This window comes from Georgenia sp. M64 (assembly GCF_038049925.1).
Taxonomy (GTDB): domain Bacteria; phylum Actinomycetota; class Actinomycetes; order Actinomycetales; family Actinomycetaceae; genus Georgenia.
In genome coordinates, this window is record NZ_CP145809.1 from 56,310 (window position 1) to 113,581 (window position 57,272).

Sequence of the window (57,272 nt, forward strand, 5' to 3'; positions counted from 1 at the left end):
ACCTTCGACAAGTCGTATCTTCCCAGCTCAGAGGGGCATTCTCGCGTTCCCGCGCCTACCCGCAACAGTCAGCCCATCGGTGGATCGAGGCTCAGCGCGCACCCACAGACGTCGGCTCACGCCATGGACCGACCGGGTCTTGACGCACCTCGCTGCCGGAGCGCGGCAGTGCCCGGGCGGCCCGCCGGGCGCCGTCGCATCCGTCCGGCTCTACCCCGGCACGCGGCAGCGCCAGGCCCCCGGGACCACGCGCCACGTGCGCGAGGTGTGCGGCCCGGTCACCTCGCCGTCGGCGTTCGTACGGAAGGCGTCCTCCGGCCCCACCGCCTCGACCCGCACCTCGGTGCCCCGTGCCAGGACGACGTCCTCACGGCCGAGGTGCTCCCCGTGGCGCAGGTCGCGGGCGTAGCCGGCCCGTGCCAGCGGGCCCGTGGCGGTGGCGACGACGACGTCGGCGAGCCCGTCGTCGGGCTCGGCGTCGGGGGCCACCTCGGTGCCCCCGCCGATGGAGGACCCGAGCCCGACGGTGACCATGAGCACGTCGCCCTCGTGCAGGACCGTGCCGTCCACGGTGATCCGCAGGCGCCATCCGGTGACGCCGGTGCCGGCGCGCAGGGCGCCGAGGGGGTAGGCGGCCGGCCCGAGAACCTTCTTGAGCCCCTCGGCCTTGGCGGCCGCCTCGGCGCCGACGCCGGCGTGCACGGCGTTGACGACCACCGCACCGTCGTCGTCGACGAGGAGGTCCAAGGACCGCGTCCGGCCGGTGAGGGCCACCCGTGCGGCCGCCTCTGCGTCAAGCGGGAGGCCGAGCCCCCGGGCGAGGTCGTTGCCGGTGCCGAGCGGCACGACGGCGAACGGTCCGACGTCCGCGGTCGTCCCCAGCCGGGCGAGGGTGTCCAGGCAGGCGTGGATCGAACCGTCGCCGCCCATGATGACCACGTCGCGGCCCTCGGCGCCGGCGAGGGCTCGGCGCAGCTCCGCGGGGTCGTCGGGGGTGACGACCTCGACCTCCCCGCCCTCGCGCAGGACCGCGAGGGCGGCGGTCACCGCCTCGTCGTCGGCGGAGCCGGCGGCGGCGTTGGCCAGGACCAGACGTGGGTGCGGCATGGGGTGAACGGTAGACGCCGGCCCTCAGCCCCGCAGGGCCGCGACGACCGGTCCGAGCGCCCGCGCGTCGGTCTGGATGACGAGCGTCGTGACGACCGAGCGCTCCCAGGCACCGAGCTGCTCCCGCAGCTGGGCGGGGCTGCCCGCGAGGGCGACGTCGAGCACGAGCTCGGTGGGCACCGCTGCCGCGGCACCGGCCCGGTCGCCCGCGGCCCAGCGCCGGCTCACCTCTGCGCACGCGGCCTCGTGCCCCAGCCGCTCGAGGGCGGCGCGGTGGAAGTTCGCGGTCGAGGAGCCCATCCCGCCGATGTACAGCGCGAACATCGGGCGCAGCGTGTCCGCGGCCGCCTCGACGTCGCTCCCCAGCGCCACCGGCGCACCCGCGCAGACCTCGAACGCCGCCGGCGGCGCGAGGTCGGCGGAGCGACGCTCGAACCCCTCCGCGAGGAGCGCCGCGGCCGCGTCGGAGGTGCGCGGCGAGAAGAAGGTGGGCAACCAGCCGTCCGCGATCTCCGCCGCCAGCGCGGTGTTGCGCGGCCCCTGGGCGGCGAGGTGGACCGGCAGGTCGGGGCGCAGCGGGTGCACGGTGGGGCGCAGCGCCTTGCCCTGGCCGCCGGGGTAGGGCAGCCGGTAGTGGCGGCCGTCGAGGTGGACGGGCGCGTCCCGGCGCAGCACCTGCCGGACGACGTCGACGTACTCCCGCGTGCGCTCGAGCGGACGCGGGTAGGGCTGGCCGTACCAGCCCTCGACCACCTGCGGGCCGGAGGCGCCCAGCCCGAGGACGAACCGCCCGCCCGAGAGGTGGTCGAGGGTGAGGGCCGCCATCGCCGTCGCCGTGGGTGTGCGCGCCGCCATCTGCGCCACAGCGGTGCCCAGACGGACGCGCCGGGTGCTCGCCCCCCACCAGGCGAGGGGGGTGAGCGCGTCGGAGCCGTACGCCTCCGCCGTCCAGACCGAGTCGAGCCCGAGCTCGTCGGCGAGGCGGACCGCCTCGGCGGCGCCGGGCGGGGGACCGGCGGACCAGTACCCCACGGAGTAGCCCAGCCTCAGGGGTGCGGCGCCGTCGTCCATGACCGTGATCATGCCGCACGGCGGCGACCGGGTGAGGATGGGGGAGGACGGCGCCTCCGACGACGGCGCGACGGTGCCGGTGACGGCGGAGCTGGAGGTCACGGATGGGTGCGCACTGGCGCTTCCGGGGGCACATCGCCGGGCTCGGCACGGCCGAGGGCACCCGCCTGGTCGTGGGCCACTGGCCGACCTCGCCGTTCGGTCCGTTCTCCGACGTCATGGTCGAGCGGCCGGACGGGCTGCGCATCCTCCTCGCCCCGGACCAGCGGGTCACGGACTTCGTCGCGGCCACCTACCGGTTCGACGAGGTCCGCCTCGTGCCGGTGCGGGTGCGCCGCTCCGCCGCCGGCTGGCGGGTCGAGGCCGGGCCGCTCGAGCTGGAGATCGGGTCGGGACCGCGTGCGCCGCTGGGCCGCCTCCTGCGCATGGTCCCCGGGCCCGTCGCGGAGTCGCTGACGTGGGCCCGGCTCGTCGCTCCGGTGGCGGCGCTGGTCCTGCCCGGGGTCCGGACCACGGGCTCGGCGGGCGGCGGCCGGGTCGAGTGGTACGGCGCCCGCGACGTGCACCGGATCACCGGCGCCCGGGCGCGCTGGGACGGCCGCGACCTCGGCGGCCTGCGCCCGGTCGAGCCGCCCACGCGCTTCGGGTTCTCCTCCACCCCGGCCACGCCGTCCGTGGTCACGGTGACGACGACGGTGCAGCTGCCTCCGGCCAGTGCCGGACCTCGCGCACGGGCCCCGCACCGGTCGGCGCGGCCAGCGCGGCCGCGTAGCCCGGCAGCGGCGGGGGCAGATCCCGGACGATGAGGTGCGGTCGGTCCCGCGCGTCCGCCCCGCCGGCTGCTTTCACCATCGCCTCGCGTCGTACCCACTCCAGGGCGTCCCCGGGCACGTCCGTCACGCGCTGCACGTCCACGCCGACCGGCCCCGGCCGGCTCAGGGCGACCATCACGACGACGCCCGAGTGGGAGACCGACACGTGCGGTGGGGTTCCGCCCGCGGCGACCACTCGCGGCGGGCCGTGCGGGCCGCCGCACTCGGGGCAGGTCCGGTCGACGACGAGGTCGCCGGGGGGCACCCCGACGTGGGCCGCGACCGCCACGCGCAGGAGCGCGGCGCCGAGCATGGAGCGGCCGCGGTCCGCCGCGCGGTCGAGGGACTCCACGCGTGCGCGCTCGGTCTCGTCGAGGATCTCCAGCAGGCCGCGGTCCGCCGCGACCAGCGTCGACCACCACACCTCGACGGACATCGGGATCAATTACCTCTCATCGACGTTTCGTAATTGGGTGAGGGTACCCTTACCCTTGCTGGCCGTGACCACTCTGGCTGCACCGGCGGGCGTCCCTCCCGTGATCCGCTCCCGACCTCTCGCGCGCCGCTCACCGCTGCCGTGGCCGCTTGACGACGACGCCGCCCGGCGTCCGGCCCTGCTGACACCCGGGGGGGAGGTGCTCACCCACGGTGCGCTCCGCGACCGTGTCGAGCAGCTCGTCGGTGTGCTCCCGGACGTCGCCGAGGGGCGCCGGCTGGTGCACCTGCCGATGAGCACCGACGTCGGGGCCGTGACGGCGTACCTGGCCACGCTGGAGGCGGGCCATGTGGCGCTGGTCACCTCCGACGACGCCCGGGCCGCCACCATCGTCGGGCGCTACCGGCCGGACGTGTCCTGGACCGGTGAGGCCGGCCGGCCCTTCGCGGTGGCGTCGTCCGCCCCGCTGCACCTGCTCCACCCGGACCTGGCGTTGCTCCTCAGCACCTCGGCAGCACCGGCTCACCCAAGCTGGTGCGGCTCTCCCACGAGAACGTGCTCTCCAACGCCGCCGCCATTGCCGAGGCGCTGCGCATCTCGGCGGAGGACCGGGCCCTCAGCAGCCTGCCGCTGCACTACACCTTCGGCCTGTCGGTCCTGCACTCCCACCTCACGGCGGGTGGGTCCGTCGTGCTGCACGACGCCTCGGTGCTCGACGAGAGCCTGTGGGACGTGCTGGACGGGCTGCACGTCACGACGCTGGCGGTGGTGCCGCACATGGTCGAGCTCGCGGAGTCGACCGGCGCTCTCGCACGACCGCACCCCTCCCTGCGTCTCCTCGCGCAGGCCGGCGGCCCGATGTCGCCCGAGAGGGTGCTCCGCACGGCCGCGCTCGGCCGGGCCGGCGGGTGGGACCTCGCCGTCATGTACGGGCAGACCGAGGCCACCGCCCGGATCTGCGTGCTCGACCCGGCGCACGTCACCGACTGCCCCGACGCCGTGGGCGCACCGGTCGCGGGCACGTCCGTGAGCATCGACGCCTCGGTCCCCGAGGCCGCCGACGGCACCGGCGAGGTGGTGGTCCGCGGCCCCGGCGTCATGATGGGCTACGCCGAGCATCCGGACGACCTCGCGCTCGGCGTCATGATCTCGGAGCTGCGCACCGGTGACCTGGGCAGGTTCGGCCCGGACGGACTGCTCCGGCTGGCCGGCCGCCGCTCCGGGTTCGTCAAGGTCATGGGCCTCCGGGTCGACGTCGCGGCGGTGGAGCGCCGCCTGGACGCGGCCGGCCTCACGGCGTGCGTCGGCGCGGACGGGACGGGTCTGACCGTGGCGGTCGAGCCGGAGACCGCCCACCCCGCCGCACGGACCAACGACCGGGCACGTCGGGTCGCCGCGGACGCCGCGGGCGTGGGCGTCGCCGCGGTGGCCGTCACCGTGGCCCCGTTGCCCCGCCTGGGCAACGCGAAGGTGGACCGTCGGGCGTGCGTCGCCCTCGTCCGGGTCTCCGCCGAGCCGGCCCGCGTCGCCGGGACGGCGCACGACGGGGACGATGACGCGGCCGGTGACGCGAGCGGCACCGCGGCCGCCGACCTGGCGGCCGCCGTCGGGCAGGTGCTCGGTGTGGACAGCGTCGACCTGAGCAGGACGTTCGTCCAGCACGGTGGCGACTCGCTCAGCCACGTCCAGGCCTCGGTCGTGCTCGAGAACCTCGTCGGCCCGCTGCCCAGCGGCTGGCACCACCGCCCGCTGCGCGAGCTCCTCGACGACGTGCCGGCGGCCACGCCGCGCGATGCGGGTGCCGGCCGGGAAGCTCGCCGCCGGCGCACGGTGGAGACGTCGGTGCTGCTCCGCGCCGTCGCCGTCGTGATCATCTGCGGGTCCCACGCCGACCTCTTCCGGGTGCTGGGCGGCGCGCACACCCTCCTCGCGGTGGCGGGGTTCAACGCGGCCCGGTTCGGGCTCTCGGTGACGACGGCGGGGGGACGTTGGCGCAGCACCGCACGGATGGTCGTCGGCCTGGCCGTGCCGACGGCAGCGGTGGCAGCCGTCGGCATGATCACCGAGGAGCGGTACGGGTGGGCGAACCTGGTGCTCCTGAACTGGGTCCTCGGCGACGTCGCGTACGGGTTCCGCAACGAGCTGTGGTTCGTCGACGCGCTGGTCGCGGCGCTGGTGACCTTCACGGCCCTGCTCACTGTGCCCTCCCTCGCCCGCGCCTGGCACCGGGACCCCTGGCGGCTCGCGACGGCCGTGGCGGTCGTGGCGCTCGTGCCGCGCTTCGTCGTCCTGCACCTGGGTGAGGGGGTGCTGCGCGGGATCATGCCCACCACGTTCTGGCTCTTCGCGGTGGGCGCCTCGGTGGCGCTCGCGGACACCCGACGACGCCGCCTGGCGGCCCTGGGCGTCGCGGTGGTCGGTGGGGCGTCCTTCTTCCCTGACGACCCGGTCCGCAACGCCACCGTCGTCGCGGGGATCGTCGCCCTGGCCCTGGTGCCCCGGGTGCCCGTCCCAGCCGGCGCCGTGCGGGTGGTGGCCCTCCTCGCGTCGGCGTCCCTGTACATCTACCTCGTGCAGTTCCAGATCCTCGACGTGGTGCGCGACCCCCTCGCCGGGACGGTGGTGTCGATCGCGGCGGGTTGCCTGCTGTGGCGGCTGGCGGACCGCCCGGTGCGGCACCTGCAGGATCTCGTGCCCGTGCCCGTGCCCGTGCCCGTTCTCCCGTCGGACGACGGGGCCCGGTGTGCGGTCGGCGCCGAGCGGCGCGACCTCAGCCGATCTCGCTGAGGACCTCCGCGGCGATGAGGTCGAGGTGCTCGAGGTCGGTCATGTCCAGGCACTGCAGGTACAGCCGGGAGACCCCCAGCTCGGCCATCTCCGCGATGCCCTCGAGCACCTCGTCCGGGGTGCCCGCCAGGCCGTGCTCGCGCAGCTCGGCCGGCTCGCGTCCGATGGCGTCGGCCCGGCGGGTGACCTCGGCCTCGTCGGCGCCCACGCACGCGACGAACGCGGCCGAGTAGACGAGCTCGCCGGGGTCGCGGCCGGCCTCCTCGCACGCGGCCCGCACCCGGGCGATCTGGTGACGCATCTCGGACTTCTCGGGGAAGGACTGGTTGTACTCGGCGCCGAACCGGGCCGCCAGGCGCGGGGTCCGGCGGGGCCCGCCACCGCCGATGATGATCGGCAGCGGGTCCTGCACCGGCTTGGGCAGCGCGGGAGAGTGCTCGAGGCGGTAGTTCTCACCGGTGAAGTCGAAGGTCTCGCCGACCGGCGTGCCCCACAGGCCCGTGACGATCTCGAGCTGCTCCTCGAGCATGCCGAACCGCCTGGCCGGGAAGGGCACCCCGTAGGCCCGGTGCTCCTGCTCGAACCACCCCGTGCCCAGGCCGAGCTCGACGCGACCGCCGGACATCGCGTCCACCTGAGCCACCTGCACGGCCAGCAGACCCGGGTGGCGGAAGGTGGCGGATGAGACGAGGGTGCCGAGCCGGATGGTCGAGGTCTCCCGCGCCAGGCCTGCGAGAGTCACCCAGGAGTCCGTGGGACCGGGCAGCGGGTTCCCGTCACCCATGCGCAGGAAGTGGTCGGAGCGGAAGAACGCGTCGAAGCCCAGGGCCTCGGCGCGTCGGGCCATCGCGAGCTGGTCGTCGTAGGAGGCGCCCTGCTGGGGCTCGGTGAAGATCCTCAGGTCCATGCACCCACCCTGCCAGAGCCGGCCGACGACCGGCCCGCGGGCGGGCACGAGTGCGCGGCCGGCTGCTCCGGGGATCCACGCGCTCGTGCGGCACGTGCGCGCGGGTGTGCCGGTCCCGTGCCACGCCTACCCTTGGACCACATGACCGTCGACGTCGCGCGCCTCCGCCTGGCCGCACAACGCCTCGTCGGCCCGCGCGAACCGACCGCCGCCGCCGTGGTCCGGTGGATGACCGCGATGCAGGCGCAGGACTACCCAGGCGCCCTGGCGTCGGTGATGCTGCGTACGGAGCGCGCCGGCGCCCCCGACGGCGGCGGCGCCCCCCATCGCGGCCCGGACGACGGCGATGCCACCGACCACCGCGGCGTCCGCGCCGCCCTGGACACCGGCGCCGTGGTGCGCTCCTGGCCGATGCGCGGCACCCTCCACCTGGTGCCCGCCGAGGACCTGGGCTGGATGCTCGCGCTGACGAGCGAGCGGCTCCTCACCGGCGCCGCCCGCCGTCGCGAGCAGCTCGGCATCGACGAGGCGATGCTCGGGCGCGCGACGACCCTCGCCGTCGAGGCCCTCAACGGCGGCCGCTCGATCCGTCGCGCCGAGCTCATGGCGCTGTGGGAGCGCGCCGGCCTGCTCGGCGTCCCGCAGTGCGGTTACCACCTGCTGTGGCACCTCTCCCAGCGCGGCGTGACGTGCTTCGGCCCCACGGACGGCGCCGAGCAGCGGATCGTCCTGCTCGACGAGTGGGTGCCCGCGCCGCACCGGCCCGGCCGTGAGGAGGCGCTGGGGGAGTGGGTGCGGCGCTACTTCCTCAGCCACGGGCCCGCCACTGTGGCCGACTTCCGGTCCTGGACCAAGCTCACCGCCGCGGACACCCGCACCGGCCTCGCCCTCGCCCGGGACCGGCTCGAGGCGGTCGACGTCGGCGGCGTCGAGCACCTCATGGACCCGGCCACGCCCCAGCGCCTGGCGGACGCGCGGGCCGAGGCCGGCGGTGTCCTCCTCCTGCCCGGCTTCGACGAGCTCATCCTCGGCTACGCCGACCGGACCGCGACCCTCGACCCCGCCCACGCCGAACGGGTGGTCCCCGGCGGCAACGGGATGTTCCGGCCGACGGTCCTCGCGCGCGGCCGGGTCGTGGGCACCTGGCGGCGGGTCGGCAGGGGGCGACGCATCGAGGCCGAGCCGTTCACCGACCTCCCGGCAACCGTCCGGCGGGGGATCGAGCGCCGCGCGGCCGAGTACCCGGCGGTGGCATGACCTCGAACCGACCCACCCGGCGAGCCGTCCTCTCGGGAGGCCTCCTCGCCGCGCTCGCAGCCTGCGCCGGACCGGAGACGGCCCGGCAGGTCGGCGCGCCCGCTCTCCGGCCGACCGAGGCTCCCACGGTCTCCCTACCGGCACCCACGCCGACCCCGGCAGCGCCGCCGCGGCCCCAGCTGGAGGTGATGGCCGGCCAGATGCTCATGCTCGGCTTCCCCGGCGCCGTCCTCACCCCGGACAACCCGGTGCTCGCCGAGCTCACCGAGCGCCACCTCGGCTCGGTCGTCCTCTTCTCCGCCGGTGGCGCGTCGAACGTGGCCTCGCCCGAGCAGGTGGCCGCGCTGACGGCGTCGCTCCAGGAGGCGGCGGCGTCCCCGCTGCTCGTCGCCGTCGACCAGGAGGGCGGCCGGGTGGCTCGCCTCGGTCCGACGCGGGGCTTCCCGCCGACGTTGTCGGCGCGCGACCTCGGGCGCGGGGACCCCGCCGCCACCCGCGCGGCGTCGGCCGAGATGGCCCGCACGCTCGCCGCGGCGGGCGTCACCCTCAACCTCGCGCCGGTCGTCGACGTCGACACCTACCCGGCCAACCCGGTGATCGGCTCCCTGGGGCGCAGCTTCTCGGCCGACCCCGCGGCGGTGGCCGCGCACGCCGCCGCGTTCGTCCAGGGCCACCACGACGTCGGCGTCCTCACCACGCTCAAGCACTTCCCCGGTCACGGGAGCTCGCGGGGGGACACCCACGCCGGGCTCGTCGACGTCACCGCCACCTGGGACGCGGTCGAGCTCGAGCCCTACCGCGTGCTCGTCGACGCCGGTCTCGCCGACGCGGTCATGGTCGCCCACGTCGTCAACACCGCCGTGGACCCGCGGTACCCGGCGTCGCTGTCCGCGGCGACCATCAACGGGCTGCTGCGCGGTGAGCTGGGGTACCGGGGCGTCGTCATCAGCGACGACCTGCTCATGGGGGCCGTCGCCCGGGAGTGGGGGTTCGAGGAGGCGGTGCGCCGCGCGGTGCTCGCCGGAACCGACATCGTCCTGCTCGCCTCGGTCACGCACGGGGCCCGGGCCCACGCGGCCATCCTGGCGATGGTCGAGGCCGGGGAGGTCAGCGAGGCGCGTATCGCGGCGTCCTACCAGCGGGTGCAGGCGCTCAAGGCCCGCTCGCTCGCCGCCGCCTGAGCGCGGCTGGGCCGGCCGCCTGGGCGTGGACGAGCCCCGCCGCCTGAGCGCGGGCGTGGAAGAGCCCGCGGGTCCGGCCGTTCGGCCGGTGCCGTGTAGGACGAGCTCACGGCCCCGCGGGCTCCGGTGACCACCTGGTTCTCGCCGCCGCCGTGGCGGGAGGACCGGCAGGTCCGTCCGCTGACGGCTAGCGGGTGGCCACCTCACGCGTCCTGCAGGAATTCACCTCTGGACCACCTCCTCTCTCGTGTGCGCACCACGGTAAGCACCTCACCCGGGCGCTGTCACCCCCTTTTCGGGACGCAACGCTCCACTGGCACGATGGTGTGGTGAGCACCCCAGACCCGTACCGCGTCCTCGTCGTCTGCACCGGCAACATCTGCCGCTCGCCCATGGGCGAGGTGGTGCTGCGCGAGCGGCTGCGCGAGGCCGGGCTCGACGACGCCGTCGAGGTCGCCTCGGGCGGGGTCAGCGACGAGGAGCGCGGCAACCCCATCGACCCGCGCGCGCACTCGGTCCTCGTCGAGCGCGGGTACGACCCCCACGTGCACAGCGCCCACCGGGTCGAGGAGGAGGAGCTGGCCGCCTACGACCTCGTCCTCGCCATGACCACCGAGCACGCCCGCGTGCTGCGCCGACGGGCGCGCGGCCTCGACCGCGCCGCGGAGATTCGCCTCTGGCGCGAGTTCGACGCCACCGCGCCGCGGCTGGCCGACGGCGCCGCCGAGCACCACCTGGACGTGCCCGACCCCTGGTACGGCGGCCGGGAAGGCTTCTACGACACTCTCGAGGTCGTCGAGCGCGGGGCCGAGAGCGTGCTGGCGCTCGTCCGCGAGCGGCTGGGAGTCAGTCCGCAGCCGTGACCGGTGGCTGCGCCGACCACGGGAACGTGATCCACAGGTCGGTGCGGCGCCAGACGTAGTCCGGCTCGATGACCGAGCGGGGCTTGGCGTAGACGACGGCCGAGCGCGCGTCGACCGCGACCGTCTCCCCGGTGGTGACCGCACCGTCGCCGTCGACGTCGGCCGGCAGGCCCCGGGTGCGGATGAGGTCCATGACGAGCGCGAGCGTGCGGCCGGAGTCCGCGACGTCGTCGACGACGAGCACGCGCTTGCCCGGCAGCTCCGAGGTGTCCATGAGCGGGGGCAGCACGACCGGCTCGGGCAGGGTCTCGGCGACGCCGGTGTAGAACTCGACGTTGAGCGTGCCCATCGCCTTCGTCCCCAGCGCGTACGCGACCGCCCCGGCGGGCACGAGCCCGCCCCGGGCGACGGCGATGACGAGGTCGGGCATCCACCCCGAGCGGACCACCTCGCGCGCGAGGTCCCGTGCGGCCTCCCCGAACTGGGCCCAGCCGAGGACCTCGCGCTCCTGCTCCTCAGCGGTGGTGGCGCCGTCGTCGAAGGCCCGTGTCGTCTCGCTCATCCGCCCAGCCTACGGCCGTGCGGACCGGGACCTCCGCGACGGTGGCGGGGACCGTGCTCGGCGCGCGTCGACCTGCTCAGCGGCGCATCGAGACGTGCACGTGGTCGAAGTGGCCGCCGACGGCGTCGGTCGGGTCGTACACGCCCCCGCCGTCGTAGGGGGCCCAGCCCAGGTGCGGGCGCGACTCCACCCAGATCCGGCCCTGCCAGATCACGTACCGCACCTGCAGGGCGTCGGCGTGCCGGCGCAGCCACTCCGCGGTGGCCCAGCCCTCGGCGAGGTCGGTGCCCGCGGCGAACTCCCCGGCCGGGCCGGGGAAGAAGTCGCACGCCCGCCCGGCCGGGTGGTCGCTGCCCGGGTTCCAGGCGTGCTCGCTCCAGCACGTCGCCGGCTGCGCGCCGAACGCGGCGGTGACCTGCTCGAGCATCCACGACGTCGGCGCGGTCAGGCACCCGCCGGTGCCGGTGGGGTCCGCGGCCGTGCAGCCGCCCTTCTCGCCGGTGAAGGGCGCGGGCGCCCCGGGGAGGGGGGTGCTCACGGGCGCGGCGGGACCGCCGACGAGCCGGTCCGCCGGTCGGGCGTCCCAGGCCGCGAGGCCGGCCAGGGCGAGGGCGGCCAGCGCCACCGCGCGCAGCACCCGTGCTCGGCGACGCACCCTCCGGCTGCGCGCGGTCGGGCGGCGCGCCGTCGGCGGGCGTGCAGTCCCGCTCCGCGCGGTCGGCCGCTGCGAGGCTCCTCCTGAGGCAGACGGCCTCACCCCGCGCCCGCTGACCGCACCGCCTCCCATGGCACCAGTGCAGCACGTCCGCAGCCGGACGGCCGGGTCCGTGCGTCGGACGCCCGCCACCAGATGGTGGATTCGGAGGGCGGGGCACCCGGACCCGGCCTAGCATCCGATCATGGAGCCAGTGCCGTCCTCCGCCCGCCGTTACGTCCTGAACCGCCTCGCCGAGGGCCTCGTGACGCGGGCCCGGGACGTGAGGTGCCTGCGGGTGGGGATCGACGGCCCCGACGCCGCGGGCAAGACCACCTTCGCGCGCCAGCTCGACGACATCCTCACCCCGATGCTCCACGACGGCGCCGAGGTCCGCCGGTTCAGCACCGACGAGTTCATGGTCCCCATCCAGGTCCGGCGCACCCCCGCGGCGGCGGACCCCGCCTGGCTCTACGCGCACGCCTACGAGCTCGACCGGATCCGCGACACCGCGCTCGGCGCGGACCACGACCCGCCGGGCACGATCGTCCTCGTCGACGGCATGTCCCTGCAGCGCCCCGAGCTCGCCGACCTCTGGGACGTGACGATCTACCTCTCGGTCACCGAGGACGTGGCCATGGGGCGGGTCCGCGTGCGGGACCGCCACATCTACAACGAGGACCAGCTCGGCGCCCTCGAGCACCGGTACCGCGAGCGGTACTTCCCTGCCCTGCGCCTGTACGTCGAGCGGGACGACCCCGTGACCAGGGCCGACGTCCTCATCGACATGCACGACGTCGACAAGCCGGTCGTCGTGCGCTGGGACGGCTTCTGACCGTCCCGGGCCCGCACCGGCGGTCCGGCGGGCGTTGGGGACAAAGTCCCAGAATCCGGACTCGGACGAGCCTAGGCTCGGTCTGTGATCACCATCGCAGCCCCACGGGAACCATCTCCCGAGACCCGGGTGGCCCTGGTGCCGGACATCGTCTCGGCACTGGTGCGCGCCGGCCACCGCGTCCTCGTCGAGTCCGGCGCAGGTGCCGCCTCGACCCACCCGGACGAGGCCTACACGGCCGCCGGCGCCGAGGTCGTCCCGGCGATCGACCTCGCCGCCGTCGACGTCCTCGCCCACGTCACGCCGCTGCCCGCCACGGCCCTCACCCGGCTCCGGCCCGGGGCGGTGACCCTGGGCCTGGAGTCGCCGCTCGACGACGACGAGCGCCTCGCCGCGGCGAACGCGAACCGGCTCACCGTGCTGGCCTTCGAGCGGCTCCCCCGGACCTCCCGGGCCCAGTCCATGGACGTCCTGTCCTCCCAGGCCCTCGCGGCGGGGTACCGGTGCGTCCTCGAGGCCGCCATCCGCCTCCCGCGGTTCTTCCCGCTCGCCATGACCGCGGCGGGCACGGTCCCGCCGGCGAAGGTGGTCGTCCTGGGCATCGGCGTCGCGGGCCTCCAGGCCATCGCCACCGCCAAGCGCCTGGGCGCGAAGGTCGCCGCCAACGACATCCGGCCCGACTCCGCCGAGGAGGCCCGCTCGGTGGGCGCGACGTTCATCGACGTCGGGCTCGACGCCGCCGAGGGCACCGGCACCGGCGGGTACGCCCGCGCGCTGGGCTCCTCCGCCGCCGAGCGTCAGCAGGCCGCGCTCGCCCCGCACATCGCCGACGCGGACGTCCTCATCACCACCGCGGCCGTCCCCGGCCGCCGCGCCCCCCTGCTCGTGACCGGTCCGATGGTGGCCGCGATGCGGCCCGGCTCGGTCGTCGTCGACCTCGCCGCCTCCACGGGCGGCAACGTCGAGGGCTCGCGCCCGGGTGAGGACGTGCGCGTCCCGAGCTCGCGCGGTGGCGGCGAGGTGACGGTCGTCGGCCTCGCCTCGGCGCCGTCCGACCTGCCCGCGGACGCCTCACGCCTGTACGCCAAGAACGTCGCGAACGTCCTGGCCCTGCTCGTCGCGGACGGCGAGCTCGTCGTCCCGCTCGACGACGACATCGTCGCCGGTCTCGCCCTCACCCATGACGGCGTGACACGTGACCGTGACGGCGCACCGGTGGCGCCGCCCGCCGACGCCGTGCCGGTCACGCCCGAGACCGACCTGACCACCGGGCCCGGCCCGGACGTTGCCACCCCGCCGGGCGCGGACCTGACCTCACCGGTCTCGCCCGACACCGCCGGTGAGGACCGCACCACGAGCTACGCGGGAGGCCGGCGATGAGCGGCATCACGATCCTGACCCTCTTCGTCCTGGCGGCGTTCGTCGGCGTCGAGGTGGTCTCGAAGGTCTCCTCGACCCTGCACACCCCGCTGATGTCGGGCGCGAACGCCATCCACGGCATCATCCTCGTCGGCGCGATCGCCGTGACCGCCCACGCGACCGAGCCCTGGCTCATCGTGCTCGGGTCCCTCGCGACCCTCCTCGCGACCGTCAACCTCGTCGGCGGGTTCGTCGTCACCGACCGGATGCTCGAGATGTTCTCCGGCCGGCCCAAGCAGCCCCAGCGTGAGTCCGAGATGGCCGGTGACCCCCGATGAACCTCCTCCCCGCCGCCGTGGCCGAGGTCATCTACCTCGCCGCCGCCGTCTGCTTCATCCTCGCCCTCAAGGGCCTGTCGTCCCCGCGCGGCGCCCGACGCGGCAACCTCCTCGGCGCACTGGGCGCGGCGATCGCCGTCGTCACGGTGCTGCTCTCCACCGACTTCCACGGCGCCAACCTCGCCTTCGTCCTCGGCTCGGTCGGCATCGGCTCGGCCGTCGCCGTGCCCGCCGCGCGACGGGTCAAGATGACCGAGATGCCGCAGCTCGTCGCCATCTTCAACGGTGTGGGCGGCGGCGCCGCCGCCGTCGTCGGCGTCATCGAGCTGGCCGAGTGGATGGGGACCGAGTCCGGCGCCGTCGCGACGACGGCGACCGCGTTCGCGATCCTCGTCGGCTCGACCTCGCTCCTCGGCTCGATCCTCACCTACTTCAAGCTGCAGGGGACCATCACCTCGCGGCCGATCGTCGTCCCCGGCGCCGCACCCCTCATGGTCGCGGCCCTGGTCGCCGGCGTCGGCGTTGGGGTCGCGGTGGCCGTCACCGGCAACGTGTGGCTCGGCGTCGTCCTCATGGTCGTCGGCCTGGCCTTCGGCGCACTGCTGGTCCTGCCGGTCGGCGGGGCCGACGTGCCGATCGTCATCTCCCTGCTCAACGCCTTCACCGGCCTGACGGTGGCGGCGTCCGGGTGGGCGATGTCCAACACCCTGCTGCTGGTGGCCGGCACCCTCGTCGGCGCGTCCGGCTCGATCCTCACCATCGCCATGGCGACGGCGATGGGCCGCTCCGTGACGGGCATCCTCTTCGGGGCGCTCAAGGGCGGCTCCACGGCCGGGTCCACGCAGACCTCGGACCGCCCGGTCCGCCGGGCGCAGGCCGAGGACGTCGCGATCACCCTCGCCTACGCCAACAAGGTCGTCGTCGTCCCCGGCTACGGTCTCGCCGTGGCGCAGGCGCAGCACGTCGTCGCCGAGCTCGTCACGGCGCTGCGGACCCGCGGCGTGGACGCCGTCTACGGCATCCACCCGGTGGCCGGGCGGATGCCCGGGCACATGAACGTCCTCCTCGCCGAGGCCAACGTGCCCTACGAGCTCCTCGTCGAGGCCGACGACATCAACGCCGCGATGCCCTCGACCGACGTCGTCGTCGTCGTGGGGGCGAACGACGTGGTCAACCCCGCGGCCCGGACCGACCCCGGCGCACCGATCTACGGCATGCCGATCATCAACGCCGACCAGGCCGGCCAGACGATCTTCCTCAAGCGCTCCATGCGGCCCGGGTTCGCGGGCATCGAGAACGAGCTCCTCTTCTCGGAGAAGACCCAGGTCCTCTTCGGTGACGCCAAGGAGTCCCTCACCAACGTGGTGGGTGCGCTGAAAGAGGTCTAGGTCGCGGCCCGGCCGGCCGCGACATGCAGCGATCTCGGCCGCGACACGCCGCGATGGAGCCCTGGTGGATCAGGGCTCCATCGCCGTGTTGGCGGCGTCCTGCGCCCGGACGAGGGCCGCCGGCACGGGCGCGAGGCCGACGTACATCTCGCCGAGGATCGGCGTGAGGGCCGCCAAGCCGGCCCGGACCCGGGGGCCGGACGGTGCGGGCACGGCGGCGTCGACCTCGAAGAACGGTCGCACGTCGACCCCCTGGTCGGACCAGTGCTCGACGAACGCGTCCGTCGCGCCCACCGCGGCGGGCGGGGCGACGCCCTGCCCGGCGAGCGCGGCCTGGCCGTCGGCCGAGCCGAGCCACCGTAGCACCGCGACGGCGGCGCCCTCGTCCTCCGTCGCGGCGTTGCCGACGGCGGCGACGCCGTCGACGACCGCGACCCGCCCCTCGGGACCGGCGATCAGCGGGGCGAGCGCCCACGGTCCGCGCGCCGACTCGGCGACGGCCCGCAGGTCCGTGGCACCGGACTGGAGGAGCGCGAGACGCCCGGCGGTGAACAGGTCCACCGCGGAGGGGCCGCCGGCGACGACGGGCGGTGCGGTCCGGTGACGGGTGACCATGTCGACGAGGTAGCCGAAGGTCTGCTCACCGCGCTCCGTGGCGAAGGCGAACTCCCCCTCGGCCATGAGGGCGGCGTCGTTCTGGGCGAGGAAGGAGCCGGCGACCGCGAGGAGGTCACCCTGCGCGTCGAAGCCGTACGTGGCCGGGGCGGCTGGGTTGAAGCCGTCCTCGTCCGCGCGGCGCCCCGAGGAGTCGGTCGTCAGGGCCCGGGCGGCGTCGAGCAGGGTGTCGTCCGCGGCAGCCGGGTCGGCGTCGTCGGTCTGGTCCTCGGGGGTCACGTCCTCGCCGGGCGCGTCGCCGCCCTCGGCGGCCGCGTCGCCGCCGGCCGTATCCCCGTCGGCGTCGTCGGCGGCGTCGTCCCCGTCGTCGCCGCTCTCGCTCGCCCCCGTCGTGGTGCCGTCAGGGGACCAGGCGAGCTCCTCGACGTCGACCCCGGCCGACTCCACCATCTCCACGTCGTGGTACAGCGCGACGGGGTCCCACAGCTGCGGCACCCCCCACACCGTGCCGTCCCGGCTGAAGAGGTCGGTGACGGCGCCCACCCACTCGTCGTGCTCGTCGCCCAGGGCGGCGCCGACGTCGACGAGGGCCCCCTCCTCGGCGTAGCGCGCGTAGCCGGCGCCGTCGGCCCAGAAGAGGTCGGCCATCTCCCCGGCCGCGAGGTCGCTCTCCACCCGGTCCCAGTACTCCGCACGCGGCACGACCTCGACCTCGACGCGGATGTCGGGCTGCTCGGTCATGAACGCGTCGAAGGACTCCGCGTAGGCCCGGGCGGCGGCCGCGTCCCACACGCGCAGCGTGACGCTCGACGAGCCGTCGTCGGTCGGGGCGGCCAGCCCGGCGTCGCCCGCCTCCGTGGTGCACGCGGCGAGGGCGAGCGCGCTCCCCGCGACCGCCGCGGCCGTGCCACGGGGGCGACGGGGGGATCTCATCGGGGCCACTCCTGGTACGGGCTCGGCGCTCCCGGGTCGGTGCCGGGATCGGGGCGCCTCCGGCAGGTTATCGTCCGGTCCGCGCTCCGTCATGCAAACGTCAAGCACCGGAATCGTTTTGTGACCTGCGGAGCGGTGGCACAGTAGGCGCACACGACGACGAGGTGGCAGGCAATGACGCTCACGCTGGACCCCACCGCCCTGGCGGGCCTGTCGGCCGCCGGCGGCCCGGACCACGTCTCCACCGCGCTGGTGGACCGGGTACGCCTCGCGCACGACGCGTCGCACTACCTCCTCACGCCGAAGGCCGTCGTCACCGCGACGTCGCCCGAGCAGGTCGCGGCCGTCATGGCCGCCGCCACCCGTGCGGGCACGCCGCTGACGTTCCGCGCCGGGGGGACCTCCCTGTCGGGGCAGGCCTCGAGCGACTCGGTCCTCGTCGACGTCAGGCGTCACCAGGCGCGGGTGGAGGTCCTCGACGACGGCGCCCGGGTGCGCTGCCAGCCCGGCGCGGTCCTGCGCCGGGTCAACGCCGCCCTCGCCCCGCACGGCCGCCGCCTCGGCCCCGACCCCGCGAGCGAGATCGCGTGCACCCTCGGCGGCATCGTCTCGAACAACTCCTCGGGCATGACCTCGGGCACGACGATGACGGCGTACCGCACCCTGGAGTCGATGGTCCTCGTCCTGCCCGGCGGCACGGTCGTGGACACCGGCCGGCCCGACGCCGACGAGCGCCTGCGCGTTCTGGAGCCGGACCTGTACGCCGGGCTGGCCCGGCTGCGCGACCGTCTGCGCGGCGACGCCGGGCTCCGGGCGAAGATCGAGCACCAGTTCTCGATGAAGAACACGATGGGCTACGCCCTCAACGCCTTCCTCGACCACGACGGCCCGGCCGACATCCTCGCCCACCTCGTCGTCGGGGCGGAGGGCACCCTCGCCTACATCGCCGAGGTCACCCTGCGCACCGTGCCCGCCCAGCCGCACGCCGCGACCGCGCTGTGCGTCTTCGAGACCATCGACGCGGCCACCGACGCGATCATCCCGCTCACCGCGGCCGGCGCGGACGCCGTCGAGCTCCTCGACGCGTCGTCGCTGCGCGTCTCCCAGCGCGACCCCAAGGCACCCGAGGTCATGCGCGCGCTCGCGGTGCGTGACCACACCGCCCTGCTCGTGGAGGTCCAGGACCCCACGGCCGAGGGCCTGGCGTCCCTGACCGCCGGACTCCGCCCGGTCATCGGGGGGCTGGCGCTGAGCGCCCCGGCCGAGCTCACCACCGACCCGGTCGCCCGCGGCCGGATGTGGGTGACCCGCAAGGTCCTCTACGCCGCCGTCGCCGGTGCCCGGCCGCAGGGCACCACGGCGCTGCTCGAGGACATCGTCGTCCCGCCGCCGGCGCTGCCCGCGACCGTCCGGGACCTCGGGGTCCTCCTCGCGCGGTACGGCTACGACGACGCGGTCATCTTCGGCCACGCCAAGGACGCGAACCTGCACTTCCAGATCAACCCGCACCTCGACGTGACCGCCGAGCTCGACGCCTACGCTGCGTTCACCGAGGACCTCGTCGACCTCATCCTCGGTGCGGACGGCTCGCTCAAGGCCGAGCACGGCACGGGCCGGATCATGGCGCCGTACGTGCGCCGGCAGTTCGGCGACGAGCTGTACGAGGTCATGCGCGAGGTCAAGGCCCTGTGCGACCCGGCCGGGATCCTCAACCCCGGTGTGGTCCTGGACGACGACCCCGAGGCGCACCTGAAGAACCTCAAGCTCTTCCCGGCGGCCCACCCCGAGCTCGACCGGTGCGTCGAGTGCGGCTACTGCGAGCCGGTGTGCCCCTCGCGGAACACCACGACGACGCCGCGCCAGCGCATCGTCCTCCTGCGCGAGATGGCGGTCTCGACGCCGGAGCGGCGGGCCGAGCTCGAGGACGAGTACACCTACCAGGCCGTGCACACCTGCGCCGCGGACTCGCTGTGCGTGACGGCGTGCCCGGTGGGCATCGACACCGGGAAGGTCATGAAGTCCTTCCGCGCGGCGTCACGGCCGCTGCCGGTCCGGACGGCGGGCGCGCTCGCGGCCGGGGCGTGGGGCCCGGCAACCACGGCCATCCGTGGCGCGCTGCGGGTCGCCGGTGCGGTGCCGACCCCGGTCCTGCGGGGCCTGACCGCGGGGGTGCGGGCGGTGGCGGGGGAGACCCTGCGCGACTGGATCCCCCAGGTCGGCGACGACCTGCCCGGCCCGGGCGGCTCACGGCGGGCGCTGGCCGCCGCGTCCCCCGCGGTCGTGGCCGGACCTGGCCGAGGAGCCGGAACCGGCCGAGGAGCTGGAGCCGGCCGTGGAACCCGGCCGGGGCCGGGCGCCGGTGCGGACGCCGGGGCGGACGGCCCCATGGCGGCGGACGTCGTGTTCTTCCCGGCGTGCATCGGCTCGATCTTCGCCGCCGAGGGCGGTGGGGACGGCGCCGGGGCGGCGTTCCTGCGCCTGTGCGAGCGGGCAGGGCTGCGCGTCGCGGTGCCCGAGGGGATCGACTCCCTGTGCTGCGGCACCGTGTGGGAGTCCAAGGGCCTGACCGACGGCGCCGCCGACATGGCCGCCCGCGTCGCGGCCTCGGTGTGGCGGCTGACGCGGGGCGGTCGGGTGCCGCTGGTGTCGGACGCCTCGAGCTGCAGCCACGGCCTGGCCGGCATCGGCAAGCACCTCACCGGGACCGCCGCCGAGAGGTGGGGCCGGGTGCGCACGGTCGACGCCGTGACGTTCACCCGCGAGGAGGTCCTGCCCCGCCTGGACGTCGAGCCGTCCCGGCGGGTGCCCACCCTCGCGCTGCACCCGACGTGCTCGCTCGTCCACCTCGGTGCGGTGGAGGACCTCACCGAGGTCGCCCGCGCGGCCGCGGCCGACGTGACCGTCCCCGTCGCGTGGGGGTGCTGCGGCACCGCGGGCGACCGCGGCATGCTCCACCCCGAGCTCACCGCCGGCGCGACCGAGGCCCAGGCGGCAGAGATCGCCACGCTCGAGCGCGACCAGGGCCCGTTCGCGGCCTACGCCTCGTGCAACCGCACCTGCGAGATGGGCATGACCGCCGCCACCGGCCGTCCGTACCGCCACGTCCTCGAGGTGCTTGAGGAGGTCACGCGGTAGCACCGCGTCACCGACGAGGAGGCACGCGCCACCGACGTGATGCCACGCGCCATCGACGTGACGACTCTCGCGTCACGTGTGGACCCCGGAGCTCACCCGGGCGGGCGGACCGGCTCGACGTACTCGAACGGCACCGTGAGAACGCCGCGCCCGGCCCGCACGTGGTACCTCGTCCGCGCGCTCTTGACCACCGAGCCCTCGACACCGTGGTACCGGCCCGGCGCCGTCAGCCGGACCGTCCAGCCCGGGCCCAGGCCGCCGCTCGCGGCACGCACCGCGAGGCGCATCTCGGGGGTCAGGGGCGGGTCCGCGATCTCGGGCGGCGGCTCCTCCAGCCGCCAGCGCCGCCCGTCGTCGTCAAGGACCCAGTCCTCGCCGTCGGCCTCGAGCTGGTCGTGCACCCACCAGGGCTCGCCCGGCCGGCGACTCGTCCCGGTGCCGCCGCGTCCGGCGAGCGCGTCGGCGTAGAGCTCGGCCGCCCGTCGCCGCCGGCTCCCGGCCAGCGCGTTGAGCAGCTCGCGCTCGTACCGCTGGCCCATCGGCACCTGCCGGCCGTGGAAGGTCCACCGGAGCAGGAGGTCGGGGTTGAACGACGGGTCGCAGCGCGCGCAGCTCGAGGGGCGGGCAGGGCGGCGGTGCCGGTCGAAGGCGTGGCCGCGCGGGCACACCCCCCGCCACGGCGCCGGCGCGCGCGGGGCCTCCGCGTCGACGAGGCGGGAGCCGGAGCAGTCGATGGCCAGCGCCTTCGCCCGCCAGACGGCGTCGTGGCCGTGCTTGGGCCCGACCAGCGCGTGGGCGATCTCGTGCAGGACCGTGTCCCGGACCTGCTCGACGTCGTAGAGCGACATGAGGTGCCGCGAGACCGAGATCGTCCGACGGTCGAAGCGGCACACCCCCGCGCGCCGCTTCGCGCCGTCGAGGGTGAAGGCCCACGATGTCAGGCCGTGCCGGTCCAGGAGCTCCCGCCCGAGCGCCACCACCTCCCGCAGGTCCATCGCCGCTCCCTCCCTCGTGCCCGCTGAGAGGAGGTTACGGGGCGCTACCGACACCGGTGTCGAGCCTGGGGGCGGGGCGCGGGCACGAGTGGCTGTGGACGGGTGGCCATGTGGGCAGTCCCACGCCGCGCCCCGGAAGGAGCGACCAGCCCTGGGCGTTGTCCCAATATGACCGCCACCGCCACCGCGCCCGCCCGGACCGCCGAGCAGCGTCGTGGGCAGCCTCGCGTCGAGGCGCCGCAGGACGGAGCTCGTCAGGACGGGGCTCGTCAGGACGGAGCGCGTCAGGACGGCCGGCGCCGGGCGGACGTCGTCGTCGTGGGGGCCGGACAGGCCGGGCTCTCGGCCGCCTACCACCTGCGCCGTCTCGGGCTCGTCCCGGCCGGTCCCGCGGTCGGCCCCGCGCAGGGGTCGCCCACCGACGGCGCGGGCACCTACGTCGTCCTCGACGCCGAGGCCGGCCCCGGCGGGGCGTGGCGCCACCGGTGGCGGTCCCTGCGGATGGCCACGGTCAACGGCATCCACGACCTGCCCGGAGCGCCCCAGCCGGTTGTCGATCCCGCCGAGCCGTCCGCCGAGGCACTGCCGCGCTACTTCGCCGACTACGAGAGCTCCTTCGACCTGCCCGTCCTGCGGCCGGTGTCCGTACGGACGGTCCGCCGCGCCGACGCCGACCCCGGCGGTGACCTCCTCCTCGACACCGACGCCGGGACCTGGGCCGCCGGCGCCGTCGTCAATGCCACGGGCACGTGGACCCGGCCCTTCTGGCCCCGCTACCCCGGCCAGGAGAGCTTCGCCGGACGTCAGCTCCACGTGGCCGACTACGTCTCGGCCGAGGAGCTCGCCGGGAAGCACGTCGCCGTCGTGGGTGGCGGGATCTCCGCCGTCCAGCTCCTCGAGGAGATCTCCCGGGTGACCACCACGTCGTGGTTCACCCGGCGCGAGCCCGTCTGGCGTGACGAGGACTTCGACGCCGACGCGGGCCGCCGCGCCGTCGCCCTCGTCGAGGAGCGCGTACGGCAGGGCCTGCCGCCGGCGAGCGTCGTCTCCGTGACCGGGCTCATCTGGCGCCCCGAGCTCCGTGCCGCAGCAGCCCGCGGCGTCCTGGACCGCCGGCCGATGTTCACCCGCATCGAGCCCCGTGGCGTCCGGGCGGCGGACGGGACGTTCCAGCCCGCGGACGTCATCGTGTGGGCCACGGGCTTCCGTGCAGCGCTCGACCACCTCGCGCCGCTCGGCCTGTGCTCGCCCGGGGGCGGGATCGTCATGGCCGGCACCCAGGTCGCGGGCGAGCCTCGCGTCCATCTCGTCGGCTACGGGCCGTCGTCGTCCACCGTCGGTGCGAACCGCGCCGGCCGCGACGCCGCACGGGCTCTCGTCGGACGTCTGGCCGGGCAGCGCCCCGCGGTGGTGGGAGGCTGAGCCCCATGGTCGACGTCCTCGCCGCCTCACCCCTGCTGACGATGATGGTGGTCGTGGCGGCGGGCACGCTCATCGGCACGATCCCGTTCGGCCCGTTGCGCTTCGGACCCGCCGGCGCCCTCTTCGTCGGGCTGGCCGCCGGGGCCCTGGACCCCCGGCTGGGCGAGGGGCTCGGTCTCCTGCAGACGCTCGGCCTGGCGCTGTTCGTCTACACCGTCGGACTCGGCGCCGGCTCCGGGTTCTTCCGCGACCTGCGCCGCCAGCTCCCGCTGCTGGGCGGCGCCGTCGGCGTCCTCGCGCTCGTCGCGGTCGCCGCGATCGTCCTGGGCACCGCGCTGGGGCTCACGCCCGGGCTGCGGTCGGGGGCATTCACCGGCGCCCTGACCTCGACCCCGGCCCTCGCGGCCGCGACGGAGCTCGCCGGGTCGGAGGAGCCCGCGGTCGGCTACGCCCTGGCCTACCCCGTCGGTGTCGTCGTCACCATCCTCGCGGTCGGGGCCGTCCTGTCCCGCTCGTGGCCGGCGCGGCGCGACCAGGGCTCGGTCGCCGGCGTGGGCCTGGTGGACATCTCCGTCGAGGTGCTCCACCCCGCACGGATCGCGGACCTGCCCGAGGTCGCGGAGGAGCGCGTGCGGCTGTCCTACCTCCAGCGAGCGGGCCGCACCCGCGTCATCGACCCCGACGAGGAGCTCCTGGCAGGGGACCGGGTGGTCATGGTCGGGCCCGCGGAGGCGGTGGCCGCGGCGCGCGAGCGCCTGGGGCGCCGGGTCAGCGAGCACCTCGCGCACGACCGCAGCACGGTCGACTACCGCCGGTTCATCGTCTCCCGGCCGGCGCTCGCCGGCCGCACGGTCGCCGACCTGGACGTCCCCGGACGCTTCGACGGCGTCGTCACCCGGGTGCGGCGCGGCGACCTCGACCTCCTCGCCTCGGACGACTTCGTCCTCGAGCTCGGCGACAAGGTCCGCGTCATCGTCCCGCGCGGGCGCATGGACGAGGTGCGCGAGCTCTTCGGCGACTCCGAGCGCCGGGTCAGCGAGATCGACGCGCTCTCCCTGGGGATCGGCCTCGCCGCCGGTCTCGCCCTCGGCCTGCTCACCCTGCCCCTGCCCGGTGGGGCGAGCTTCGCCCTCGGCTCGGCCGCGGGCCCCCTCGTCGTCGGGATGGTCCTCGGCCGCCTCGAGCGCACCGGGCCGCTCGTGTGGGGCCTGCCGATGGCCGCGAACCTCACCATCCGCCAGCTCGGGCTGCTGCTGTTCCTCGGTGCGACGGGCCTCGCGTCCGGTCAGGCGTTCGCGTCGGCAGCGTTCACCGGCGACGGCCTGCGCGTGGTCGTCCTCGCGCTGGCCCTCAGCCTCCTCACGGCGGCGCTGTTCGCCGTCCTCGCCCGCACCGCGGGGGTGAGCACCGCCCGAGCGGCCGGCGCGCTCGCCGGGCTCGTGGGCCAGCCGGCGATCCTCGCCTACGCCAACGGGCGTGTCACCGACGAGCGGGTCGAGGCCGGGTACGCCGCCCTCTTCGCCGTCGGGATCATCGTCAAGATCCTCCTCGTGCAGGTCATCGGGAGCTGAGCGTTCCCCGCCCTACGGCGACCGTAGGGCGCCCCCGGGGTGATCGCCGGATACCGGGGCGGCGGCGGGCTTCCTAGGCTCGGGTCGGGAGAGTCCGGGCATTCGGCACATCCCGGCCGTGCCGGGACGACACACCGATGAGGTCATCCAGTCGTGCACGCTCGCCCCCGCGGGGCGACAGCGAGGCCGAGCCAGTCATGCGCCTCCGGGTCGACACCGGCCCGTCGAGTGCGAACCCCTGCCACCGCACACGAAAGGACTTCCCATGCGCCGCCTCCTCGCCACCCTCCTGACCGCACTTCTCGCCACCTTCCTCTTCGTCCCGCAGGCCTTCGCCGGCAGCCCGCACTTCGTGGGCGCCATCGACGTCGACCGCGCCGGCGACACGCTGACCGTCTCGGGCAAGATCGCCGGGCTCGGCAACGAGGACCAGGTGGACGTCCAGGTCACCGCCGACGCCAGCTGCGTCAACCCCGGCGGCAACAAGCCCAGCGCCGACAACAAGCAGAGCTTCTCGGCCGAGGGTGAGTTCCCCGTGCAGAACGGCAAGGCGCTGTTCTCCCTGACCCTCACCGCGACGTTCCAGCCCAGCTGCACCCCGCCGATGACGGTCGAGTGGAGCAACGTCGTGGTCACCGCCTACGACGGCCTGCTCACGATGGCCGTCCCCGGCACCTTCTGACAGTCGGCTCTCAGGACTGACAGCCCGCTCACACCTCGGCGAGGGCCTTGCGGATCCGTTTCTCCGAGACCTTCACCGGGGTGCCGAGCTGCTGGGCGAAGAAGCTGACCCGCAGCTCCTCGATCATCCAGCGCACCTCGTCCAGCGCGGCGTCGCGGGCGGGGTCCGGCGCCATCCTCGCGCCGGCCTCGACGGCCGCCTCGTGGGCGTCCTCGAGCTCGCCGACCGTCCACGCCAGCTTCGCGTCCTGGTGGACGTTGACCTGGGCCCGCTCGATCCGCCGCTGCGCGGCCCGCAGGTAGCGCGGCAGGTGGACGAGACGCTCGGGCGGGGTGGCCGAGACGAAGCCCGGACCCACGAGCCGTGCCACCTGGTCGCGGACCTCCGTGAGGGTGTTGAGGAGGAACATCGACGTCGCCCCCTTGATCGCCACGTCCAGCTCGCGCCGGGCGTCGAGGATCGCCACCACCAGGCCGACCAGCCGGTGGACGCGCTCCTCCAGCTCGGACCGCACGTGCGCGACGAGCGCGTCGTGACGCTCGGCCTCGCGGACCGGGCGCCCGCCGTGCGCGGCCGTCCACTCGTCGACGAGGGCGCCGACCGCGGCGAGCTGGACGTCGGCCACGAGCTCCTCGGTGGTCCGGTACGGGCTGGCCGCCAGGGTGAGCGCCTCACGTCCGGTCCACCGGGTCGTCACGCGCTGGGTGCTCAGCAGCGTCTGACCCAGGACCAGGCGCCGCAGCCCGAGGCGGTGGACGCGGGCCTGCTCGCCGGCGTCGGCCAGCACGCGCAGCGACACCGACACCGCGCCGCCCTTCCCGCGCGCCTCGACCAGCGCGGGGTACCCGCGCACCGTCAGCCCCTGGGCACCGGTGGACTCGACCACCGCGGGGATGACCCCACCGGGGACGTCGGGGAAGGCGGTGAGGTCGTGCTGCTCGGGGAGCATGGGGGTCAGGGCCGTCGCGCCGGGTCGCCCGGCGTCGGCGCTTCCCGTCGTGCCGGCGCCGCCCGTCGTGTCCGCCCTCCCGGCCGCCGCGGCACCCTGGCCGGCAGGACCGCCGCTCGCGCCGGCCCGAGCCTCCTCCATGGCCAGCGCCACCGCGCCGCGCACCGCGTCGCTGACCGCCTGCTGGGTCTGCGGTGCGAGCTCGCGCTGGAGCGCCACGAGGTTCTTGCCCTCGGACAGCACGGCGCCACGGGCGGAGAGCACCCGGAACGTCACCCGGAGGTGGTCCGGGAGCTTCTCGTCGTCCCAGGCCTCGTCGGGGACCTCCACCCCGCGCAGCCGCCGCACGGCGTCGGCGAAGGCCTCGTGATAGCTCGGCGCGCCCGGCGGTGCCGAGGCGACCTCCGCCCACGGCGGGAGGTGCGCGAAGACGTCGCGGGCGACGTCCGGGGCGGGGACCAGCTGGACGCGGACCTTCTTGGGCAGGGCCCGGATGGTCGCCGTCGCCAGCTCGAGGGCCAGGCCCGGCACCATCCAGTCGAAGCCGTCCGGGCGGAGACGGGCGAGGACCTCCACCGGCACGTGGACCGTGACGCCGTCGGCGTGGGTGCCGGGCTCGAACTGGTACGTCAGCGGCAGGGTGAGGTCACCCTGGCGCCAGGTGTCGGGGAAGTCGTCACCGGTGATCTCCCCGGCCCCGGGCACGAGGAGGTCGAGGGTGAAGGTGAGCAGGTCCGGGTCCTCGCGGCGGGCGCGCTTCCACCAGGAGTCGAAGTGCCGGGCGGAGACGACGTCGTCGGGCACCCGCTCGTCGTAGAAGGCGAAGAGGCCGTCCTCGTCCAGGACGAGGCCGCGACGGCGGGCCCGGGCCTCGAACTCGGAGGCCTCGGCGAGCAGCTCGCGGTTGCGCTCGTAGAACTGGTGGTGCGTGCGCCACTCGCCACCGACGAGCGCGTGCCGGAGGAACATCTCCCGGGCGAGCTCGCGGGCGGTGACGTCGCCCAGGACGAGGTCGCCGAGCCGGCCGAGGAGCACCGGCCGGTCGGCCACCAGGGTCATGCCGTAGAGCATGACCTTCTCCTTGACCATGGCCGCGCCCTGCTTGGCCGACCAGTACGGCTCGGAGTAGACCCGCCGGACGAGGTGCGCGGCGACCGGCTCGACCCACTCCGGCTGGATCCGCGCCACCGTCCGGGCGAACAGCCGCGAGGTCTCCACGAGCTCGGCGGCCATGACCCACGCGGGGGTCTTGCGGGCGAGCCCGGAGCCCGGCCAGATCGTGAACCGGGTGCCCCGGGCGCCGGCGTACTCGCGGCGCCGCTCGTCCCAGGAGCCGAGGTTCGACAGCAGGCCGACGAGGAGGGACTGGTGCAGCGCGTCGGCCGCGACGGCGTCGGCGGACCGCCCCACCGCGACGGCAGCGCGTGCGGTGTCGGGGCGGCCGTCCGGGGTGGCGCCGGCGGTGGCGGCGATGTCGTCCTCGTGGGGCAGGGCGATGGGCTTGAGGGTCAGCCCGAGCGGCTTGGCGAGCTGGCGCAGCTGGGCGACGACGTCCTGCCACTCGCGCACGCGCAGGTAGTTGAGGTGCTCGGCGCGGCACAGGCGGCGGAAGGCCGAGCCCGAGAGGTCACGCTGCTGGGTGCGCAGGTACCGCCAGAGGTTGAGGTAGGCGAGGAAGTCCGACGTCGGGTCCGCGAACCGGCGGTGCTTCTCGTCCGCCGCCTGCTGGTGCTCGGCGGGGCGCTCGCGGACGTCCTGGACGCTGAGCGCGGCGACGACGACCATCACCTCCGCGGCGCAGCCGTTCCGCTGCCCCTCGAGCAGCATCCGGCCCAGGCGCGGGTCGATGGGGAGCTGGGCGAGCTGGCGCCCGACCGGGGTGAGCCGGCGGCGCGGGTCGCTCGCCTCGGGGTCCAGCGCCCCGATCTCGTGCAGGAGCTGGACGCCGTCGCGCACGGCCCGGGTGTCGGGCGGGTCGACGAACGGGAACCGCGCGACGTCGCCCAGTCCCAGCGCCGCCATCTGGAGGATGACGGCGGCGAGGGAGGTGCGCAGGATCTCCGGCTCGGTGAACTCGGGGCGTGCGGCGTAGTCGGCCTCGGAGTAGAGCCGGATCGCGATGCCGTCCGCGACGCGTCCGCACCGGCCCGAGCGCTGGTTGGCGCTGGCCTGCGAGATCGGCTCGATGGGCAGCCGCTGGACCTTCGTGCGGGTGGAGTACCGCGAGATCCGGGCGGTCCCGGGGTCGATGACGTAGCGGATGCCGGGGACCGTCAGGGAGGTCTCGGCGACGTTCGTGGCCAGGACGATGCGCCGGGTGCTGTGCGCCTCGAAGACGCGGTGCTGCTCGGCGGAGGACAGCCGCGCGTACAGGGGCACCACCTCGACCGCGCCGGGCACCGTCGAGCGGGCGCCCGGGGCGACGTACCGGTCCCCGAGGTGCTCGGCGAGCGCGACGTGGGTGTCGCGGATCTCGCGCTCGCCGGAGAGGAAGACGAGGATGTCGCCGGGCCCCTCGGCCATGAGCTCGTCCGCCGCCCGGACGATGCCGGTGACCTGGTCCAGCGGCTCCTCCGCGGGCGGCCGGGCGCGCCCGCCGGCCTGCTCCGCGTCGTCGTCCGCGTCGTCGTCCGCGTCGTCGTCCTCGACGAGGGGCCGGTACCGCAGCTCCACGGGGAAGGTGCGCCCGGAGACCTCCACGACCGGCGCCGGGCGGAGCAGCTCGCCCTCGGGCCGGTCGCCCTCCCGGACGCCGAAGTGCGCGGCGAACCGGGCCGAGTCGATCGTCGCCGAGGTGATGATCACCTTGAGGTCGGGCCGGCGGGGCAGGAGGTTGGCGAGGTAGCCGAGGATGAAGTCGATGTTGAGGCTCCGCTCGTGGGCCTCGTCGACGATGATCGTGTCGTACCGCCACAGCATCGGGTCCCGCTGGATCTCGGCCAGGAGGATGCCGTCGGTCATGAGCTTGACCAGGGTCGTGGGGGAGACCTGGTCGGTGAAGCGGACCTGGTACCCGACGGCGCCGCCGAGCTCGACACCGAGCTCCTCGGCGATGCGCTCGGCCACCGTTCGCGCGGCGATCCGGCGCGGCTGGGTGTGGCCGATCGTGCCGATGACGCCGCGGCCGAGCTCGAGGCAGATCTTGGGGATCTGGGTGGTCTTGCCCGAGCCGGTCTCGCCGGAGACGACGACGACCTGGTGGTCGCGGATGGCGGCCGCGATCTCCTCGCGACGGGCCGAGACGGGGAGCTGCTCGGGGTAGGTGATCCGCGGCAGCGCGGCGCGGCGGGCGGCGAGCTGCTCGGGCGTGTAGGGGCGGAAGCCCCCGCGCTCTCGGGCGGGGTCGCGGCGCGCGCCGGCGGGCTGCTTGCCGGTCTGGCGCTCGCCGGGGGTGCTCTCGCCGGACTGGCGCTCACCGGCTGGGCGCTCGCCCGGGCCGCGCCGGGGACGGCCACGGCGGCGGCTGCGCCCGGCGCCGCCGGTCCCGGCCGCACCGGCTGCCGTCGTCTCCTCGCTCACGGTCACCCATTCTCACCGATGCGCCGAGCCGCGGCGCCCGGGGGGCGTCTACCCTCGGCCGGGTGAGCACCGACCGGCGGCGCGGCGCCGGCCTCGTCCTTCTCCTGGGCGCGCTGACCGCCCTGGGTCCGCTGACCATCAACCTCTACCTGCCGGCGTTCCCCGCGATCGCCGCGGAGCTCGGCGCCGAGCAGGGGCAGGTCCAGCTGACCATGACCTCGGCGCTGCTCGGCCTCGCCGTGGGGCAGCTCGTGGCCGGCTCCGTCTCCGACGCAGTCGGGCGCAAGCTCCCCCTCCTCGTCGCGTACGGGCTGTACGTGCTGGTCTCGGCAGGGATCGCCGCCGCGCCGGGCATCGAGGCGCTCCTCGTGCTGCGCGCCGCCCAGGGCGTCCTCGGCTCGGCCGGGATGGTCATCGCGCTCGCCGTCGTGCGTGACACCCGGGAAGGCGTGGCGGTGGGCCGGACGATCTCCCGGCTCATGCTCGTCGTCGGCGTCGCTCCGGTGCTCGCGCCGGCGCTGGGCTCGCAGCTGCTCCTCGTGGGCTCGTGGCGGCTGCTGTTCGTCGCCCTCGCCGTCCTCGCGGCGGTGCTCGTCGTGCTCGTGGCGCTCGCGCTGCCCGAGTCCCACCCGCCGGAGCTGCGACGGGTGGGCGGGACCGCAGGAGCGGTGCGCTCCTACCTCGGCCTGCTGCGCGAGCCCACCTTCGTCGGGCTGGTGGCCGTGGCCGGGCTCGTCATGGCCGGGCAGTTCACCTACATCACCGCCTCGACGTTCGTCTTCCAGGAGATCTACGGCCTCAGCGCCCAGCAGTTCGGCGTCCTCTTCGGGGTGGGCGCGCTGACCGTCACCGCGGGCACCCAGGTGACCGGCTACCTCCTGGGCCGGCTTCGCGGCGAGCGCATCGCCGGCATCGCGATCGGCGTGGCCCTCACGGGTGCGGTCGGGATCGTCGTCGTCGCGCTCACCGTGGGTACCGGACCGGGGCTGCTCTGGCCGCTGCTGCTGGCCGTGCTGCCCACCATCGGGGCGGTCGGGATGATGTTCCCGGTGATCCCCGCGATCGCGCTGGGCCGGCACCGCCACGACGCCGGCAGCGCGGCCGCCCTCATCGGCGCCGCCCAGTTCGGGATGGCTGCGCTGGGCGCCCCGGTCTCGGGGCTGCTCGGCGGGTCGGTGGCCACGATGGGCGCCGTCATGGCGGTCGCCTTCGCTCTCGCCGGGGCGGTGATGGTCGCCGTGGCGCGGGCCGTGCGCGAGTGATGCCCCGACAGTGCTGCTCGCCTGCCTCGGCGCGAGCGATCCCTTGGCGGGGGCTGTTCGCCTGCCCGGGCGCGAGCGATCCCTTTGTGGGGGGCTGTTCGCCTGCCTCGGCGCGAGCGATCCCTTCGCGGGGCGCTGTTCGCCTGCCTCGGCGCGAGCGATCCCTTCGCGGGGCGCTGTTCGCCGGCCTCGGCGCGAGCGATCCTTTTGTTGCCCAGTGATCCTTGCACACCACTCTCACTCGGTTACGAAGGGAGCGCTCGGCTACGAAGGGATCGCTGGGTTACCGGGGATCGTTCGGCGACGGGCAGCCACGGGTGCGCCGGCGGCCCGGCGGACCGCACGGTGCGAGACTCGGGGTCATGGAGACGACCCCGCCCGACGACGTGGCGATCGAGCTGTTCTGGGCCGAGGCGCGCAAGGTCGTCGGGCTCACGCGCCTGGACGTCATCGTGGGCACCAGCGACACCGCCTCGCTCACCCCGCCGGCGTGGTCGTTCGGCGAGACGGCCGAGCAGGCGGACGAGCTGGTGGGACTGGTCCTGGCCGGGGACCGAACCGCCACGTCGAGCGCCCTGGGGGAGTGGGAGGCCGAGGATGAGGACCTCCCTCGTCCTGGCGACCTCGCCATCGTCTGCGACGGCGCCGGGCTCCCGCGGGCGCTCGTGCGCACCGACGTCGTGACGGTGGTCCCCTTCGACGAGGTCGACGCCGAGCACGCCCGCGCCGAGGGTGCGGCGAGCCTGGACTCGTGGCGGCGGGAGCACCGGGACCACCTCACCGCGGCGGTCGCGCCTCGCCAGTTCGCCCCGGACATGCCCGTCGTGCTCGAGCGCTTCACCGTCCTGCACCCGAGGCCCCCCCGGCCGTGAATCGGGCCGGCTCCACACCCCTGCAGGGTGGAGCCGGCCCGTGCCCGACCAGTGTGCGCACCACACGCCGACGAGCGCATCCCGAGTGGCCACCAAACGGACACGGCCATCCTGCATGTGAGACGAGGCGCGGGCCGAGCCGGGTCACCCGGTCGGTGCCGGCCCGGCGGGGACCCGCTCCGCCGAGGTCCCCGGCCGGGCGGTGCCCCGGTGCGAGGATGAGGCGTGCGCGCGATCGGCTGGCTCCTCGTCCTGGTGATATCCGGCGCCGCCGCGCTCACGCTGGACCTCGAGTGGGCGGTCAACCTCCACCGGGACTGGACCGGGTGGACCATGCTCGCGCCGGTCTCCCAGGTCATCGCGATGCGCTCGCTCGTGGCGATCGGGTTCATCGTGCTGGCCGTCATCACCCTCGTCGTCGGGATCGTCCGCAAGGTCGGCTTCCGCGGCGGGACGCGGACGCTGGTCCTCGGCGTGGCGCTCGCCCTCGTCGGCGTCGGGCACGGCTGGGTCCTGACGGAACGCGGCCTGGACAACCCCGGACGTCTCACCGTGGATGGTGGCGTGCGGCCGGGCGACCTCGGCACGGGCGAGATCACGGTCCTGACGCTGAACACCCTCGGCGGGCGCACCGGCGTCGAGGATGTCGCTGAGCTCGCCGGTCCGAACGGCGCCGACGTCGTCGTCCTGCCCGAGACGTCCCGCGCGACGGCGGAGGAGCTCGCCACCGCCCTCGCCGCGTCCGGCGCCACCTTCCAGGTGTTCGACGCCGCCGGTGCGGAGGAGGAGCCCGCCGGCTCGACGGCGATGCTCGTCTCGGCCGCGCTCGGCGAGTACGTCCAGACGCCGGGCCCCGCCACCCGGTTCGGTGCGGTGCGGGCCGAGCCCGCGACGGGCGTCGGCCCGGTGCTGGTGGGGGTGCACCCTGCGCCGCCCAGCGGCGACCTCCACGACGTGTGGGAGGAGGACCTCGCCGCCGTCACCGCTCTCTGCGCGCCGCGCACCACGCGGGGCCTCATCCTCGCCGGTGACCTCAACGCCACCCTCGACCACGCCCCGCTGCGCGACATCGGCCGCTGCGTCCACGGCGCCGCCGGCGCCGGGGTGGGCGGGGTGGCGACCTGGCCCACCCGCACCCCGGAGTGGCTCGGTGCCGCGATCGACCACGTCATCGCCGACGGCGAGGCGTACGAGCCGACGCAGGCCGCGGTGGTCGAGGTCGGCGGGAGCGACCACCGGGCTCTGCTCGTGCGGCTGCGGCCGGTGGGCACCGACCAGTAGGCCCTCGCGGCGGAGGAGAAAATCCCTCGCCCGGGCCGGTGGCGCGGTGCGACCGTGGACCCATGCGCACCATGAGCCTCCAGGAGTTCACGGCCGTCACGGACGCCCTGTCCTCGGCGGTGCTCGAGGGCTGCCACGAGGTGCAGACGGAGACCTTCGTGGCGGTCCTGGGCCACGACGACTTCGCCGAGCCCGCCACCGGGCTCCGCGCCGACCTGGCCGACCAGCGCCACGAGGACAAGGTCCTCCTCGTCGCCCTCGCCGACGGCGCCCGCGAGCGTCCCGCCGACGTGCTGGGCTACGCCTGGCTCGTCCTGCACCGTGAGGACAACCGCCACCTCGCCGGCGTCGACATCCTCGTGCGCCCCTCGGCGCGGCGGGCCGGCACCGGCACGGCGCTGTGGCGCGCGGCCGAGGCGCGGGTCCGCGCGGCCGGGCGCACCACCGTGACGTCGTGGAGCGTGCACGGCCCCGAGCCGGAGGACGGACCCGGCGTCCTCGCCGCGCCGACGGGGGCCGGGCGGGTCCGCGCCGACGACCCCGCCACCCGCTTCGCCCTCACGCACGGCTTCGTCCTGGAGCAGACCGAGCGCCACTCGACCCTGGCGCTGCCGGTCCCGCCGGAGCGGCTGGAGGCCTGGCGAGCCGAGGCGGGCGCCGTCGCGGGCCCGGACTACCGCCTCGTCTCGTGGACCGGGCCGACGCCGGAGGAGCGCCTCGCGGGGATGGCCGCGCTGCGCAGCCGGATGAGCACCGACGTCCCCTCCGCCGGGCTCGAGTTCGAGGAGGAGGCGTGGGACGCCGAGCGGATGCGGCACGCCGACGAGCAGCTCGTCGCGCGCGGCGGCTCGCAGATGGTCACCGCCGTGGAGCACCTGCCATCGGCTGAGCTGGTCGCGTTCACCGCCCTGGACCGGCGCGAGCAGGACGTCATCTTCCAGCAGGACACCCTCGTCCGCGCCGACCACCGTGGGCGCCGCCTCGGGCTCCTGGTCAAGGCGGCCAACCTCCAGCTCCTGGCCCGGACCTTCCCGGGTGCGCGCCGGGTGCACACCTGGAACGCCGGCGAGAACCGCTTCATGCTCGACATCAACGAGCGCATGGGGTTCGTCCCCGCGAGCGTCGAGGGGGCGTGGCAGCTGCGCCTGGCGTGAGAGCGGCGCCTCCCTCGCTCGCCTGGGTCGGGAGCCTCGGTCGGGAGCCTCGCTGGGGCTCCTCGACCGGCAGCTCGTCCCGGGTGCTCAGCCCGCCGGGAGGTGGACGGCGAACCAGTCCAGTGCGAGCCGGGCGACCTCGTCCATCCGGTCGCCCACGCCGGGCTCGGCGCCCGCGAGGAGCTCGAGCCGGGAGCCGGCGGGCAGCAGGTGCAGCCCCTCGCGGGTGATGACCACCTGGTCGCTGGCCTCCTCGGTGTGGTCCCCGTGGACGAGGAGGACCGGCACCTTGACCGACCCGAGCAGCTCGGCCTGGTCGATGAGAGAGAAGTCGGCGAGGGTCTGGCGCGAGATCACGGAGTACTCCCGGGCGGCGGCGACGTTGTCGTCCGGGATCCGCGCGTGCCCCAGCCGTTCGAGGTCGTCGAGCTGTCCGGGCGAGAAGATCTCCTCCCACGGGTACGACATCGGTCCGGTCATCGCGCCGGTGAGGACCATGGTGACGACGTGCGGCGCCGCCGCCCGCATCGCCGCGAACGTGCCGAACGAGTGGGCGTGCACGGCCTGGACCGGGTAGCCCTCCTCGGCGAGCCACGCCGACGCCGAGCGGATGTCCTCGACCTCTCCCGCCACCGTGACGACGTCGTCGTCGCTGGCACCGCAGCCGGAGAGGTCCACCTGGAGGGTGGCGTACCCGGCGGCGCGGTACGCGGCGGCGAGCCGGTCGAACCGGGTCGAGGAGTGGCGGTCGGCGAGGAAGCCGTGGACGAAGAGCACCGCCGCGTGGCCGCCGGCGGGCTCGAAGGTCCCCGCGAGGTGGACGCCGCGGGGCGTGTTGATCGAGACCTCGGCCATGCCCCCACGGTAAAGGGTTGGTATGGGGCCGGTCAGCCCCTTCGTCGCCGGTCTCGCATCGCGGTCGCGGGCTCGTCGGGCAGGTGGGCGCGCCGGGCGGGCGGACCCGCCCGCCCGTGCGGTGTCAGGAGCCGGTGCCGACGGCGGCCGCCAGCCGGTCGAGGCACGCCCGCCAGAACTCCTTGGTCTCCGCAACCGCGTCCGCGCCCGGCAACCTGGTGTGCTGGACCGCCACCCGGACCTTGGCGCGGCCGTCGCGGCCCGGCGGCACAGGCTGGACGAGGACGCTCACCCGGCTGCCGTCGTCGCCCCGGAGCCGGAGCGAGCGCGGCTCGGTCGCACCCACCAGCGGCCAGTCGACGTCGAGCCAGTCGCTGCGCAGATCCTCCTCGCCGAGGTAGGGCCAGACCTGCTCAGCGGTGGCGTGCAGGGTGCGGGTCACGCCGGCCTCGAAGTGCCCGAGCGAGCTCTGCCCCGGCAGGCGCAGGCCGCGGGCCTGCTCGTAGCCGACCGTCACCGACTGCGCCCACCAGGCGTCCACATCGTGCTCGCCGCCGAGCCAGCGCGCGATGTGGGCGTGGTCCCACTCGCGAGCGCCCGCGTCGTCGAGGAGCGTGTACCAGGACGTCCGCGAGCGGCCCGTGGCGGCCTGGAGCCGCTCGTCGCCGACCTGCTGCTCCTGGCCGCGGATGCCCATGGCGGCGAGCCTACGCGCGGGCACCGGTCCGGTCAGCGCTGCTGGCGCAGCCGGTCCATCTCGGCGGCGATCTGCGCCGGTCCCGGCGGCGGGGAGTAGACGTCCATCGCGTGGAACAGCAGCCCGATGCCCCAGCCGAGGATCGGGAAGACCGGCCAGAAGAACGACGCCGCCCCGGTCATCCACCAGATGACCACGAGCAGGAGGTTCACGCTGACGTAGGCCAGGAGGTGAGCCTTGAAGTCGCGCTTGTCCTTGAGCCGCTTGACCGCAAGACGGCGGAGCTCGGCCTCGTCCGGGACGGGGTCGGCTGCGCCCGAGGTGTACTGCCCGGGTGTGTACTCGGTCATCGTGATCTCCTCACTCCCCCCACAGCAGCGTCACCCCCGGGGCGACGCCGGGCAAGGGCCCTCGGTCCCCGCGGCCGGTCCGCCCGGGTACTCGCCCCCCGGGTGCGCCGTCCCGGCGCCCGGGGGGCGCGCCGGGTGGGCCGTCGCTCGTGCGCTCAGGTCCTCGGCAGCCGTCCCCTGGTGAGGTACAGGATCGGACCGACCCAGCTGATCGCGATGACCCCCGCCCACCGCGTCTTGCTCCCGGCGACCGCCCACGCCGGCCGCCGGGCGAGGTCCACCCATGCCGTGACCGCCAGGGCGGCCTCCGCGACGCCGAGCGCGGTGACGGCCCGCCGCTGGGTGGTGCTCAGGTCGGACCAGCTGCGCGCGCCCATGGGGGACTCCTCGTCTCGGGTGGGACCAGTCTTGCCCGTCCTCCCCGGCCCTGACCAGGGCCCAAGGGCTCGACGGCGCCGCCGGCCTGCGCCACGCTGGGCCCACGCCGAGCAGAAGGAGGCCCCGTGACCTGGCCCCGACCCCCGGCCGTCGGCGTGACCGGCTCGCTCGTGCTCGTCGCGCGCGCCTACGGCGGTCCCCAGCACCAGGCGCTCGTCGAGCGGGACGTCCCCGCGCCCGGCCCGGGCGAGGTGCTCGTCCGGGTCCGCGCGGCCGCGGTCAACCCGGCCGACGTCAAGCGGCGCGAGGGGCTCTTCGGGACCACCCGCACGCCGCCCCTCGCCCTCGGCCTGGAGCTCTCCGGCGTCGTCGAGGCGCTCGGCCCGGACGTCACGGACCTCGACGTGGGCGACGGCGTCGTGGGCCGCCCGCGTCCGGGTGCCGGCGCCTTCGCCGAGCACACCCTCGCCCGGCGACGCGACGTCGTGGCCAAGCCGGCCGGTCTGCCGCACGAGGTCGCCGCCACCCTCCCGATCGCCGGGACGGCGGCCTGGGACGCGTTCCACCAGGTCGACCCCGGCGCAGGCCGCACGCTCCTGGTCATCGGGGTGGGGGGCGGGGTCGGTGATCTCGTCGCCCAGCTGGCCCGGGCCGCCGGGACCCGGGTGGTCGGCACGGGCAGCGAGAGCAAGCGCGCCCGTGCCGAGAGCCTCGGGGTCACGTTCGTGGCCTCCGGTCCTGGCGCGCTCGCGGCCGTCCGGGCAGCCGGCCCGGTGGACGCCGTGCTCGACCTCGCCGGAGGTGAGGCGCTGCGCAGCCTCGTCGCGGTCGTGGCCGACCGTGCGAGCGTCGTCAGCGCGGCCGACCCCGCCGCCGCCGTCGCGCTCGGGGGGCAGGCGCTCGAGCGAGGACCGGACGTGCTCGCGGACGTCGTCGCCGCGGCCGCGGAGGGTCGTCTGCGCCCGAACGTCACCGCCACCTACCCGCTGACACGCGCGGCCGACGCCGTGGCGCAGGTCGAGGGCCGGCACGCCGCCGGCAAGGTGGTCGTCCTGCCCTGAGGCCCATGTCTCAGGACGTGGGATGCGGGGCCCGCATGCTGGCGCGTGCACCCATACCCCGGCGAGTATGGAGCGTCCATCCCGAGCGGCCGAGAGACCTGGCTCCCCGACGCCGCAGCAACCCGCACCTGCGGGTGCTCCCGCCAGGACCGATGGAGCGTGATCCCATGTCCACCTCTAGCCTCTTGGCTGTGCCGACCACCCGCCCCACGGTCTCCTTCGAGCTCTACCCGCCCCGGCGGCCCGAGCTCGGCGAGGTCGTGTGGCAGCGCATCCTGCGGCTGGCCGAGGCCGCACCGGACTTCTTCTCCGTCACCTACGGGGCGTCCGGGTCCTCCCGCGACGCCTCCGAGCGCCTGGTCCGCCGCATCCTCGACGAGACCGGCGTCCCGGTCATCGCCCACCTCACCTGCGTCGGGACCACCCGCGAGGAGCTCGGCGCGCTCGTGCGGCGCCTCCTCGGCCTGGGGGTGCGGGACTTCCTCGCGCTGCGCGGCGACCCGCCGGCCGGTCAGTCCGTGTGGGCCCCCGCGGCCGGTGGTCTCGCCCGCTCCAGCGAGCTCGTCGGGCTCATCCGCCAGGTCGAGGCCGAGGAGCTCGGCGCACCCCGCGCCGACGGCGGCCGGGAGGCCGGCGTCACGGCGGCCGGGCCCTCGCCCGTCGCCCGCGAGCTGGGGGTGGACCCGGCCGACGTCGTCTCCGTCGCCGTGGCCGCCTATCCCTGCGGGCGCAGCCACACCCGCGAGGCCGAGCTCGCGGCGCTGCGGGAGAAGCAGGCGGCGGGCGCGGACTTCGCCATCACCCAGGTCTTCTACGACGTCGACTCCTACGCCTCCCTCGTGGCGGACGCCCGGGCGGCCGGGGTGCTCATCCCGATCCTGCCCGGCATCATCCCGCTGACCGACCCCGGCCGCCTCGCCCGGCTCGGCGAGCTCACGGGCGTCGACGTGCCGCCGGCCCTGACGGCTCTGCTCGCCGTCGACGACGAGGCCGAGCGCCTGCGCCGGGGCGTGGCGGCCACCGTGGACCTGGTCGAGGGCGCGCTCGCCGCCGGCGCACCCGGGCTGCACCTGTACACCTTCAACCGGGACCGGCCGGCGCTGGACGTCCTGGAGGCCCTGCGCGAGCGCGGGGTCAACAACCCCGCGCTGCCCACGGGCCTGCGCAGGAACCCGGCCCGGCCGGGCGCCCTGCCGCTCGAGCGCCGCTGACGTGGGGGCCGTGCTCGCGCGTCTGGACGTCGGCGGCGAGACGGTGGTGCTGCGCCGCGCCGTCGCCACCGACGTCGCCGGCATCGTCGATCTCCTCGCCGCCGACCAGCTCGGCGCCGGCCGCGACGGCGGCGACCTCGCCCCGTACCTGGCCGCCTTCGCCGCGATCGACGCCGACCCCGCGCAGCTGCTCGTCGTCGCGGTCGACGAGGGGGGCCGGCTCGCCGCCACCTTCCAGCTGTCCTTCATCCCGGGCCTCGCCCGGCGGGGGAGCCTGCGCGCCCAGGTCGAGGCGGTCCGCGTGGCGCCGGACCGCCGCGGCGACGGGCTGGGCCGAGCCATGATCACCTGGGCCGTGGACGAGGCCCGGCGGCGCGGCTGCACCCTCGTGCAGCTCACCACCGACAAGCGGCGGACCGACGCGCGGCGCTTCTACGAGGGGCTCGGGTTCACCGCCACGCACGAGGGGATGAAGCTTCTGGTCGCAGCGGACGGCGACGGCGTCTAACGTGTTCGCGGGCCTCGACCGGGGCCCGCGAGCAACGTGGGAGGACACATGCAGCAGCGCCGTATCGGCGACCGTCCCGTCAGCGCGATCGGTCTCGGTGGGATGCCGATGTCGATCGAGGGCAGACCGGACGAGGCGAGGTCCATCGCCACCGTGCACGCCGCCCTCGACGCCGGCATCACCCTCATCGACACCGCGGACTCCTACCACCGCGACCCCACCGACGTCGGGCACAACGAGCTCCTCATCGCCAAGGCCCTGCGCCTGGCCGGGGCCTCCGCCGACGACGTCCTCGTCGCGACCAAGGGCGGGCACCGCCGTCCGGGGGACGGCACGTGGACCAAGCAGGGCGACGCCGCGTACCTGCGCAAGGCCTGCGAGGCGTCCCTGCAGCGGCTCGACGTCGAGGCGATCGGGCTCTACCAGTTCCACCGGCCGGACCCGGCGGTGCCGTACGAGGAGTCGGTCGGTGCGATCCGCGACCTGCTCGACGAGGGCAAGATCCTCATGGCCGGCATCTCCAACGCCGACCCCGACCAGATCCGCCTCGCCCAGGAGATCCTCGGCGGACGGCTCGTCTCGGTGCAGAACCAGTTCTCGCCGTCGTTCCGCTCCAGCGAGCCCGAGCTCGAGCTGTGCGCGGAGATGGGCATCGCGTTCCTCCCGTGGAGCCCGCTGGGCGGCATCAGCCGTGCGGGCGACCTCGGCTCCACCCACGCCGCCTTCGCCGAGGTCGCGGCCGAGCGGGGCGTGAGCCCCCAGCAGGTCGCCCTGGCCTGGGAGCTGGCCAAGGCGGACGTCGTCATCCCCATCCCGGGGGCCTCCCGGCCGGAGAGCGTGCTCGACTCCGTCGCCGCGGTCGAGCTCGAGCTCACCTCCGAGGAGCTGGCCCGGCTCGACGGCTGAGCGTGGGGGCCGGCCCGGCGCGCGCCGGGCCGGCCCCGCCGGCTCACCGGCGCAGGCTCTCCTCGGTCCCCACGTGGATCCCGAGCCGCGGCAGGACCACGCGGTGGACGAGCAGCACGAGCGCCGTCGCGGCGAGGGCCACGGCGAAGACGGCGACCGAGGAGCCGACGTCGCCCATGAGGTCGGGGTCGACGATCATGACCACGGCCAGGGTGAGCATGAGCATCCCGCCGGCGAGCTTGAGCAGGCGGCCCTGCTTCTCCTGCAGCCGGGTGGCCCGCAGCCCGACGACCGCGGCGCCGAAGAGGGCCAGCTCGTCGAGCTGGTAGATGAGCAGGTACAGCGCCAGCAGGAGGACGAAGGTGCCCGCGGTCGCGCCCTGGCTGGTGAGGAGGTTCGTCCACAGCACCGGGAACCCCGCGGTGCAGGAGAACTCCACCAGCGAGACGCCCGCGGCGAGGACCACGGTCGCCCCCACGAGGGCGGGCAGCGAGTCGCCCTTGGCGATCACGGCGCGCATGCCGCGGTACAGCCCCGGCCGCCGCTCGTCCGCGATGGTGAAGGACAGGCCCTGCCGGTACCAGAAGTAGTCCTTGATGTTGACGACGGCGAAGAACAGCGCCACGAGCGCGACGAGCACCCGCAGCCACGCCGACATGCCCACCACGGTGAGGACCGTGAACAGCCCGGTGATGAACAGGCCGTAGATCGCGGCGGTGACGGTGATGAAGGTCAGGCCGATGACGGCCGTGCGCCGGCGTGACCCGCTGTGCAGCGTCAGGGCGAGCAGGACGGAGAGCACCCACAGCGAGCACGGGTTGAACCCGTCGACGACGGCGATGAGCGCGGTGCTCACGGTGAGCGAGTGCGCCCCCAGGTCCACCTCGCCGAGGAGCGGCAGGCGCAGCACCTCCGTGGCGGCCGCGGGGGGTGCCGGGTCCGGCCCCGCCACCGCGGGCGGGTCGAGCACGCCGGGACCGCCCGCGCGGGCGACCTCGCGCGCGTCGAGGCACCCGTGTTCGGCGCACGTGGCGACGGCGGCCTCGATCTGGGCCCCGTTGAGCTCCTCGGAGAAGCCGACCCAGTACTTCTCACCGAGGAAGATCAGCGGCACGCCGGTGGGCTCGAACCCGAAGCCGGCGGCCATCTCGGCCATGGGCTCGCGGTTCTCGGGGTGGTTCCAGACCTCGAAGTCGACGACGGTGGCGCCGTAGGTCTGCGCCAGCGACGCGAGGAACGGGCTGGCCTCGGCGCAGTGCGGGCACCCGTCGCCCCAGAAGTAGTAGATCGTCGGCGCGTCGGGATCCGCCGGTGCGGCCGCCGCACCCGCCGACCCGGATGTCGCTCCGGCGACGCCGTCCGGCACGGAACGGGCGGTCGGGTCGATGACGCCGTCCGGCACGGAGCGGGCGGTCGCGGGGGTGACGACCGCGAGGGCGGTCGCGACGAGGATCGCGAGGAACGCCAGGACGGCACCGAGGCTCACCCGCCGCACCGGTCGCCTCACCCGCCGCACCGGTCGCCTCCCTCGCCGCCCCGGCGCCGTCGCCGCCGGTCCGACCGGGCTCGAGACCGGCCCGGCCCTCCCATCGTGGGCCCGCGACCCGGCCCCCGCCGCGGACCCAGGTCCCGCCCGGTCGGGACGGTCAGGGGTGGCTGACCTCCGGCAGGGTGCGCCCGACCGCGACCCCCACCAGACCCAGGGCGGCGAGGAGGAGGAGCGCGGCCTCGGGTCCGATCGTCGCCAGCGCCCCGGAGACGGCGCCGACGACCAGGAGCAGCACGCCCATCGCCGTGTTCGCCACCGCGACGTACTCGGTGCGCCGGTCGCCCTCGGCCATGTCGACGACGTAGGTCTTGCGCGCCACCCGGATCCCGGTGTGGGTCAGGGCCAGGAGCAGGTAGACGAGCGGGTGGAGCCACCACGACTCCCTGACCGCGGTCAGGAGCCGCAGGGCGAGGAAGGCCAGGACGAGCAGCGACGCGGCACCGGCCCCGGCCACGAGGAGGGCGCGGCTCGAGCGGTCGGCCAGCCGGCCGAACAGCCGGCCGCCGAGCAGGCCGGCCACGCCCGAGGCGATGACGAACGGGCCGAGGCCACCGAGACCCACCCCGCCCTCCGCGGCGGCGAGCGCGACGACGAACGGCGGGCTCAGGGCCGAGACGAGCAGGAGGGTCCGCACGGTGACGAAGCGGCGGAACGGGGCGTCGGAGCGCAGCAGCGACCAGGCGCGGGTGAGCCAGCCGGGACCGTCCGGCGCCCGGACGGACGGCTCCGCCGGGGGCTCGACGATGCCGGAGTAGACGACCAGGGCGAGGACCCAGGCGAGGGCGGCCGCGCCGAGCAGCGCCGCGAGCACCGGCGGGGCGACGTCGTCCCCGCCGAGGGCCCGGATGCCGAGCCCCAGGGTGATCGCGACCAGGCCCGACAGGACGGTCGCGATGCCGTTGATCTGGCCGCGCTGGCCCTTCGGGACGGTCCGGCCGAGGACGTCCTTGTCCACCAGCGAGGTCAGCGCCCGGGCGAGGGCGAACACCGCCAGGGCAGCGAGCACGGCCACCCCCGCCACGGCGCCGGTCGTCGCCGCCGCCGCGAGGGCCATGGCCGCGGTGGCCCCGGCCTGGCCCGCGGCGCCGGCGACCCACAGGCCCTTGCGCACGCGGTGGCGCTGGACCCACGGCGACAGGGCCGCCTGGGGGAGCATCGAGCCGGACTCCCGCACCGGCACGAGGAGGGCGACGAGAACGGCGGGGGCGCCGAGGGAGGCGAGCAGCCAGGGCAGGACGGTCTTGGCGCTGACCACCTGGTCACCGGTGCTGAGCAGCGCGTTCGCGGCGATCTGGCGCAGCCCGTTGCCGGGTAGGCGGGCCGGCTCCGGCGCCGCGCCGGCCCCGGCGGGACCGGGGCGGACGAGGCGGCGGTAGAGCCGTTCGGCGGTGGGCATGACGGAATGGTAGGAGCGGCTCAGGTCCGCGAGGGATCCTCCACCAGCGCCGAGGCGTGGTCGGGCACGTACGAGGACACCGACATCGGCGGACGCCGGTAGCCCGTGCCGGCGGGCCGCTCGGGAAGCTCGACCGACCCCCGGGAGGGGACGTCGTGGTAGGGCAGGGACTCGAGCAGGTGGTGGATCATGTTCAGCCGCGCCTGCTTCTTGGAGTCGCTGGCCACGTGGTACCAGGGCGCCGACGAGGTGTCCGTGTGGACCATCATCTCGTCCTTCGCGCGGGAGAAGTCCTCCCACCGGGTGATCGACTCCAGGTCGATGGGGGAGAGCTTCCACTGGCGCAGCGGGTCGTGCAGGCGCTTGCGGAACCGGGCGAGCTGCACCTCGTCCGAGACGGAGAACCAGTACTTGCGCAGGTGGATGCCGTCCTCGACGAGCATCTGCTCGAAGATCGGGCACTGGCGCATGAACCGTTTGACCTCCTCCGCGGAGGCGAAGCCCATGACCTTCTCCACCCCGGCGCGGTTGTACCAGGAGCGGTCGAACAGGACCATCTCCCCGGCGGCGGGCAGGTGCTCGACGTAGCGCTGGAAGTACCACTGCCCCTTCTCGCGCTCGGTCGGTGCGGGCAGCGCCGCGATGCGCACCACCCGCGGCGAGAGGTACTCGGTGATCCGCTTGATCGTCCCGCCCTTGCCGGCGGCGTCGCGGCCCTCGAAGATCACCACCACGCGGGCGCCGGTCTCCTTGACCCATGTCTGGAGCTTGCCCAGCTCGCCCTGGAGCCGGTAGAGCTCGGCCGCGTAGACCTTCGGTGGGATCCGGGTCGTGCGGAACCCGCCCTCCTCGCCGCCGGCGACGCCGTCACGCTCGCCGTCGTGCTCGCCCCCGGGGCCGCCGTCCGTGTCGCGCCGCTTCGCGTGAGCCATGGCGCCAGGCTAGACCTGGCACCGCGCGCGCGGCGGGGCGATCAGACCTAGGCTCGGGGCCAGACCGCACCACTGACGCACGGAGGTATTTCATGGGCAAGCTCTCGTTCCTCACCGGCGCCGGCATCGGCTACGTCCTCGGCGCCCGCGCCGGCCGGGCCCGTTACGAGAAGATCAAGGGCGCGACCGCGAAGCTGTGGGAGAACCCGAAGATCCAGCAGAACGTCCACAAGGTCGAGGCCAGGGTCACCGACGCCGCGAAGAACAGCGGGTCGCAGCTGACCGACAAGGTCGCCTCCACCGTCAAGGGCAAGCTCTCCGGCTCACGCGGCGCGCACCACCCCGACTTCCCCGTGGGCAACACCGGCCGGGGTACGGACGGCCCGATGCCGCCCACCACGCCGCAGCCCCCGCTCTGACGCCGGCGACCGTCCGACCGACACCGGCGGCCCGTCGTGGCCGCCGGTGTCGGCGCGCAGGTGAAGACTGATCCCATGCCCGTCCTGCGTGCCCTGGTCCGCCGTCCCGGACCCCGCCTCGCCGAGGGGATCGTCACCCACGCGAGCGGCGGCCCCGTGGACGTCGCCCTCGCGCACCGGCAGTGGGCCGAGTACGTCCGCACCCTCCAGGACGCCGGCTGGCAGACCCTGGAGGTCGAGCCCGCCGACGACCAGCCCGACGCCGTCTTCGTCGAGGACACCCTCGTCGTCTACGGCGACCTCGCCGTGCTCACCCGGCCCGGCGCCCCCGGGCGGCGGGGCGAGCTGCCCGCCGTCGCGGAGGCCGCCGCCGAGGCCGGGTACCGGGTCGCGCGGATCGAGGCGCCGGGCACCCTCGACGGTGGCGACGTCCTGAAGTTCGGTGGCACCGTCCGGGTGGGGCGTAGCGCCCGCACCGACGACGACGGCATCCGCCAGCTCGCCGCCCTCCTCGGGCCGATGGGGGCGCGCGTCGTTCCGGTCCCGGTGCGCTCGGTCCTGCACCTGAAGTCTGCCGTCACCGCCCTGCCCGACGGCACCCTCGTCGGCCACCCGCCCCTCCTCGACCACCCCTTCGACGACCTGCTGCCCGTCCCCGAGCCCAGCGGTGGCCAGGTCGTCCTCCTCGAGCACGGCACCGTCCTGCTCGCGGCCAGCGCCCCGCGCACCGCGGAGCTGCTCCGCAGGCGTGGCCACCGGGTGGTCACCGTCGACATCAGCGAGCTCGAGAAGCTCGACGGCGGCGTGACGTGCCTGTCGGTGCGCCTGCGCGACGAGGGCGCCGCCGCCGGCGCGCGGTCGTGAGCGCACCGGACCGGCTCGTGCCGGGGCCCGGCACGCCGGTGCCGGCCTCGACGACGGCGCGGGGCGTGGGTCTCGTCGGTCTCGGCGCGATGGGCCGGCCCATGGCCCTCCACCTCGCCCGCGCCGCCGCCGAGCGCGGGACCGAGCTCGTGGTCACCACCAGGCGGCCCGCCACCGCCGCGGCGGCGCTCGCGGCCGGCGCGCGCTGGGCAGCCACGCCGCGCGAGCTGGCGGCGCGCTGCGACGTCGTCGTCGCGATGGTGCCGGACCTGCCCGACGTGCGAGCGGTCACCGACGGCGAGGACGGACTCCTCGCCGGGGTCGCCGGGCCCACCGTCCTCGTCGTCGGCGCGACCGTCTCGCCGCAGGGGGTCCGCGACCTCGGAGGCGACCTTCGCGCGCGCTCCGCCGGCCGGTTGCGCCTGGTCGACGCCCCCGTCAGCGGCGGGGTCGAGGGCGCCGCCGCGGCGACGCTGTCGATCATGGTCGGCGGCGACCCGGAGGACGTCGCCCGCGCGGAGCCGTGGCTGCGGGCGCTCGGCCGGCCGGTCCACCTGGGCCCGCTCGGCAGCGGCGAGGTCGCCAAGGCGTGCAACCAACTCGTGGTGGCCGCCACGACGGCGGCGCTCGGGGAGGCGGCCGTCGTCGCCGAGCGCGCCGGGCTCGACCTCGCGGCGCTGCTGGACCTCCTGGGCTCCGGCTACGCCGGCTCCCGGCTCCTCGAGGTCAAGAAGGACAAGCTCGTCGCCCACGACCACAGCCCGGCCTCCCCGGCACGCTTCATGATCAAGGACCTGGCGTTCGCCGCCGAGGCCGCGGAGGGGGCCGGGGTGGTGCCGGCGCTCCTGCCCGCCCTGCGTGAGCTGTACGCCGCCCTCACCACCGCGGGTCTCGGCGACCTCGACTCCACGGTCGTCCAGCGCTACCTCGACGAGCACTCCCCCGACTGACCGGTCAGCACCGGACGGCCGGTTCCTGGTCATCCCGACCTCAGGTTTCCTTGCCCCGACGGCGATTCTTCGGTCCGGCGAACAGTGGGCGATCCCACCCCGGCCGGGGTTGGGAGGGCTCTTGTCCGCTGCGACGATGGACGGATGTCCTCCTCCTCCGCCGATCCCGTGCACCGCCGCCCGAGCAAGGAGCAGGTGCGCCGGTGGCGCCAGTACCTCGCCGACGAACGGGCCGAGGCGGCGGTGTACCGCCACCTCGCCGCCCGTCGCCACGGCGAGGAGCGTGAGATCCTCCTGGGCCTGGCCGAGGCCGAGGCCCGGCACGAGCAGCACTGGCGCGACCTCCTCGGTGATCAGGTGGGGCGCCCCGTCCGCGGTGCGCTGCGGGTCCGGCTGCTCGCCCGGCTGGCCCGGATGTTCGGCGGGGTCTTCGTCCTCGCGCTGGCGCAGAGCGCAGAGCAGCGCTCTGCCTACGACGGCGACGGCGACGCGACCAGCGCGATGGCGGCGGACGAGCGCGTCCACGGCGAGGTGGTCCGGGCGCTGGCCGCGCGTGGCCGCTCCCACATGTCCGGCACGTTCCGGGCTGCCGTCTTCGGGGCGAACGACGGCCTCGTGTCCAACCTCGCCCTCGTCCTGGGGGTGGGGGCCGCGGGCGTGAGCTCCGGGACGGTGCTCCTGACCGGTGTGGCGGGTCTGCTCGCCGGCGCCCTGAGCATGGGGGCGGGGGAGTACGTCTCGGTCCGCTCCCAGCGCGAGCTCCTCGACTCCTCCCGGCCGGACCCCCGCTCGCACGAGAGCCTGCCGGACCTCGACGTCGACGCCAACGAGCTCGCCCTGGTCTACCGCGCCCGCGGGATGGACGCCGCCGCGGCGAGCGCGCACGCGACCGAGGTCCTCGAGCGTGTTCGCGACGGCCACCACGTCCCGGACCGGGCGGAGCCCGACTACGAGGAGATCGGCACCGGCTGGCGGGCCGCGACGTCGAGCTTCACGTTCTTCGCCGTCGGTGCCCTCGTCCCGATCCTGCCCTACCTCCTCGGCGCCACGGGGCCGGCGGCGGTCCTGCTCTCCGCCGGGCTCGTGGGGCTCGCGCTGCTGGGCACGGGTGCCGTCGTCGGGGTCCTGTCCGGCGCCCCGCCGCTGCGCCGCGCGCTGCGCCAGCTGGCCATCGGGTACGGCGCGGCCGGGGTGACCTACCTCCTCGGCCTCGCCTTCGGGACCACGGTGGCCTGAGGCGGTCACGTACGTCCCGCTCGTGATGCCCCCATAACCATCGTCACCTGAACTCTTGACCCCTGTAGTGCATGTCACCTACGTTGAATCGTTACAAAGGCCATCCAGCCCAGCGAAGGATTCGACGATGAGTCTCAGCCCCACACTGTCCGCCCGCGTCGTCGCCGCTCTCGCGGCGTCCGCCCTGGTCACCGGCGCGGCCGGTGCCGCGTCGGCCGCCCCGCCCGCGCCGCCCCCGCAGGAGCCGCAGCTCGAGGTCCTCGACCGCGGTCTCGTCGCCGCGGTCACCGACGACGGCGTCTTCCTCAGCTGGCGCCTCCTCGGCCACGAGGTGACGGGCGCGACGGCGACCGGGATGACCGGCGCCGACTTCAACGTCTACCGCGACGGTGAGCTCCTGACCACGGTCACCGACAGCACCAACCACCTCGACGCCGGCGGCTCGGCGACGAGCGAGTACCGGGTGGTCGCCGTCGTCGACGGCGTCGAGGTCGACCGCGGGGCCACGACCTCCCCGTGGACCCAGCCGTACACCGAGCTGCCGCTGCAGCGGCCGGCCGACGGCGTCACCCCGGTGGGGGAGGCGTACACGTACTCGGCCAACGACATGTCCGTCGCGGACGTCGACGGCGACGGCGCGTACGAGTACGTCGTCAAGTGGGACCCGTCCAACTCCAAGGACGTCTCCCAGAAGGGCTACACCGGCCCCGTCTACATCGACACCTACGAGGCGGACGGCACGCTGCTCCACCGCCTCGACCTCGGCCCGAACATCCGCGCCGGCGCCCACTACACGCAGTTCATGGTCTACGACTTCGACGGCGACGGCCGGGCCGAGACGATGCTCAAGACGGCGCCCGGCACGAAGACCGTGACGTACGGCCCCGACGGCTCCCCGACCGAGGAGTACATCACCCTGCCGGCCGAGGACGTCGCCGCCGGGTACTCCAACGATGACGACTACCGGCTCAGCGCCGAGGGCTACCGCGACCACCTGGTCGAGGTTTTCCGGGGCTGGGACTCCCACCCCGAGGTCGTCGCGGGGAGCTGGCCCGCGACCATCGAGGAGGCGCTCGGCATCGACCCCGTCCACGACTACCCGCTCTCCCAGGAGAGTGCCGAGGCGCTCGTCGACCACTTCATCGACGTCTACGCCCCGCAGCGCAGCGGCCGCAACGACCTCACGACCTTCGAGGGCTTCATCCTCTCCGGGCCCGAGTACCTCACCGTGTTCGACGGAGCCACCGGCGAGGAGCTCGAGACGGTCCACTACAAGCCGGGCCGCCACGACGACGGCCTCATGTGGGGCGACTACGCGATGTCGCGCATCGAGCCGGGCAACCGCGTGGACCGCTTCCTCGCCGGCGTCGCCTACCTCGACGGCGTCAACCCCTCGGCGGTCTTCGCTCGCGGCTACTACACCCGCTCCACCCTCGTCGCCTACGACTGGGACGGTGAGCACCTGAGCGAGCGGTGGTACGTCGACTCGGGCTGGACGCCGATGTCCAACCCGTTCAACGACGGCCCGCACGGCGTCGACGGCACCGACCCGGAGTTCGCGACGCTGACCACGCAGGGCTTCCACTCCCTCAGCGCCGCCGACGTCGACGGCGACGGCCGGCACGAGATCGTCTACGGCGCCGCCACGATCGACCACGACGGCTCGCTCCTCTACTCCTCCTTCGACACCATGCCCGCGGCCAGCGCCCAGCCCGGTGCTACCGCCCGCCTGGGCCACGGCGACGCCATGCACGTCACCGACATCGACCCCGACCGGGAAGGCCTGGAGATCTTCACCGTCCACGAGGGCGGGCCCTGGGCGCCCTACGGCAACGCGATGCGCGACGGCGCCACCGGTGAGGTCCTCTTCGGCACCTACTCCGGCCGGGACACCGGGCGCGGCATGATCGGCGACGTCGACACCTCCACCCGCGGCATCGAGGTGTGGGCGTCCATGCCCGGCGGCACCGACGGCTCGGGCCTGCTCAGCGCCACCGGCGCCCAGCTCGCGCCGACGACCCCCGGCACCAACCAGTCCATCCGCTGGGCCGCCGACGGCAGCACCCAGATCGTCAACGGCTCGCGCGACGACACCCCGACGATCGACGACCGGGAGCGCGGCACCCTCCTCACCGCCGAGGGCACCCGCACCAACAACTGGACCAAGGGCAACCCCTCGCTCGTCGCCGACGTCCTCGGCGACTGGCGCGAGGAGCTGCTCGTCCGCACGGTCGACAGCTCGGCGATCCGGATCTACCTCTCGACCGAGGTGACGGACCGCAAGCTCTACACGCTCATGCACGACGTGCAGTACCGGGCCGAGGTGGCCCGGCAGAACACGACGTACAACCAGCCGTCGTACACGAGCTTCTACCTCGCCTCGGACACCGACTTCACCGAGGTCCCGGTGCCGGCCTACCGCGCCCCGGGGGCCGCAGCGGCGCCGGCCGACGTCCTGGCCGGGCTCGTCGAGGACGGCGAGGTGAGCGGTGCGGCCGCCGCCAAGCTCACCGAGACGGCGGAGCAGGCCGAACGCCACGCGGCGGCCGGGCGGTTCGACCAGGCCGCCGACGCCCTCGACCGGCTGGTGCGGCACCTCGGCTCGCCCGCGGGCACGGTCTCGCCCGCGGCCGCGGCGATCCTCACCCACCAGGCGGGGGTGGCGAGCGGGCTCCTGGGCTGATCCCCGCGGGGGTGGCGGTCACCCGGCCGCCACCCCCGCGCGCCGCCGCCACGGCGGCGCGCGACCACGCCGCAGCCCTCGCGGGGCACGGCGTCCGACCGGAACGACCCCACCGACAGGCCGGACGGCAGCGACGCCGTCCGCCGAGGAGCAAGAGATGACATCACCCACCCCACCCGGGCGCCGGCGCGGCGTCCTGGCCGCGGTCGTGGCCACGGGCGCCCTCATCGGAACCGTGTCCGTCCAGGCGACGGCGTACGCCGAGCCCGGCGAGCCGGTCGTCCACCGCTTCGACCTCCAGCCGCCGGGCGCGCCGGTGGCGGAGGGCTTCACCGAGGTGACCCGCACCGCCACCTACACCGCGGAGAACGGCTACGGCTTCACCGAGCTCAACCTCGGTGACCGCGACCGCGGAGGCGCGCTGGACGCCCTGCGTCGGGACTTCGTCCTGCCCCCCGTCGGCTCGGGCAGCACCTTCGTCGTCGACGTGCCGGACGGCGAGTACCACGTGACCACCTGGTCGGGGGACGGCATCGCCTCGAGCCGCACCGCCTACACGATCGAGGGCGTCGCCTACGGGGACCAGGGCGCCTCGAGCGGGACCGTGAACGAGCGCGTCTTCGACCCGGTCGTCGTCGAGGACGGTCAGATGACCATCCACGTCGCGGGCAGCTCGCCGCGGCTCAACGGCATCCAGATCCTCTCCGCCCTCGCCGCGCCCACCGGACTCGCCGCGAGCGTCGACTTCGCGGCCCCGTCGGTGACGCTCACCTGGGACGCCGTCCCGGACGTGGACGGCTACCGCCTCTACCGGACCGCCGCGGACGGCGAGGCGGAGCTCGTCACCGAGCAGCCCGGCACCAGCTACACCGACGCCGGGGTCCAGCTCGCCGGTGAGTACTCCTACCAGGTGGCCGCCGTCGCGCAGGGCCGTGAGGGCACCCTCTCCGACCCGGTCGACGTCAGCGTCGTCGACCCCGACGTCGCGCCGCCCGCCACGCCCACCGACCTCACCCTGGCCGACATCGGCAAGGAGCACATCGCGCTGACGTGGACCGGCGACGACGCCGCCACCGCCTACGACGTGCAGCGGTCGCGCTCGCCGGAGGGACCGTTCGCCACCCTCGCCCGCGTGAGCGAGACGTCGTACACCGACGAGGACGTCCTCACCACCGTCGAGTACTCCTACCGCGTCGTCGCGGTCAACGCCGGCGGCGCCTCGCAGCCCTCCGCCGTGCTCACGACCGAGGCCGTGACCACCCTCGTCCGCCAGGCCGAGCACCTCGACCGCGCACCCGTCGCCGTCCGGTCCGACGACGGCGTCCACGTCGGCTGGCGCCACCTGGGCACCGACCCCGACGGCATCGCCTTCCACGTCTACCGCGACGGCGTGCGCATCACCGACGAGCCCGTCACCGGGGCGACGAACCTCCTCGATGAGGGCGGCGACGCCGGCTCCACCTACCGGGTCACCGTCGTCACCGACGACACCGAGGCCGACGCCACCGAGGACTTCGGCGTCTGGGCCGAGGGCCACCTCGACATCCCGCTGGACAAGCCCGCCGACGGCGTCGTGAACGGCCAGCCCTACAGCTATCGGGCGAACGACGTCTCGGTCGGCGACCTCGACGGCGACGGCACCTACGAGGTCGTCCTCAAGTGGGACCCGACGAACTCCCAGGACAACTCCCGGTCCGGGTACACCGGGAACGTGCTCGTCGACGCCTACGAGCTCGAAGGCACCCGGCTGTGGCGCGTCGACCTCGGCCGCAACATCCGCGCGGGCGCCCACTACACCCAGCCCATGGTCTACGACCTCGACGGCGACGGCCGGGCCGAGGTCGTCATGAAGACCGCTGACGGCACCACCGACGGTGCCGGCACGGTCATCGGCGACGCCGACGCGGACCACCGCAACTCGGGCGGCTACGTGCTCGCCGGGCCCGAGTACCTCACGCTCTTCGACGGGGAGACCGGGGCCGCGCTCGACACGGTCGACTACGTGCCCCCGCGCGGGAACGTCGGCGCCTGGGGCGACGGGTACGGCAACCGCGTCGACCGGTTCCTCGCCGGCGTGGCCTACCTCGACGGCGAGCGGCCCAGCGTGGTCTTCAGCCGCGGGTACTACACCCGCACCGTGGTCGCGGCGTGGGACGTCGTCGACGACGCCCTGGTCGAGCGGTGGGTGTTCGACTCCGACGAGGCCGGCGAGCAGTACGAGGGCCAGGGCAACCACCAGTTCTCCGTGGCCGACGCCGACGGCGACGGCAAGGACGAGATCGTCTTCGGGGCCATGACGATCGACGACGACGGCACGGTCCTCAACAGCTCCGGGCTGGGCCACGGCGACGCCATGCACGTCTCGGACCTCGTCCCCGACCGGGAGGGCCTGGAGGTCTTCCAGGTGTTCGAGTGCATGAGCTGCTCCGGCAACCGGGCCGCCGCCATGCGTGACCTCGCCACGGGCGAGGTCATCTGGGACATCCCGGGCAACCGGGACACCGGGCGGGGTGCGGCCGCGGACATCGACCCTCGGTTCGACGGCGCCGAGGCGTGGGCCATCGGCGGCGACTACGCGTGGAACTCTCAGGTCGGCCACCTCATGGCGGCCGACGGCACCCGCATCGGCGAGCAGATCCCGGCGGCGAACTTCGTCACCTGGTGGGACGGCGACCTCCTGCGGGAGATCACCGACCACGACTTCGACGCCACGACCCGCGAGGGCGTGCCCACGGTGTCCAAGTGGGACTACGAGGCCGGCGAGCAGGTCGAGCTCATGACCCTGACCGACCTGCGCACCAACAACGACACCAAGGGCAACCCCGCACTCCAGGCCGACCTGTTCGGCGACTGGCGCGAGGAGCTCGTCTACCGCACGGCGGACTCCACCGCCCTGCGGGTGCTCACCACCACCGACGTCACCGGGCACCGGCTTCGCACGCTCATGCACGACCCGGTCTACCGGCTCGGCGTCGCGGGGCAGAACGTCGCCTACAACCAGCCCCCGCACACGAGCTACTTCCTCGGTGAGGGCATGGAGCGGCCGCCGGCACCGAGCATCACCACGGTCGGCGGCCCGGACGTGGCCCGGCCGCCGTCGGCGCCGGGCAACGTGCGCCTGAACGACGACAACGCGCGCGGCACCGGTGTGCACGACGGCGACTACACCGTCACCGCGACCATGAACGCCGGCCAGAACGCCACGGTGTTCCGCCTCTACGAGAACGGGGTGGTCATCCACTCCGAGCTCCTGACGGACGACACCGCCGAGCCGCAGGTCGTCGAGGTCGCGATCACCGGCCGGGCGAACGGCGACTACCGGTACGTCGCCGAGCTCGTCAACGCGACCGGCACCACGACCTCGCCCGAGCGGAAGGTCAAGGTCAAGGACGCCGGCTGACGCCTCAAGGGGTGCGGCGGCGCAACATCCGCAGAACGGGCGGGCCCGGTGGGATCACCCACCGGGCCCGCTCTGCGTGGGGCTCAGCTCTCCTGCACGACGGCGACGCCGTGCGCGGGTACCCGGACCTCGCCGTCGACGTCGGTCGCCCGGATCAGCTCGCGTCCGTGCGTGGCCACGGTGACGTCCGCGCCGGTGTGGTTGACGACGAAGAGGAAGCTCGTCCCCTCGCCGTGCCGCCGGACGACCTCGACCCCGTCGGGTGCCTCAGCCGCCGGCGCCACCCCGGCCTCGGTGAGGAGCGCGTCGACGACCCGGGCGGTGCCGGTCTCGTCCAGCCGGGTCGCGGCGTACCAGGCCACGCCGTCGCCGACCGCCCGGCGGGTGACCGCGGGCCACCCCGCCAGCGGGCCGTCGGCGTACGTGCGCACCGCCTCCGCGCCGGCCAGGTGCGTCTTCTCGGTCCACAGCTGCGACGACGTGCCGTCGTCGAGGGTGCGCCGCTCGCCGTCGAGGAGCGGGAAGAACTCCTCGGTGCGCACCCCCAGCAGATCGCGGAAGGCCCCGGGGTAGCCGCCGAGACGGACGTGGTCGTGCTCGTCGACGATCCCGCTGAAGAACGTCACCAGGACCGAGGCACCCGCCTCGGCGGCCCGGGCGACGGCCGCGGCGGCGTGGTCGGTGACGCAGTAGAGCGTCGGGATGACGACGACCCGGTAGCCCGTGAGGTCCGCCCCGGCGGGGACGAGGTCGACGGTGACGTTGCGCCGCCACAGCGCCCGGTACCAGGCGAGCACCTCGTCGGTGTAGCGCAGCGCCTGGGTGGGGTGGGAGTCCAGCTCGGCGCCCCACCAGGCGGGGTAGTCGAAGACGAGGGCGACATCGGCGCGCACGCGGCTGCCGCGCACCGGGCCCAGGGCGCCCAGCGCGGCACCGAGCTCGACGGTGCGCCGCCACACGTTTGTGTCCCGCCCGGCGTGGGGGACCATCGCGGAGTGGAACTTCTCCGCCCCGGCGGCGGACTGGCGCCACTGGAAGAACATCACGGCGTCGGCGCCCCGGGCGACGTGGGTGAGGGAGTTGCGCAGCATCTCGCCCTCGCCCTTGGCGCGGTTGCGCGGCTGCCAGTTCACCGCCGAGGTGGAGTGCTCCATGAGGATCCACGGGTCGCCGCCGGCGACGCCGCGGGTGAGGTCCGCGCTGAAGGCCAGCTCGACGTGGCCCTCCGGGTCGTGGGCGCGCAGGTAGTGGTCGTTCGCGACGACGTCGAGGTCGCCCGCCCAGGAGAAGTAGTCCATCCACTTCGTGCCGGTGGAGAGCATGAGGTTCGTCGTCGTCGGCACGTGCGGGGTGACCTCGCGCAGGACGTCGCGCAGCGCCCGGTAGTGGACGAGGAGCTCGTCGGAGGAGTACCGCGCGAAGTCCAGCTGCTGGGTCGGGTTGGCGTACGTCGGGGCGGTCCGCGGGGGCAGCACCTCGTCGAAGGAGCCGTACCGCTGGGACCAGAACGCCGTCCCCCAGGCGGTGTTGAGCGCCGCGACCGTGCCGTAGCGTCGCTCGAGCCACCGCCGGAAGGCGGCCGCGGCGTCGTCGGAGTAGTCGTGCGGGACGTGGCAGCCGAGCTCGTTGTCCACGTGCCACAGCGCCAGCGCCGGGTGCTCGCCGTACCGCTCGGCCATGGTCCGGGTCATGCGCAGGGCGTAGTCACGGAAGACCGGCGAGGACACCGAGTAGGCCTGGCGCCCGCCCGGGTGCAGCACCGTGCCGTCGGCGAGCTCGGGGAGGATCTCCGGGTGCTTGCGGGTCAGCCACGGCGGTGGGGAGGCGGTCGCCGTCGCCAGGGCCACCCTGATGCCGGCGCCGTGGAGCCGGTCGAGCGTGTCGTCGAGCCAGCCGAAGTCGTGCTCGCCCTCGCGCGGCTCGAGCATCGCCCACGAGAAGATCCCGACGCTGAGGATGGTCACCCCCGCCTCGCGCATGAGCCCGACGTCCTCCAGCCGGACGTCCAGCGGCCACTGCTCGGGGTTGTAGTCGGCGCCGTAGTCCAGGCCTCGGGTCATGTCTGCGGTTCCTCTCTGGTGGTCGTGCCCGACGGCACGGTCGTCTCGTCCGGCCGGCGGCCGGTGGTGTGCCGGAGCTGGTCACGGTCGTGCCGAACCTCGTCCGGGGTGCGGGCCCGCCACCACAGCACCGCCGCGACCGCCGCCGTGGCGGTCAGGGCGAGCGCGCCGGTGACGGCGAGCCCGGCGCGCACGCCGAGCTCCTCCGCGAGCCGTCCCTGCAGCAGGCCGCCCAGGGCGTGGCCGACGAGCAGGACGGGGGTGTAGATGGCCAGCACCCGCCCGCGCACCTGCGCGGCGGCGGTGAGCTGGACGTAGGAGACCGCACTGGTGAGGAAGAACTGTGTCGTGGCGCCGACGACGGTCAGCGCCGCGAGGAAGGCGGCGTGCCCGGGCACGAGCGCCGCCGCGGTCTCGGCGACGGCGAACGCCGCGGAGCCGGCCACGACGGTGCGGACCCGCAGACCCGGGAGCCGGGAGGCCAGGAGCGCCCCGACGAGGGCGCCGGCCGCGGCGAGGCTGTTGTACAGGCCGAACCCGCGGGCGCCGGTGTCCCACACCTCCTCGGCGAACGCGGAGTACACGACGGGTCCGTTGAGCCCGAAGGCCCCCATGAGACCGGCGAGGACGACGACGGCGGCCAGGCGCGGGCGGGTCAGGACGTAGGCGAAGCCCTCCCGCAGCTGCCCGGGCGCGCGGGCCACCGGCGCGGCGCGGTGCAGGTCGGCCGGCCGCATGGCCGCGACGAGCGTCACGACCGCCAGGCAGACGAGGGCGTTGAGACCGAACGACCACCCGTCGCCGACCTCCGCGATGAGCAGCCCGGCCAGGGCCGGGCCGACGAGCCCGCCGCCCTGGTTGAGGGCGTTCGTCACCGAGACGGCGGTGCGCAGTGAGGCGTCGCCCGCCACCTCGCCGACGAGCACCTGACGGGCCGGACCCTCGACGGCGGCGACGACGCCGAGCAGGGTGGCGGCCACGTAGAGGTGGGCCACGGTGACGACGCCGGTGAGGGTGACCGCGGCCAGGGCCGCCGCGAGGAGCGCCGTGGCGGTCTGGGCGCCCATGACGAGGCGGCGCTTGTCGTGGCGGTCGGCGAGCAGCCCGCCCGCCGGTCCCAGGAACAGCAGGGGGAGGAACTGCAGGGCCACGAGCACCCCGACGGCGGCGGGGCTGCCGGTGAGCTCCAGGACGAGCCAGTCCGTGGCCATGCGGAGCATCCACGTCCCGGCGCTGCCCAGGGCCTGGGCGCCGAGCAGCAGCCGGAAAGCCGGTCGCCGCAGCAGCGGAGCAGGCGGGACGGGATTCATGCGACTCCTCGGCGAGGTCGGCCCTTGTGACCCGGACAACAATATTGTAACGTTTCACTCACGCACCTTGTCCGGCCGGTCGCACGGCACCTACGTTCGGGAATGCGCTTACACACCCTACTGAGCAAGGAGGCTCATCCGATGAAGCGACAGCTCATCAAGATCGCCGGCACGGCGACTGCCATGACCCTGGTTCTCGCCGCCTGCTCAGGCGGCGGCACCGGGGACGAGACCGCCACCGAGGGTGGCGCCACTGCCGGGGCAGGGGGTGGCGAGCCCGTCACCCTCACGTTCACCTGGTGGGGCAACGACGACCGCGCCTCCCGCTACGAGCAGGCTCTCGAGCTCTTCAACGAGGAGTACCCGGACATCACCGTCCAGACCTCCTTCGCCGACTTCCCCAACTACTGGACCGCTCGCGCGACCGAGGCCGCGGGCCGCACCCTGCCCGACGTCATGCAGTTCGACCTGTCCTACCTGCGGGAGTACAGCGAGAACGGTCACCTCCTCGACCTCGCCG

The 57,272-nt window shown here is 74.9% G+C and carries 45 protein-coding genes, 1 pseudogene and 1 riboswitch (1 of these 47 only partly in view); of the genes and pseudogenes, 28 read left to right on the forward strand and 18 right to left on the reverse strand.

Translation table 11 applies throughout. The annotated features are described in order from the left end of the window. Window positions 1-210: 210 nt before the first annotated feature. Window positions 211-1,107 carry a YegS/Rv2252/BmrU family lipid kinase gene (locus AAEM63_RS00295; protein ID WP_341359753.1) on the reverse strand — a complete coding sequence of 299 codons (897 nt, stop codon included), beginning with the start codon at window positions 1,105-1,107 and terminating at the stop codon, window positions 211-213. A 24-nt stretch (window positions 1,108-1,131) separates the two neighbouring features. Beyond that, window positions 1,132-2,157: an LLM class F420-dependent oxidoreductase gene (locus AAEM63_RS00300; RefSeq protein ID WP_341361277.1), complete on the reverse strand. Its 1,026-nt coding sequence runs from the start codon at window positions 2,155-2,157 to the stop codon at window positions 1,132-1,134. A 125-nt stretch (window positions 2,158-2,282) separates the two neighbouring features. On the opposite strand from AAEM63_RS00300, the gene AAEM63_RS00305 reads away from it, so the two are divergent. Continuing rightward, a complete protein-coding gene (locus tag AAEM63_RS00305; RefSeq protein ID WP_341359754.1) occupies window positions 2,283-2,984 on the forward strand; it encodes a hypothetical protein in 702 nt (233 codons plus the stop codon). A gap of 572 nt (window positions 2,985-3,556) precedes the next feature. On the opposite strand, the gene AAEM63_RS00310 is transcribed toward AAEM63_RS00305, so the two are convergent. Then, a complete protein-coding gene (locus AAEM63_RS00310) occupies window positions 3,557-3,775 on the reverse strand; it encodes a hypothetical protein (RefSeq protein ID WP_341359755.1) in 219 nt (72 codons plus the stop codon). Between the two features lie 173 nt (window positions 3,776-3,948). Here AAEM63_RS00310 and AAEM63_RS00315 point away from each other — a divergent pair. Then, window positions 3,949-6,213 (forward strand): annotated as a pseudogene (locus tag AAEM63_RS00315) (AMP-binding protein); the annotation flags it as partial. Here the strand turns inward: AAEM63_RS00315 and AAEM63_RS00320 are convergent. Beyond that, on the reverse strand, window positions 6,197-7,120 hold the full coding sequence (locus AAEM63_RS00320; protein ID WP_341359756.1) for an LLM class F420-dependent oxidoreductase: 924 nt from the start codon (window positions 7,118-7,120) through the stop codon (window positions 6,197-6,199). The pseudogene AAEM63_RS00315 and the gene AAEM63_RS00320 sit on opposite strands and share 17 nt — an antisense overlap. Before the next feature lie 141 nt (window positions 7,121-7,261). Here AAEM63_RS00320 and AAEM63_RS00325 point away from each other — a divergent pair, with 141 nt between their 5' ends. From AAEM63_RS00325 to AAEM63_RS00335, 3 genes are all read left to right on the forward strand, one after another. Beyond that, window positions 7,262-8,377, forward strand: a complete 1,116-nt coding sequence (locus tag AAEM63_RS00325) for a winged helix DNA-binding domain-containing protein (protein WP_341359757.1) — start codon at window positions 7,262-7,264, stop codon at window positions 8,375-8,377. Continuing rightward, entirely contained in the window at window positions 8,374-9,558 is a 1,185-nt protein-coding gene (locus AAEM63_RS00330) for a glycoside hydrolase family 3 N-terminal domain-containing protein (protein ID WP_341359758.1), read from the forward strand. The genes AAEM63_RS00325 and AAEM63_RS00330 overlap by 4 nt, the downstream gene beginning before the upstream one ends. A 329-nt stretch (window positions 9,559-9,887) precedes the next feature. Then, window positions 9,888-10,421 (forward strand): low molecular weight protein-tyrosine-phosphatase, encoded by a 534-nt coding sequence (locus AAEM63_RS00335; RefSeq protein ID WP_341359759.1) that lies wholly within the window; start codon window positions 9,888-9,890, stop codon window positions 10,419-10,421. Here AAEM63_RS00335 and AAEM63_RS00340 read toward each other — a convergent pair. Together AAEM63_RS00340 and AAEM63_RS00345 are read right to left on the reverse strand one after the other, a co-directional pair. Beyond that, a complete protein-coding gene (locus AAEM63_RS00340) occupies window positions 10,405-10,983 on the reverse strand; it encodes a phosphoribosyltransferase (RefSeq protein ID WP_341359760.1) in 579 nt (192 codons plus the stop codon). The genes AAEM63_RS00335 and AAEM63_RS00340 overlap by 17 nt on opposite strands. A gap of 76 nt (window positions 10,984-11,059) precedes the next feature. Then, entirely contained in the window at window positions 11,060-11,638 is a 579-nt protein-coding gene (locus tag AAEM63_RS00345) for a hypothetical protein (protein WP_341359761.1), read from the reverse strand. Window positions 11,639-11,882: 244 nt separating this feature from the next. On the opposite strand from AAEM63_RS00345, the gene AAEM63_RS00350 reads away from it, so the two are divergent. The 4 genes from AAEM63_RS00350 to AAEM63_RS00365 all read left to right on the forward strand — a co-directional run bounded on the left by AAEM63_RS00350 (window position 11,883) and on the right by AAEM63_RS00365 (window position 15,597). Beyond that, window positions 11,883-12,512: a hypothetical protein gene (locus AAEM63_RS00350; protein ID WP_341359762.1), complete on the forward strand. Its 630-nt coding sequence runs from the start codon at window positions 11,883-11,885 to the stop codon at window positions 12,510-12,512. 84 nt (window positions 12,513-12,596) lie between these two features. After that, complete coding sequence (locus AAEM63_RS00355; protein ID WP_341359763.1) at window positions 12,597-13,892, forward strand: NAD(P) transhydrogenase subunit alpha; 1,296 nt, start codon at window positions 12,597-12,599, stop codon at window positions 13,890-13,892. Continuing rightward, entirely contained in the window at window positions 13,889-14,209 is a 321-nt protein-coding gene (locus tag AAEM63_RS00360) for an NAD(P) transhydrogenase subunit alpha (RefSeq protein WP_341359764.1), read from the forward strand. The genes AAEM63_RS00355 and AAEM63_RS00360 overlap by 4 nt, the downstream gene beginning before the upstream one ends. After that, window positions 14,206-15,597, forward strand: a complete 1,392-nt coding sequence (locus AAEM63_RS00365; protein WP_341359765.1) for an NAD(P)(+) transhydrogenase (Re/Si-specific) subunit beta — start codon at window positions 14,206-14,208, stop codon at window positions 15,595-15,597. The genes AAEM63_RS00360 and AAEM63_RS00365 overlap by 4 nt, the downstream gene beginning before the upstream one ends. Window positions 15,598-15,666: 69 nt before the next feature. On the opposite strand, the gene AAEM63_RS00370 is transcribed toward AAEM63_RS00365, so the two are convergent. Then, window positions 15,667-17,145 (reverse strand): extracellular solute-binding protein, encoded by a 1,479-nt coding sequence (locus AAEM63_RS00370; protein WP_341359766.1) that lies wholly within the window; start codon window positions 17,143-17,145, stop codon window positions 15,667-15,669. 174 nt (window positions 17,146-17,319) lie between these two features. On the opposite strand from AAEM63_RS00370, the gene AAEM63_RS00375 reads away from it, so the two are divergent. Continuing rightward, window positions 17,320-20,280 carry an FAD-binding and (Fe-S)-binding domain-containing protein gene (locus AAEM63_RS00375; RefSeq protein ID WP_341359767.1) on the forward strand — a complete coding sequence of 987 codons (2,961 nt, stop codon included), beginning with the start codon at window positions 17,320-17,322 and terminating at the stop codon, window positions 20,278-20,280. Between the two features lie 92 nt (window positions 20,281-20,372). Here AAEM63_RS00375 and AAEM63_RS00380 read toward each other — a convergent pair whose 3' ends face one another. Beyond that, window positions 20,373-21,275, reverse strand: coding sequence for a SprT-like domain-containing protein (locus AAEM63_RS00380; protein WP_341359768.1), 903 nt, complete (start codon window positions 21,273-21,275; stop codon window positions 20,373-20,375). Window positions 21,276-21,443: 168 nt separating this feature from the next. Here AAEM63_RS00380 and AAEM63_RS00385 point away from each other — a divergent pair, with 168 nt between their 5' ends. From AAEM63_RS00385 to AAEM63_RS00395, 3 genes are all read left to right on the forward strand, one after another. Beyond that, window positions 21,444-22,697: an NAD(P)-binding domain-containing protein gene (locus AAEM63_RS00385; protein ID WP_341359769.1), complete on the forward strand. Its 1,254-nt coding sequence runs from the start codon at window positions 21,444-21,446 to the stop codon at window positions 22,695-22,697. Window positions 22,698-22,702: 5 nt separating this feature from the next. Further along, a complete protein-coding gene (locus AAEM63_RS00390) occupies window positions 22,703-24,268 on the forward strand; it encodes a TrkA C-terminal domain-containing protein (protein ID WP_341359770.1) in 1,566 nt (521 codons plus the stop codon). 265 nt (window positions 24,269-24,533) lie between these two features. Beyond that, complete coding sequence (locus AAEM63_RS00395; RefSeq protein ID WP_341359771.1) at window positions 24,534-24,950, forward strand: hypothetical protein; 417 nt, start codon at window positions 24,534-24,536, stop codon at window positions 24,948-24,950. A 28-nt stretch (window positions 24,951-24,978) separates the two neighbouring features. Here AAEM63_RS00395 and hrpA read toward each other — a convergent pair whose 3' ends face one another. After that, the gene (gene hrpA, locus AAEM63_RS00400) at window positions 24,979-29,418 is read right to left on the reverse strand and encodes an ATP-dependent RNA helicase HrpA (protein WP_341359772.1); all 4,440 of its coding nucleotides are present in this window, start codon (window positions 29,416-29,418) and stop codon (window positions 24,979-24,981) included. A 62-nt stretch (window positions 29,419-29,480) separates the two neighbouring features. Here hrpA and AAEM63_RS00405 point away from each other — a divergent pair, with 62 nt between their 5' ends. The 4 genes from AAEM63_RS00405 to AAEM63_RS00420 all read left to right on the forward strand — a co-directional run bounded on the left by AAEM63_RS00405 (window position 29,481) and on the right by AAEM63_RS00420 (window position 33,987). Then, a complete protein-coding gene (locus AAEM63_RS00405; RefSeq protein WP_341359773.1) occupies window positions 29,481-30,680 on the forward strand; it encodes a multidrug effflux MFS transporter in 1,200 nt (399 codons plus the stop codon). Window positions 30,681-31,042: 362 nt separating this feature from the next. Then, window positions 31,043-31,552 (forward strand): ASCH domain-containing protein, encoded by a 510-nt coding sequence (locus tag AAEM63_RS00410; protein WP_341359774.1) that lies wholly within the window; start codon window positions 31,043-31,045, stop codon window positions 31,550-31,552. 225 nt (window positions 31,553-31,777) lie between these two features. Next, window positions 31,778-32,833: an endonuclease/exonuclease/phosphatase family protein gene (locus AAEM63_RS00415; RefSeq protein WP_341359775.1), complete on the forward strand. Its 1,056-nt coding sequence runs from the start codon at window positions 31,778-31,780 to the stop codon at window positions 32,831-32,833. A 62-nt stretch (window positions 32,834-32,895) separates the two neighbouring features. Beyond that, window positions 32,896-33,987: a GNAT family N-acetyltransferase gene (locus AAEM63_RS00420; RefSeq protein WP_341359776.1), complete on the forward strand. Its 1,092-nt coding sequence runs from the start codon at window positions 32,896-32,898 to the stop codon at window positions 33,985-33,987. 87 nt (window positions 33,988-34,074) lie between these two features. On the opposite strand, the gene AAEM63_RS00425 is transcribed toward AAEM63_RS00420, so the two are convergent. The 4 genes from AAEM63_RS00425 to AAEM63_RS00440 all read right to left on the reverse strand — a co-directional run bounded on the left by AAEM63_RS00425 (window position 34,075) and on the right by AAEM63_RS00440 (window position 36,266). Further along, a complete protein-coding gene (locus AAEM63_RS00425; RefSeq protein ID WP_341359777.1) occupies window positions 34,075-34,842 on the reverse strand; it encodes an alpha/beta fold hydrolase in 768 nt (255 codons plus the stop codon). Between the two features lie 124 nt (window positions 34,843-34,966). Continuing rightward, window positions 34,967-35,539, reverse strand: coding sequence for a hypothetical protein (locus tag AAEM63_RS00430; RefSeq protein ID WP_341359778.1), 573 nt, complete (start codon window positions 35,537-35,539; stop codon window positions 34,967-34,969). Between the two features lie 32 nt (window positions 35,540-35,571). Continuing rightward, on the reverse strand, window positions 35,572-35,889 hold the full coding sequence (locus AAEM63_RS00435) for a 2TM domain-containing protein (protein WP_341359779.1): 318 nt from the start codon (window positions 35,887-35,889) through the stop codon (window positions 35,572-35,574). Between the two features lie 155 nt (window positions 35,890-36,044). Continuing rightward, window positions 36,045-36,266, reverse strand: a complete 222-nt coding sequence (locus tag AAEM63_RS00440; protein WP_341359780.1) for a PLDc N-terminal domain-containing protein — start codon at window positions 36,264-36,266, stop codon at window positions 36,045-36,047. Between the two features lie 126 nt (window positions 36,267-36,392). Between AAEM63_RS00440 and AAEM63_RS00445 the strand changes: the two genes are divergently transcribed. From AAEM63_RS00445 to AAEM63_RS00460, 4 genes are all read left to right on the forward strand, one after another. Further along, window positions 36,393-37,328 (forward strand): NADP-dependent oxidoreductase, encoded by a 936-nt coding sequence (locus AAEM63_RS00445; RefSeq protein WP_341359781.1) that lies wholly within the window; start codon window positions 36,393-36,395, stop codon window positions 37,326-37,328. A 73-nt stretch (window positions 37,329-37,401) separates the two neighbouring features. After that, window positions 37,402-37,487: riboswitch (SAM riboswitch) on the forward strand. An 8-nt stretch (window positions 37,488-37,495) separates the two neighbouring features. Beyond that, window positions 37,496-38,539 carry a methylenetetrahydrofolate reductase gene (locus tag AAEM63_RS00450; RefSeq protein ID WP_341359782.1) on the forward strand — a complete coding sequence of 348 codons (1,044 nt, stop codon included), beginning with the start codon at window positions 37,496-37,498 and terminating at the stop codon, window positions 38,537-38,539. A 10-nt stretch (window positions 38,540-38,549) separates the two neighbouring features. Beyond that, a complete protein-coding gene (locus AAEM63_RS00455; RefSeq protein ID WP_341359783.1) occupies window positions 38,550-39,047 on the forward strand; it encodes a GNAT family N-acetyltransferase in 498 nt (165 codons plus the stop codon). A gap of 48 nt (window positions 39,048-39,095) precedes the next feature. After that, entirely contained in the window at window positions 39,096-39,953 is an 858-nt protein-coding gene (locus AAEM63_RS00460) for an aldo/keto reductase (RefSeq protein WP_341359784.1), read from the forward strand. 43 nt (window positions 39,954-39,996) lie between these two features. On the opposite strand, the gene AAEM63_RS00465 is transcribed toward AAEM63_RS00460, so the two are convergent. The 3 genes from AAEM63_RS00465 to ppk2 all read right to left on the reverse strand — a co-directional run bounded on the left by AAEM63_RS00465 (window position 39,997) and on the right by ppk2 (window position 43,830). Then, window positions 39,997-41,439, reverse strand: coding sequence for a hypothetical protein (locus AAEM63_RS00465; RefSeq protein WP_341359785.1), 1,443 nt, complete (start codon window positions 41,437-41,439; stop codon window positions 39,997-39,999). A 160-nt stretch (window positions 41,440-41,599) separates the two neighbouring features. Beyond that, window positions 41,600-42,898 (reverse strand): MFS transporter, encoded by a 1,299-nt coding sequence (locus tag AAEM63_RS00470; protein WP_341359786.1) that lies wholly within the window; start codon window positions 42,896-42,898, stop codon window positions 41,600-41,602. A 20-nt stretch (window positions 42,899-42,918) separates the two neighbouring features. After that, window positions 42,919-43,830 carry a polyphosphate kinase 2 gene (gene ppk2, locus AAEM63_RS00475; protein WP_341359787.1) on the reverse strand — a complete coding sequence of 304 codons (912 nt, stop codon included), beginning with the start codon at window positions 43,828-43,830 and terminating at the stop codon, window positions 42,919-42,921. A 92-nt stretch (window positions 43,831-43,922) separates the two neighbouring features. Here ppk2 and AAEM63_RS00480 point away from each other — a divergent pair, with 92 nt between their 5' ends. The 6 genes from AAEM63_RS00480 (at window position 43,923) to AAEM63_RS00505 (ending at window position 53,382) form a co-directional block, all read left to right on the forward strand. Beyond that, the gene (locus tag AAEM63_RS00480; protein ID WP_341359788.1) at window positions 43,923-44,249 is read left to right on the forward strand and encodes a YtxH domain-containing protein; all 327 of its coding nucleotides are present in this window, start codon (window positions 43,923-43,925) and stop codon (window positions 44,247-44,249) included. A 75-nt stretch (window positions 44,250-44,324) separates the two neighbouring features. Then, complete coding sequence (gene ddaH / locus AAEM63_RS00485) at window positions 44,325-45,113, forward strand: dimethylargininase (protein WP_341359789.1); 789 nt, start codon at window positions 44,325-44,327, stop codon at window positions 45,111-45,113. Further along, complete coding sequence (locus tag AAEM63_RS00490; protein ID WP_341359790.1) at window positions 45,110-46,063, forward strand: NAD(P)-dependent oxidoreductase; 954 nt, start codon at window positions 45,110-45,112, stop codon at window positions 46,061-46,063. Before ddaH ends, AAEM63_RS00490 begins: the two co-directional genes overlap by 4 nt. A 144-nt stretch (window positions 46,064-46,207) precedes the next feature. Further along, on the forward strand, window positions 46,208-47,299 hold the full coding sequence (locus AAEM63_RS00495) for a VIT1/CCC1 transporter family protein (protein WP_341359791.1): 1,092 nt from the start codon (window positions 46,208-46,210) through the stop codon (window positions 47,297-47,299). Between the two features lie 127 nt (window positions 47,300-47,426). Continuing rightward, window positions 47,427-49,982 carry a rhamnogalacturonan lyase gene (locus AAEM63_RS00500; RefSeq protein ID WP_341359792.1) on the forward strand — a complete coding sequence of 852 codons (2,556 nt, stop codon included), beginning with the start codon at window positions 47,427-47,429 and terminating at the stop codon, window positions 49,980-49,982. A 157-nt stretch (window positions 49,983-50,139) separates the two neighbouring features. Then, the gene (locus tag AAEM63_RS00505) at window positions 50,140-53,382 is read left to right on the forward strand and encodes a hypothetical protein (RefSeq protein WP_341359793.1); all 3,243 of its coding nucleotides are present in this window, start codon (window positions 50,140-50,142) and stop codon (window positions 53,380-53,382) included. 83 nt (window positions 53,383-53,465) lie between these two features. On the opposite strand, the gene AAEM63_RS00510 is transcribed toward AAEM63_RS00505, so the two are convergent. Continuing rightward, on the reverse strand, window positions 53,466-55,442 hold the full coding sequence (locus tag AAEM63_RS00510) for a beta-galactosidase (RefSeq protein WP_341359794.1): 1,977 nt from the start codon (window positions 55,440-55,442) through the stop codon (window positions 53,466-53,468). Continuing rightward, window positions 55,439-56,752: an MFS transporter gene (locus AAEM63_RS00515; protein WP_341359795.1), complete on the reverse strand. Its 1,314-nt coding sequence runs from the start codon at window positions 56,750-56,752 to the stop codon at window positions 55,439-55,441. The genes AAEM63_RS00510 and AAEM63_RS00515 overlap by 4 nt, the downstream gene beginning before the upstream one ends. Before the next feature lie 141 nt (window positions 56,753-56,893). Between AAEM63_RS00515 and AAEM63_RS00520 the strand changes: the two genes are divergently transcribed. Next, window positions 56,894-57,272, forward strand: partial view of an ABC transporter substrate-binding protein gene (locus AAEM63_RS00520; RefSeq protein WP_341359796.1) — the 5' portion only. It continues 950 nt past the right edge of the window; the window shows 379 of its 1,329 coding nt (coding positions 1-379); the start codon lies at window positions 56,894-56,896; its stop codon lies beyond the right edge, outside the window.

Bases quoted from the DNA above. Each gene is read 5' to 3' on its own strand.
- AAEM63_RS00295 (WP_341359753.1), bottom strand. From the start codon at position 1,107: ATGCCGCACCCACGTCTGGTCCTGGCCAACGCCGCCGCCGGCTCCGCC.
- AAEM63_RS00305 (WP_341359754.1), top strand. From the start codon at position 2,283: ATGGGTGCGCACTGGCGCTTCCGGGGGCACATCGCCGGGCTCGGCACG.
- AAEM63_RS00310 (WP_341359755.1), bottom strand. From the start codon at position 3,775: ATGGCCCGCCTCCAGCGTGGCCAGGTACGCCGTCACGGCCCCGACGTC.
- AAEM63_RS00320 (WP_341359756.1), bottom strand. From the start codon at position 7,120: ATGGACCTGAGGATCTTCACCGAGCCCCAGCAGGGCGCCTCCTACGAC.
- AAEM63_RS00325 (WP_341359757.1), top strand. From the start codon at position 7,262: ATGACCGTCGACGTCGCGCGCCTCCGCCTGGCCGCACAACGCCTCGTC.
- AAEM63_RS00330 (WP_341359758.1), top strand. From the start codon at position 8,374: ATGACCTCGAACCGACCCACCCGGCGAGCCGTCCTCTCGGGAGGCCTC.
- AAEM63_RS00340 (WP_341359760.1), bottom strand. From the start codon at position 10,983: ATGAGCGAGACGACACGGGCCTTCGACGACGGCGCCACCACCGCTGAG.
- AAEM63_RS00350 (WP_341359762.1), top strand. From the start codon at position 11,883: ATGGAGCCAGTGCCGTCCTCCGCCCGCCGTTACGTCCTGAACCGCCTC.
- AAEM63_RS00360 (WP_341359764.1), top strand. From the start codon at position 13,889: ATGAGCGGCATCACGATCCTGACCCTCTTCGTCCTGGCGGCGTTCGTC.
- AAEM63_RS00365 (WP_341359765.1), top strand. From the start codon at position 14,206: ATGAACCTCCTCCCCGCCGCCGTGGCCGAGGTCATCTACCTCGCCGCC.
- AAEM63_RS00370 (WP_341359766.1), bottom strand. From the start codon at position 17,145: ATGAGATCCCCCCGTCGCCCCCGTGGCACGGCCGCGGCGGTCGCGGGG.
- AAEM63_RS00375 (WP_341359767.1), top strand. From the start codon at position 17,320: ATGACGCTCACGCTGGACCCCACCGCCCTGGCGGGCCTGTCGGCCGCC.
- AAEM63_RS00380 (WP_341359768.1), bottom strand. From the start codon at position 21,275: ATGGACCTGCGGGAGGTGGTGGCGCTCGGGCGGGAGCTCCTGGACCGG.
- AAEM63_RS00385 (WP_341359769.1), top strand. From the start codon at position 21,444: ATGACCGCCACCGCCACCGCGCCCGCCCGGACCGCCGAGCAGCGTCGT.
- AAEM63_RS00390 (WP_341359770.1), top strand. From the start codon at position 22,703: ATGGTCGACGTCCTCGCCGCCTCACCCCTGCTGACGATGATGGTGGTC.
- AAEM63_RS00395 (WP_341359771.1), top strand. From the start codon at position 24,534: ATGCGCCGCCTCCTCGCCACCCTCCTGACCGCACTTCTCGCCACCTTC.
- AAEM63_RS00410 (WP_341359774.1), top strand. From the start codon at position 31,043: ATGGAGACGACCCCGCCCGACGACGTGGCGATCGAGCTGTTCTGGGCC.
- AAEM63_RS00420 (WP_341359776.1), top strand. From the start codon at position 32,896: ATGCGCACCATGAGCCTCCAGGAGTTCACGGCCGTCACGGACGCCCTG.
- AAEM63_RS00425 (WP_341359777.1), bottom strand. From the start codon at position 34,842: ATGGCCGAGGTCTCGATCAACACGCCCCGCGGCGTCCACCTCGCGGGG.
- AAEM63_RS00430 (WP_341359778.1), bottom strand. From the start codon at position 35,539: ATGGGCATCCGCGGCCAGGAGCAGCAGGTCGGCGACGAGCGGCTCCAG.
- AAEM63_RS00435 (WP_341359779.1), bottom strand. From the start codon at position 35,889: ATGACCGAGTACACACCCGGGCAGTACACCTCGGGCGCAGCCGACCCC.
- AAEM63_RS00440 (WP_341359780.1), bottom strand. From the start codon at position 36,266: ATGGGCGCGCGCAGCTGGTCCGACCTGAGCACCACCCAGCGGCGGGCC.
- AAEM63_RS00450 (WP_341359782.1), top strand. From the start codon at position 37,496: ATGTCCACCTCTAGCCTCTTGGCTGTGCCGACCACCCGCCCCACGGTC.
- AAEM63_RS00460 (WP_341359784.1), top strand. From the start codon at position 39,096: ATGCAGCAGCGCCGTATCGGCGACCGTCCCGTCAGCGCGATCGGTCTC.
- AAEM63_RS00470 (WP_341359786.1), bottom strand. From the start codon at position 42,898: ATGCCCACCGCCGAACGGCTCTACCGCCGCCTCGTCCGCCCCGGTCCC.
- ppk2 (WP_341359787.1), bottom strand. From the start codon at position 43,830: ATGGCTCACGCGAAGCGGCGCGACACGGACGGCGGCCCCGGGGGCGAG.
- AAEM63_RS00480 (WP_341359788.1), top strand. From the start codon at position 43,923: ATGGGCAAGCTCTCGTTCCTCACCGGCGCCGGCATCGGCTACGTCCTC.
- ddaH (WP_341359789.1), top strand. From the start codon at position 44,325: ATGCCCGTCCTGCGTGCCCTGGTCCGCCGTCCCGGACCCCGCCTCGCC.
- AAEM63_RS00495 (WP_341359791.1), top strand. From the start codon at position 46,208: ATGTCCTCCTCCTCCGCCGATCCCGTGCACCGCCGCCCGAGCAAGGAG.
- AAEM63_RS00500 (WP_341359792.1), top strand. From the start codon at position 47,427: ATGAGTCTCAGCCCCACACTGTCCGCCCGCGTCGTCGCCGCTCTCGCG.
- AAEM63_RS00505 (WP_341359793.1), top strand. From the start codon at position 50,140: ATGACATCACCCACCCCACCCGGGCGCCGGCGCGGCGTCCTGGCCGCG.
- AAEM63_RS00510 (WP_341359794.1), bottom strand. From the start codon at position 55,442: ATGACCCGAGGCCTGGACTACGGCGCCGACTACAACCCCGAGCAGTGG.
- AAEM63_RS00515 (WP_341359795.1), bottom strand. From the start codon at position 56,752: ATGAATCCCGTCCCGCCTGCTCCGCTGCTGCGGCGACCGGCTTTCCGG.